This is a genomic window from Streptomyces sp. NRRL F-5727, assembly GCF_000719555.1.
Taxonomy (GTDB): Bacteria; Actinomycetota; Actinomycetes; order Streptomycetales; family Streptomycetaceae; genus Streptomyces.
This window is the reverse complement of the sequence record NZ_JOGX01000031.1, coordinates 1-55,064: the sequence shown is the minus strand read 5'-3', so window position 1 is coordinate 55,064 and position 55,064 is coordinate 1. Positions and strand designations below refer to the sequence as shown.

At 74.8% G+C, this 55,064-nt stretch carries 56 protein-coding genes (1 of these 56 running past the window's edge); 31 read left to right on the top strand and 25 right to left on the bottom strand.

All coding sequences use genetic code 11. The features are described from left to right. Together IF73_RS0121535 and IF73_RS0121530 are read left to right on the top strand one after the other, a co-directional pair. Positions 1-2,375: the 3' portion of an HAD-IC family P-type ATPase gene (locus tag IF73_RS0121535; RefSeq protein WP_031010524.1), read on the top strand. 55 nt of this gene lie to the left of the window's left edge; the window shows 2,375 of its 2,430 coding nt (coding positions 56-2,430); the start codon falls outside the window, past its left edge; the stop codon is at positions 2,373-2,375. A 60-nt stretch (positions 2,376-2,435) separates the two neighbouring features. After that, entirely contained in the window at positions 2,436-2,888 is a 453-nt protein-coding gene (locus IF73_RS0121530; RefSeq protein ID WP_031010521.1) for an SRPBCC family protein, read from the top strand. Positions 2,889-2,906: 18 nt separating this feature from the next. On the opposite strand, the gene IF73_RS0121525 is transcribed toward IF73_RS0121530, so the two are convergent. Beyond that, positions 2,907-6,053, bottom strand: a complete 3,147-nt coding sequence (locus IF73_RS0121525; RefSeq protein WP_051717109.1) for a sacsin N-terminal ATP-binding-like domain-containing protein — start codon at positions 6,051-6,053, stop codon at positions 2,907-2,909. Between the two features lie 180 nt (positions 6,054-6,233). After that, the gene (locus IF73_RS0121520; RefSeq protein WP_031010517.1) at positions 6,234-7,169 is read right to left on the bottom strand and encodes a DUF3027 domain-containing protein; all 936 of its coding nucleotides are present in this window, start codon (positions 7,167-7,169) and stop codon (positions 6,234-6,236) included. Between the two features lie 429 nt (positions 7,170-7,598). Here IF73_RS0121520 and IF73_RS0121515 point away from each other — a divergent pair, with 429 nt between their 5' ends. The 4 genes from IF73_RS0121515 to IF73_RS0121500 all read left to right on the top strand — a co-directional run bounded on the left by IF73_RS0121515 (position 7,599) and on the right by IF73_RS0121500 (position 11,136). Continuing rightward, positions 7,599-8,975, top strand: coding sequence for a membrane protein (locus tag IF73_RS0121515; protein WP_031010516.1), 1,377 nt, complete (start codon positions 7,599-7,601; stop codon positions 8,973-8,975). Positions 8,976-9,078: 103 nt separating this feature from the next. Beyond that, positions 9,079-9,558: a hypothetical protein gene (locus tag IF73_RS0121510; RefSeq protein ID WP_031010515.1), complete on the top strand. Its 480-nt coding sequence runs from the start codon at positions 9,079-9,081 to the stop codon at positions 9,556-9,558. A 7-nt stretch (positions 9,559-9,565) separates the two neighbouring features. Continuing rightward, on the top strand, positions 9,566-10,300 hold the full coding sequence (locus IF73_RS0121505; protein ID WP_037879947.1) for a futalosine hydrolase: 735 nt from the start codon (positions 9,566-9,568) through the stop codon (positions 10,298-10,300). Continuing rightward, a complete protein-coding gene (locus IF73_RS0121500; RefSeq protein ID WP_031010512.1) occupies positions 10,291-11,136 on the top strand; it encodes a 1,4-dihydroxy-6-naphthoate synthase in 846 nt (281 codons plus the stop codon). The genes IF73_RS0121505 and IF73_RS0121500 overlap by 10 nt, the downstream gene beginning before the upstream one ends. Positions 11,137-11,140: 4 nt before the next feature. Here the strand turns inward: IF73_RS0121500 and IF73_RS42750 are convergent, their stop codons facing one another. After that, positions 11,141-11,524: a cold-shock protein gene (locus IF73_RS42750; RefSeq protein ID WP_030497965.1), complete on the bottom strand. Its 384-nt coding sequence runs from the start codon at positions 11,522-11,524 to the stop codon at positions 11,141-11,143. Positions 11,525-11,666: 142 nt separating this feature from the next. On the opposite strand from IF73_RS42750, the gene IF73_RS0121490 reads away from it, so the two are divergent. Further along, positions 11,667-11,933 carry a hypothetical protein gene (locus IF73_RS0121490; RefSeq protein WP_031010509.1) on the top strand — a complete coding sequence of 89 codons (267 nt, stop codon included), beginning with the start codon at positions 11,667-11,669 and terminating at the stop codon, positions 11,931-11,933. On the opposite strand, the gene IF73_RS0121485 is transcribed toward IF73_RS0121490, so the two are convergent. Next, positions 11,930-12,565: an HAD family hydrolase gene (locus IF73_RS0121485; RefSeq protein WP_031010507.1), complete on the bottom strand. Its 636-nt coding sequence runs from the start codon at positions 12,563-12,565 to the stop codon at positions 11,930-11,932. The two genes, IF73_RS0121490 and IF73_RS0121485, sit on opposite strands and share 4 nt — an antisense overlap. A gap of 80 nt (positions 12,566-12,645) precedes the next feature. On the opposite strand from IF73_RS0121485, the gene IF73_RS0121480 reads away from it, so the two are divergent. The 3 genes from IF73_RS0121480 to IF73_RS0121470 are packed head-to-tail and all read left to right on the top strand — an operon-like array spanning position 12,646 to position 15,535. Continuing rightward, positions 12,646-13,650, top strand: a complete 1,005-nt coding sequence (locus tag IF73_RS0121480) for a FecCD family ABC transporter permease (RefSeq protein WP_031010506.1) — start codon at positions 12,646-12,648, stop codon at positions 13,648-13,650. Beyond that, complete coding sequence (locus IF73_RS0121475; protein WP_031010504.1) at positions 13,647-14,708, top strand: FecCD family ABC transporter permease; 1,062 nt, start codon at positions 13,647-13,649, stop codon at positions 14,706-14,708. Before IF73_RS0121480 ends, IF73_RS0121475 begins: the two co-directional genes overlap by 4 nt. Continuing rightward, positions 14,705-15,535: an ABC transporter ATP-binding protein gene (locus tag IF73_RS0121470; RefSeq protein ID WP_031010503.1), complete on the top strand. Its 831-nt coding sequence runs from the start codon at positions 14,705-14,707 to the stop codon at positions 15,533-15,535. Before IF73_RS0121475 ends, IF73_RS0121470 begins: the two co-directional genes overlap by 4 nt. On the opposite strand, the gene IF73_RS0121465 is transcribed toward IF73_RS0121470, so the two are convergent. Beyond that, positions 15,497-16,594, bottom strand: coding sequence for a hypothetical protein (locus IF73_RS0121465; RefSeq protein WP_031010502.1), 1,098 nt, complete (start codon positions 16,592-16,594; stop codon positions 15,497-15,499). The two genes, IF73_RS0121470 and IF73_RS0121465, sit on opposite strands and share 39 nt — an antisense overlap. A 76-nt stretch (positions 16,595-16,670) precedes the next feature. On the opposite strand from IF73_RS0121465, the gene IF73_RS0121460 reads away from it, so the two are divergent. After that, positions 16,671-19,337 carry a helicase C-terminal domain-containing protein gene (locus IF73_RS0121460; RefSeq protein ID WP_031010500.1) on the top strand — a complete coding sequence of 889 codons (2,667 nt, stop codon included), beginning with the start codon at positions 16,671-16,673 and terminating at the stop codon, positions 19,335-19,337. A gap of 15 nt (positions 19,338-19,352) precedes the next feature. On the opposite strand, the gene IF73_RS0121455 is transcribed toward IF73_RS0121460, so the two are convergent. Beyond that, complete coding sequence (locus tag IF73_RS0121455) at positions 19,353-19,727, bottom strand: hypothetical protein (RefSeq protein ID WP_107049305.1); 375 nt, start codon at positions 19,725-19,727, stop codon at positions 19,353-19,355. 148 nt (positions 19,728-19,875) lie between these two features. Here IF73_RS0121455 and IF73_RS0121450 point away from each other — a divergent pair, with 148 nt between their 5' ends. Then, positions 19,876-20,262, top strand: a complete 387-nt coding sequence (locus IF73_RS0121450) for a glyoxalase (protein ID WP_031010495.1) — start codon at positions 19,876-19,878, stop codon at positions 20,260-20,262. Between the two features lie 11 nt (positions 20,263-20,273). Here IF73_RS0121450 and IF73_RS0121445 read toward each other — a convergent pair whose 3' ends face one another. Then, the gene (locus IF73_RS0121445) at positions 20,274-20,852 is read right to left on the bottom strand and encodes a Uma2 family endonuclease (RefSeq protein WP_031010493.1); all 579 of its coding nucleotides are present in this window, start codon (positions 20,850-20,852) and stop codon (positions 20,274-20,276) included. Between the two features lie 132 nt (positions 20,853-20,984). Between IF73_RS0121445 and IF73_RS0121440 the strand changes: the two genes are divergently transcribed. After that, positions 20,985-22,625 (top strand): DNA repair helicase XPB, encoded by a 1,641-nt coding sequence (locus tag IF73_RS0121440; protein ID WP_031010491.1) that lies wholly within the window; start codon positions 20,985-20,987, stop codon positions 22,623-22,625. 17 nt (positions 22,626-22,642) lie between these two features. On the opposite strand, the gene IF73_RS0121435 is transcribed toward IF73_RS0121440, so the two are convergent. Further along, on the bottom strand, positions 22,643-22,960 hold the full coding sequence (locus tag IF73_RS0121435) for a hypothetical protein (protein ID WP_031010489.1): 318 nt from the start codon (positions 22,958-22,960) through the stop codon (positions 22,643-22,645). A gap of 70 nt (positions 22,961-23,030) precedes the next feature. Next, a complete protein-coding gene (locus IF73_RS41110) occupies positions 23,031-23,204 on the bottom strand; it encodes a hypothetical protein (protein WP_158822091.1) in 174 nt (57 codons plus the stop codon). 268 nt (positions 23,205-23,472) lie between these two features. Here IF73_RS41110 and IF73_RS0121425 point away from each other — a divergent pair, with 268 nt between their 5' ends. Then, positions 23,473-25,497 carry a HelD family protein gene (locus tag IF73_RS0121425; RefSeq protein ID WP_031010487.1) on the top strand — a complete coding sequence of 675 codons (2,025 nt, stop codon included), beginning with the start codon at positions 23,473-23,475 and terminating at the stop codon, positions 25,495-25,497. Between the two features lie 22 nt (positions 25,498-25,519). Here IF73_RS0121425 and IF73_RS0121420 read toward each other — a convergent pair whose 3' ends face one another. Genes IF73_RS0121420 through IF73_RS0121410 form a run of 3 tightly spaced genes read right to left on the bottom strand, consistent with a single transcriptional unit; the run spans position 25,520 to position 28,206 of the window. Beyond that, positions 25,520-26,422 (bottom strand): aminoglycoside phosphotransferase family protein, encoded by a 903-nt coding sequence (locus IF73_RS0121420; RefSeq protein ID WP_031010484.1) that lies wholly within the window; start codon positions 26,420-26,422, stop codon positions 25,520-25,522. Between the two features lie 56 nt (positions 26,423-26,478). Next, positions 26,479-27,171, bottom strand: coding sequence for a copper homeostasis protein CutC (locus IF73_RS0121415; RefSeq protein WP_031010482.1), 693 nt, complete (start codon positions 27,169-27,171; stop codon positions 26,479-26,481). A 51-nt stretch (positions 27,172-27,222) separates the two neighbouring features. Further along, positions 27,223-28,206 carry a hypothetical protein gene (locus tag IF73_RS0121410; protein WP_031010480.1) on the bottom strand — a complete coding sequence of 328 codons (984 nt, stop codon included), beginning with the start codon at positions 28,204-28,206 and terminating at the stop codon, positions 27,223-27,225. 186 nt (positions 28,207-28,392) lie between these two features. Between IF73_RS0121410 and IF73_RS0121405 the strand changes: the two genes are divergently transcribed. From IF73_RS0121405 to IF73_RS0121360, 10 genes are all read left to right on the top strand, one after another. Next, positions 28,393-28,674 (top strand): cation transporter, encoded by a 282-nt coding sequence (locus IF73_RS0121405; RefSeq protein WP_031010478.1) that lies wholly within the window; start codon positions 28,393-28,395, stop codon positions 28,672-28,674. A gap of 111 nt (positions 28,675-28,785) precedes the next feature. Further along, on the top strand, positions 28,786-31,050 hold the full coding sequence (locus IF73_RS0121400; RefSeq protein WP_031010476.1) for a heavy metal translocating P-type ATPase: 2,265 nt from the start codon (positions 28,786-28,788) through the stop codon (positions 31,048-31,050). A gap of 32 nt (positions 31,051-31,082) precedes the next feature. Beyond that, positions 31,083-31,364, top strand: a complete 282-nt coding sequence (locus IF73_RS0121395; protein ID WP_031010474.1) for a metal-sensitive transcriptional regulator — start codon at positions 31,083-31,085, stop codon at positions 31,362-31,364. Positions 31,365-31,533: 169 nt separating this feature from the next. Next, positions 31,534-31,938 (top strand): BlaI/MecI/CopY family transcriptional regulator, encoded by a 405-nt coding sequence (locus IF73_RS0121390; protein WP_031010472.1) that lies wholly within the window; start codon positions 31,534-31,536, stop codon positions 31,936-31,938. After that, positions 31,935-32,846, top strand: a complete 912-nt coding sequence (locus tag IF73_RS0121385) for a M56 family metallopeptidase (RefSeq protein ID WP_031010469.1) — start codon at positions 31,935-31,937, stop codon at positions 32,844-32,846. The genes IF73_RS0121390 and IF73_RS0121385 overlap by 4 nt, the downstream gene beginning before the upstream one ends. Positions 32,847-32,985: 139 nt before the next feature. After that, positions 32,986-33,465: a GNAT family N-acetyltransferase gene (locus tag IF73_RS0121380; RefSeq protein WP_031010466.1), complete on the top strand. Its 480-nt coding sequence runs from the start codon at positions 32,986-32,988 to the stop codon at positions 33,463-33,465. Between the two features lie 214 nt (positions 33,466-33,679). Then, entirely contained in the window at positions 33,680-34,573 is an 894-nt protein-coding gene (locus IF73_RS38750) for an SAM-dependent methyltransferase (protein WP_051717107.1), read from the top strand. Positions 34,574-34,654: 81 nt separating this feature from the next. Beyond that, positions 34,655-35,125 carry a Fur family transcriptional regulator gene (locus IF73_RS0121370; RefSeq protein WP_234338304.1) on the top strand — a complete coding sequence of 157 codons (471 nt, stop codon included), beginning with the start codon at positions 34,655-34,657 and terminating at the stop codon, positions 35,123-35,125. A gap of 116 nt (positions 35,126-35,241) precedes the next feature. Beyond that, positions 35,242-36,282, top strand: a complete 1,041-nt coding sequence (locus tag IF73_RS0121365; protein ID WP_051717105.1) for a helix-turn-helix transcriptional regulator — start codon at positions 35,242-35,244, stop codon at positions 36,280-36,282. A gap of 49 nt (positions 36,283-36,331) precedes the next feature. After that, complete coding sequence (locus IF73_RS0121360; protein ID WP_031010455.1) at positions 36,332-37,384, top strand: helix-turn-helix domain-containing protein; 1,053 nt, start codon at positions 36,332-36,334, stop codon at positions 37,382-37,384. 127 nt (positions 37,385-37,511) lie between these two features. Here IF73_RS0121360 and IF73_RS0121355 read toward each other — a convergent pair whose 3' ends face one another. From IF73_RS0121355 to asnB, 6 genes are all read right to left on the bottom strand, one after another. Beyond that, positions 37,512-37,712, bottom strand: coding sequence for a hypothetical protein (locus IF73_RS0121355; RefSeq protein WP_031010452.1), 201 nt, complete (start codon positions 37,710-37,712; stop codon positions 37,512-37,514). A gap of 225 nt (positions 37,713-37,937) precedes the next feature. Beyond that, positions 37,938-39,284 (bottom strand): D-inositol-3-phosphate glycosyltransferase, encoded by a 1,347-nt coding sequence (gene mshA, locus IF73_RS0121350; RefSeq protein ID WP_078868178.1) that lies wholly within the window; start codon positions 39,282-39,284, stop codon positions 37,938-37,940. 186 nt (positions 39,285-39,470) lie between these two features. Then, positions 39,471-41,036, bottom strand: a complete 1,566-nt coding sequence (locus IF73_RS0121345) for a class I tRNA ligase family protein (protein ID WP_031010448.1) — start codon at positions 41,034-41,036, stop codon at positions 39,471-39,473. Positions 41,037-41,099: 63 nt separating this feature from the next. Next, a complete protein-coding gene (locus IF73_RS0121340) occupies positions 41,100-41,843 on the bottom strand; it encodes an SDR family oxidoreductase (protein WP_031010446.1) in 744 nt (247 codons plus the stop codon). Positions 41,844-41,941: 98 nt separating this feature from the next. Beyond that, positions 41,942-42,757 carry a hypothetical protein gene (locus IF73_RS38745; protein WP_051717102.1) on the bottom strand — a complete coding sequence of 272 codons (816 nt, stop codon included), beginning with the start codon at positions 42,755-42,757 and terminating at the stop codon, positions 41,942-41,944. A 295-nt stretch (positions 42,758-43,052) separates the two neighbouring features. After that, positions 43,053-44,861: an asparagine synthase (glutamine-hydrolyzing) gene (asnB, locus tag IF73_RS0121330; protein ID WP_031010442.1), complete on the bottom strand. Its 1,809-nt coding sequence runs from the start codon at positions 44,859-44,861 to the stop codon at positions 43,053-43,055. A 147-nt stretch (positions 44,862-45,008) separates the two neighbouring features. On the opposite strand from asnB, the gene IF73_RS0121325 reads away from it, so the two are divergent. Next, positions 45,009-45,752, top strand: a complete 744-nt coding sequence (locus IF73_RS0121325) for a PIG-L deacetylase family protein (protein WP_031010440.1) — start codon at positions 45,009-45,011, stop codon at positions 45,750-45,752. A 30-nt stretch (positions 45,753-45,782) separates the two neighbouring features. Here IF73_RS0121325 and IF73_RS0121320 read toward each other — a convergent pair whose 3' ends face one another. Next, positions 45,783-46,421, bottom strand: a complete 639-nt coding sequence (locus IF73_RS0121320; RefSeq protein ID WP_031010437.1) for a histidine phosphatase family protein — start codon at positions 46,419-46,421, stop codon at positions 45,783-45,785. A gap of 160 nt (positions 46,422-46,581) precedes the next feature. Here IF73_RS0121320 and IF73_RS0121315 point away from each other — a divergent pair, with 160 nt between their 5' ends. The 3 genes from IF73_RS0121315 to IF73_RS0121305 all read left to right on the top strand — a co-directional run bounded on the left by IF73_RS0121315 (position 46,582) and on the right by IF73_RS0121305 (position 48,360). Next, on the top strand, positions 46,582-47,781 hold the full coding sequence (locus IF73_RS0121315) for a serine hydrolase domain-containing protein (RefSeq protein ID WP_031010436.1): 1,200 nt from the start codon (positions 46,582-46,584) through the stop codon (positions 47,779-47,781). Between the two features lie 73 nt (positions 47,782-47,854). Next, entirely contained in the window at positions 47,855-48,019 is a 165-nt protein-coding gene (locus IF73_RS41105) for a hypothetical protein (protein WP_158822089.1), read from the top strand. A gap of 23 nt (positions 48,020-48,042) precedes the next feature. Beyond that, on the top strand, positions 48,043-48,360 hold the full coding sequence (locus tag IF73_RS0121305; RefSeq protein WP_051717100.1) for a hypothetical protein: 318 nt from the start codon (positions 48,043-48,045) through the stop codon (positions 48,358-48,360). Here the strand turns inward: IF73_RS0121305 and IF73_RS0121300 are convergent. Continuing rightward, positions 48,318-49,082: an MBL fold metallo-hydrolase gene (locus IF73_RS0121300; RefSeq protein ID WP_031010432.1), complete on the bottom strand. Its 765-nt coding sequence runs from the start codon at positions 49,080-49,082 to the stop codon at positions 48,318-48,320. The genes IF73_RS0121305 and IF73_RS0121300 overlap by 43 nt on opposite strands. Next, entirely contained in the window at positions 49,079-49,645 is a 567-nt protein-coding gene (locus IF73_RS0121295) for an NADPH-dependent FMN reductase (protein ID WP_031010430.1), read from the bottom strand. The genes IF73_RS0121300 and IF73_RS0121295 overlap by 4 nt, the downstream gene beginning before the upstream one ends. Positions 49,646-49,879: 234 nt before the next feature. Here IF73_RS0121295 and IF73_RS0121290 point away from each other — a divergent pair, with 234 nt between their 5' ends. The 3 genes from IF73_RS0121290 to IF73_RS0121280 all read left to right on the top strand — a co-directional run bounded on the left by IF73_RS0121290 (position 49,880) and on the right by IF73_RS0121280 (position 52,268). Continuing rightward, entirely contained in the window at positions 49,880-50,941 is a 1,062-nt protein-coding gene (locus IF73_RS0121290; protein ID WP_031010425.1) for an MFS transporter, read from the top strand. 61 nt (positions 50,942-51,002) lie between these two features. Beyond that, positions 51,003-51,488 (top strand): cupin domain-containing protein, encoded by a 486-nt coding sequence (locus IF73_RS0121285; RefSeq protein ID WP_031010423.1) that lies wholly within the window; start codon positions 51,003-51,005, stop codon positions 51,486-51,488. Between the two features lie 108 nt (positions 51,489-51,596). Next, entirely contained in the window at positions 51,597-52,268 is a 672-nt protein-coding gene (locus IF73_RS0121280) for a TetR/AcrR family transcriptional regulator (protein WP_031010421.1), read from the top strand. Here IF73_RS0121280 and IF73_RS0121275 read toward each other — a convergent pair. The 4 genes from IF73_RS0121275 to IF73_RS0121260 form a co-directional block, all read right to left on the bottom strand. Further along, entirely contained in the window at positions 52,216-53,544 is a 1,329-nt protein-coding gene (locus IF73_RS0121275; protein ID WP_031010417.1) for an amino acid permease, read from the bottom strand. The genes IF73_RS0121280 and IF73_RS0121275 overlap by 53 nt on opposite strands. A 100-nt stretch (positions 53,545-53,644) precedes the next feature. Further along, positions 53,645-54,265, bottom strand: a complete 621-nt coding sequence (locus IF73_RS0121270; protein WP_031010415.1) for a LysE family transporter — start codon at positions 54,263-54,265, stop codon at positions 53,645-53,647. After that, on the bottom strand, positions 54,262-54,570 hold the full coding sequence (locus IF73_RS0121265) for a DUF2087 domain-containing protein (protein ID WP_037879942.1): 309 nt from the start codon (positions 54,568-54,570) through the stop codon (positions 54,262-54,264). The genes IF73_RS0121270 and IF73_RS0121265 overlap by 4 nt, the downstream gene beginning before the upstream one ends. A gap of 96 nt (positions 54,571-54,666) precedes the next feature. Then, positions 54,667-54,981 carry a hypothetical protein gene (locus tag IF73_RS0121260; protein ID WP_234338303.1) on the bottom strand — a complete coding sequence of 105 codons (315 nt, stop codon included), beginning with the start codon at positions 54,979-54,981 and terminating at the stop codon, positions 54,667-54,669. Positions 54,982-55,064 lie beyond the last annotated feature (83 nt).

Genomic DNA, 55,064 nt, shown 5'->3' with positions numbered 1-55,064 from the left:
GCACCCTGGCGGAGAGCGAACCGCCCGTCGTCCACCGGCCCGCCGGACTCACCACCGCCGAGGTCGCCGAACGGGTCGCCCGCGGCGAGGTCAACGACGTCCCCGTCCGCAGCTCCCGCTCCACCACCGACATCGTCCGGGCCAACGTCTTCACCCGCTTCAACGCGATCATCGGCGTCCTCTGGGTGATCATGCTGATCGTCGCCCCGATCCAGGACAGCCTCTTCGGCTTCGTGATCGTCGCCAACACCGGCATCGGCATCATCCAGGAGCTCCGCGCCAAGAAGACCCTCGACGGGCTCGCCGTCATCGGCGAGGCGAAACCCACCGTCCGCCGCGACGGCCGCGCGACCGGCGTCTCCACCTCCGAGATCGTCCTCGGCGACCTCATCGAGCTCGGCCCCGGCGACAAGGTCGTCGTCGACGGCGTCGTCGCCGAGGCCGACAGCATGGAGATCGACGAGTCGCTCCTCACCGGCGAGGCCGACCCCGTCGTCAAACGCCCCGGCGACCCCGTCATGTCCGGCTCCTTCGTCGTCGCCGGCGGCGGCGCCTTCACCGCCACCAAGGTCGGCCGGGAGGCGTACGCGGCGCAGCTCGCCGAGGAGGCGTCCCGCTTCACCCTCGTCCACTCCGAGCTGCGCTCCGGCATCTCCACGATCCTCAAGTACGTGACGTGGATGATGGTCCCGACCGCGATCGGCCTGATCATCAGCCAGCTCGTCGTCAAGGACAACGACCTCAAGAACTCCATCGCCCGGACCGTCGGCGGCATCGTCCCGATGATCCCCGAGGGGCTCGTCCTGCTCACCTCCGTCGCCTTCGCGATCGGGGTGATCCGGCTCGGCCGGAAACAGTGCCTGGTGCAGGAGCTGCCGGCCATCGAGGGCCTGGCCCGGGTCGACGTCGTCTGCCTCGACAAGACCGGCACCCTCACCGAGGGCGGCATGGACGTCACCGAGGTCCGCCTCCTGAACGGCTCCGACGAGGGGTACGTACGCAAGGTGCTCGGCGCCCTCGGCGAGTCCGACCCGCGCCCCAACGCCTCCCTCCAGGCCATCATCGACGCCTACCCGGAGACCGAGGAGTGGCGCTGCACCGAGTCGCTGCCCTTCTCCTCCGCCCGCAAGTACAGCGGCGCCGCGTTCAGCGAGGGCGACGGCGAGGACTCCACCTGGCTGCTCGGCGCCCCCGACGTCCTCCTCCCGGCCGGCGACCCGGCCCTCGCGGAGATCGACCGGCTGAACGAGCAGGGCCTGCGGGTCCTGCTGCTCGCCCGTACCGTCCACGAGCTCGACTCCCCCGACGTCGCGAAGGACGCCCGGGCCACCGCCCTCGTCGTCCTCGAACAGCGGCTGCGGCCCGACGCCGGCGACACCCTCGCCTACTTCGCCGACCAGAACGTGGCCGCCAAGGTCATCTCCGGCGACAACGCGGTCTCCGTCGGCGCGGTCGCCGGCAAGCTCGGCCTGCCCGGCGCCGCGACCACCGTCGACGCCCGCACCCTGCCCGCCGACCGGGAGGAGATGGCGCGGGTCCTCGACGAGAACGCGGTCTTCGGCCGGGTCACCCCGCAGCAGAAGCGGGACATGGTCGCCGCGCTCCAGTCCCACGGGCACACGGTCGCCATGACCGGCGACGGCGTCAACGACGTCCTCGCCCTGAAGGACGCCGACATCGGCGTCTCCATGGGCTCCGGCTCCGAGGCCACCCGGGCCGTCGCCCAGATCGTCCTCCTGAACAACTCCTTCGCCACCCTGCCGTCGGTGGTCGCGGAGGGCCGCCGGGTCATCGGCAACATCACCCGGGTGGCGACCCTCTTCCTCACCAAGACGGTCTACTCGGTGCTCCTCGCGATCCTGGTGGTCGTCAGCCAGATCGAGTACCCCTTCCTCCCGCGGCACCTCACCCTGCTCTCCACCCTGACGATCGGCGTCCCCGCCTTCTTCCTCGCCCTCGCGCCCAACAAGGAACGGGCGAAACCGCACTTCGTCCGGCGGGTCATGCGGTACGCGATCCCCGGCGGCGTCGTCGCCGCGGCGGCCACCTTCACCACGTACCTGCTCGCCCGCCACCACTACAGCGGCGCGGACGCGCTCGGCGCCGAGACCAGCGCCGCGACCCTCACCCTCTTCCTGGTCTCCATGTGGGTCCTCGCGATCATCGCCCGCCCCTACACCGTGTGGCGGCTCGCGCTCGTCGCCGCGATGGGCGGCGCCTTCCTCCTCGTCCTCGTCGTCCCCTGGCTCCAGGACTTCTTCGCCCTCAAGCTCGTCGGCACGACCATGCCGTGGGCGGCCGTCGTCATCGCCGCGGCGGGCGCGGCGGTCCTGGAGGTCGCCTGGCGGTGGGTCGACCGCAGGTTCCCCGCCTGACGGGCCGGGCGGCGCGGGAAGCGGGAGGATGGTGGGACAGGGACTCGCCAAGGGGGCGTCATGTCTCGTATCGAAGAATCCATCGACATTGCCCGCCCGCCCGAGGACGTCTACACCTACCTCATGGATCCCGGGCACATGCCCGAGTGGCAGGAGAGCGCCGTGGCGGCGCGGCGGCTCGACGAGGGAGACCTGCGGGTCGGGTCGCGGTTCCGGGTGCGGCGGCGGTTCGGGCGGCGCGAGATGCCCATGACCATGGAGGTCACGGAGCTCACGCCGCCGCGCAGCTGGCACTTCCACGGCGTCGACGGGCCCGTGCGCGGCGACGTCCAGGGCACCCTCGAACCGCTCGGCGACGGCAGCAGCTCCCGTCTGACGCTGTCGCTCGACTTCGAGGGCCACGGGGTCGGCAAGGCGCTGGTGCCGCTCGTCGTCCGCCCGCGCGTCCGGAAGGAGATGCCGCGGAACGAGGCGCACCTGAAGGAGCTGATGGAGTCCGGGTCCGCCCGCTAGGGACGGACCCGGGGGCGGTCAGTCGAACCAGCGGTCGCGGGCCAGCTCCGCCGTGCGGGTGGGGTCCTCCAGGAGGGCCGCCACCTCGAAGCGGCGGGGCCACTGGCGGGTGGCCCAGGCCAGGGCGGCGGCGACGCCCTCCAGGGTGGCGGCGTGCAGGGTGCCGTCGGGGGTGCGGCGCCAGTCGAGCTCGACGCCGCCCGCCCGCAGCTCCTCGTGCTCCAGGTACGTGGCGGGGGTGCTCGGGCCCAGGAGGGCGTGGACCGAGGCCGGGACCTCGTGCTCCTCGCCCTCCGTCGTCACCTCCGCCTCGACCGCCTCGCTGAGGCGGCGCACCTGGAGGAGCTCCGCCAGGTCGGCCGCCCGGGACGGGGAGACCGGGAGGAGCGGGAGGCCCTCGGTGAGCGGCAGGAGGTCGGGCGCGTCCGCGACCAGCGCCTCCGCCGCGTCGACCACCACCAGTTCGCCGTCGACCACCGCGCGGAGTTCGTCGGGGAGGGTGACCTGGTCGGGGTCGAGGTCGGCCAGCGCCGTGTACAGGGCGTGCAGCTGCGGCCCGGTGACCTCGCGGTCCGGGTCGGCCAGGCGGGCCAGCAGCTCCGCCGCGCCGCCGGGCTCGTCGAGGAGGGTCGCCACCGAGGTACGGACGCCGAGGGCCCGCAGGACCTGCTCGTCCTCGAAGCCGGTCGCGTCGGCGGGGTCGTACAGGCCGGCGAGGAGCGGGTCGGAGCCGGCCGCGCGGAGGCCGGCGGGGCGGCGGCCGCCGAGGACCGGGTGGTCGCGCAGCCACCAGGCCGTGTAGGGGCGGACCGTCTCCGTCGTGCCGTCCGGGAGGAGGACCCGTACGGGCTGGATCAGGGCGTCCCGCAGCGGCGGCCGGGCCAGCAGGGCGAGCGCCTGCGGCCAGGCGTCGTCGTCGACCAGGTCCAGGTCCCGGACCGCCACGATCTCCGTCGCCACCGGCGGCACCACGGCCTCCGGCAGCCGGTCGAGGACGTCCTCGCACCACACGTCGACGGCGTCCAGGAGGCCCGCGTCGTCCGGCTCCGGGAAGTCGCCCTCGCGGGGCTCCAGGTCGTCGGGGTCGAGGACCAGGTCGGCGGCGCGGACGAGTGCGAAGTTCGCGAGGACGCCGCAGGCGGCCAGCGGGCCCTCGCCCCAGCGGGCGGCCAGCTCCGCGTCGACGTGGGCGAGTTCGCCCTCGCGCATGACGGCGTCGAACGCCGAGCCCGGCATCACGAGTTCACCCGCGGGAGTGAGCTCGCCGTCCTCGTCGGGGAGGGCGAGCGCGGCCAGCCACGGCTCGTCGCCGGGCTCCAGGTCCGCGTCCCGTACGAGCCCGAGGACGGTCTCGACGAGCTCGTCCGGGTCCAGCTCCGGCTCGTCCGGGTTCCAGTACTCGTCCGCCTCGACGGAGGCGGCGACGGCGCCCCGGACGTGCGGGGTCGTCAGGACGGCGCGGGGCGTGGCCGGGAAGGCGCCCAGCTTCTCCAGGAGCGGGTGCACGGCCTCCCGGTGGGCCACCTTCAGGCCGAGGCGGGTCAGCTGGGGCGGGGTGCCCTCCTGCGGCAGCAGGACCTGCCGTGGGCCGATCGCCGTCCGGCCCGAGTCCAGCGGTACCGGCAGGCCGGTGAGCCGGTCCGGGTCCACGCCGGCGAGGGAGTCGTAGAGCCGCCACCACCAGCCCGGCGCCCGCTCCACGCCCGCCAGCCGGTCCACCGCCTCGGTCAGCGGCACCCGGCCCACGCCGAGCGTCCGCAGCTCGGGACGGCGCTCCAGGCCGGCCGGGAGCAGCCCCGGGAACACCTCGGCGAGGACCGCGACCGTCTCCGCGCCCGCGCCCTCGACGACCTCCGCCTCGATCGGGCGGAGCGCCGGCACGTCCTCGGAGGCGACGGCCGGGGCGAGGAACGCGACGCGCGGCAGCCGGTCCAGGATCGCCTCCCGCAGCGCCCCGTCGAGGGGGCCCTTGCCGAGCGGGCCGGGCACGAGGTCGAGCGCCCCGCTCGTCACCGGCCGCCAGTCGGCGAGGAGTTCGGCGTACGCGTCGGCGGCCCGCTGCACCAGGAAGTCCGTCAGCGGCCCCGGCGCGGGGTGCCGGCGGGTGGGGTCGAGCGGCAGGGAGGCGATCAACAGGGCGGGGATGCCGAGCGGTTCGTCGGTGGGCGTCGGCGCGTGCACGACGGGTGCGGTGCGCGGGTAGCGGGGGGCGCCGTCGCCGTCGACCGGTACGGCCCAGGTCACCGACCAGTGCGGGCGCAGCCGTTCCTCGACCGGGCGGTCCTTGAGGAGGCCCGTGTCGAGGGGGCCGGTGTGGGTGACGGTCCGCCAGTGGTTCGGGGCGTCGGCGGCCGAGTCCTCGATCCGGACGTAGCCGTCGGCGTCGGAGCGGGTCAGCGTGCGTACCCCGTCCGGGGTCTCCACGACGATCTCGGCGAGACCCGGAAGAGTGAGCAGCAGTGCGTCGTCGACGCCGGCGAGGAGCCGTTCGGCGAGGTCGTGCGCGGCGGCGTCGCGGAGCGGGAGGACGACGACGGTGTCGTACCCCTCGGGCGCGGTGCCCTCGGCGGGCAGCGGCAGCCGCAGGAGGGGTACGTGGCCGTCCCTGCGGCGCAGTTCGTCGCCGAGGCCCGGGCTGTGGCGGGCGACGCCCGCGGCGAGTTCGCGGGCCTCCGCGAGGGACCAGCGGACGCCGCCGTGCCGGCCGAGGACGGCCGGCTCGTCGGAGACGGCGAGGACGGCGGCGAAGCCGACGCCGAAGCGGCCGACGGTCGTGGCGGTGTCGGTCCCGGCCCCGGTCTCGGCGCGCTTGGCGGAGGCGCGGAGCGTGGACAGCGACTCGACGCCGGCCGCGTCCAGCGGGGCGCCGGTGTTGGCGGCGGCCAGCACGGCGGGGCTGTCCGCGTCGGCCGGGTGCAGGGTGAGGCGCAGCCGGCCGGTGGTGCGGGCGCGGGCGGCGGCGTCGGCGGCGTTCTGGGCGAGTTCGACGACGAGGCGGTCGCGGTAGCCGCCGAGGGCGAGGTCCTCCTCGGCGTTGGCGTCCTCACGGAAGCGGGCGGGGGAGGCGGCCCAGGCGTCCAGGACGCCTCTGCGGAGTCGGGCGGTGCCGAAGGGGTCGCTTCCGTCGGTCGTGGTCCGGACGGTGACGCTCACGTCTGACTCCAGTCTGCTGTGCGGGTCCTTCGGTGCCGCGAAGTTACCGCGCCGGTCCGTCCCCCCTGGGCGCGGGGCGCGCCGGTCGCGCGGGCACCGCGCGGACAGCCCCGCCCCGCCTCCCGTGTGGGCAGGCGTGGGCGCGGCCCCCGACGGGGGCGCGGCACGCAGCGAGGGGCGGACCCCGGCGGGTCAGGAGTGGCCGAGGTCTTCGGAGGTGGGGTCCGGGGGGGTCACCGAGCCGGAGTCGGCGGGCGGGTGGAGGGGGAAGGCGTCGACGGCCGTCGAGTCGAGGACCGGCTCCGCGGGCCGCGGCGGCGTCGGCATGACCGCCGCCTCCGAGTGCCCGCCGCAGCCGTACGCGAGGGAGACCACCCGGCCGTCCGCCGGGGACAGCTCGTTGGCGCAGAGGCCGAAGGACTGGCTCAGCGAGCCGGACAGGGGGATCAGGAAGGCGCAGGACTGGCAGGTGGCGGGCGCAGCCTGGGCCATCGGGGTGCGGGGGCCGAAGGACTCGTCCCAGCGGTCGGCGGCGATCCGGAGGCCGTACCGGGAGAGGACCCGGGCCCGGCCCATGCCGAGCTCGTCGGCGACGGCGGCGATCGCGCCGCGCGTGGGCGTCCGGGCGGTGACCTCGGCGTCCTCCGCGTCGAGGTGGTCCGCGAGGTCGGAGGAGACGGCGGAGTTCGGCGGCGGGGCGTCCTCGCCGGTGTAGCCGGGCTCCAGGCGCGGGTCGTCCTGCTCGGTGGGGAGGAGGTCGCCGGGGCCGAGGTCGCCGGGGCGCAGCCGCTCGCTCCACGGCACCCATTCGGGCGCGAGGAGGGCGTCGGAGCCGGGCAGCAGGACGGTTTCGTCAAGCGTGACGTTCTTGGCGCGGGAGGCGCGGGTGACGGTGACGGCCCAGCGCCAGCCGCGGTAGCCGGGCTCCTTGCACTCGAAGAAGTGCGTGACGACCCGGTCGCCCTCCGCGACGACGCCGGAGTGCTCGCCGACGACGCCGGGGGCGGCGGCCTCCTCGGCGGCCTCCCGGGCGAGGTCCACGGCCTCGGCGCAGAGGCGGTCCGGGGCCGGGGTACGGCTGGCTCGCGGGGTACGCGGGGTACGGTCTCGCGTCGTCGCAGCACTCACTGGTATCGCTTCTCTCCTACGCCGTCTCACGGGTGCGCCGGCCGAGGTCCGGAAGCGAGGCTCCGGGAGCGGGGCGGGCGGAGCGGACCAGAGGGCCGCATCGACGTCCGCACCCGACCGGTCTCACACGTCTCGGGCACACCTATCGTCATCCATTCTGCGGGATGCCGAAGGGGCGCGCGGCCGAGAGGAACCGCCGGTGGCGCGCTACGCACGCTACCCCGTTCGCGGGCCTGGGCCCACCTGCGCGCCCCAAGTGACCCGGATCGAGCCCGGGAGCGCACGCCGATCCCGCCCCCGTCCCGGCGTGTCCCCCGGGCGGAGGACGGGCCCGGGACGGGCCGAGGGGGCGGGCCGGGGGCGGGGGGCGACACCCCGTGGGGCCGCGGGCTCGGTTCGGGCGGGCGGCGGGTGGGGCACTATGAGGTGGTGGCAGCCGCACGGTCCTCCGGTCGCTCCCAGGATCGTCCCGGGCCGCTCCGCCGAGCGGGCCGGGCGATGGGACGTGCGCTGCACCTGCCGTTCACGGGGACGGCGCGGGGGATCCGGCGGGCGACGCACGCGCACGGGGCCGGCGAGTCCGGGCTCGGGAAGCTGATCGAACTGCACGCGGTGAACGGCGCCGGCGACATGATGATCACCGTCGCGCTGGCGTCGACGGTGTTCTTCTCCGTGCCGACCGACGAGGCCCGCGGCCGGGTCGCGCTCTATCTCGCCATCACGATGGCCCCGTTCACGCTGCTCGCGCCGGTCGTCGGGCCGCTCCTGGACCGGCTGCCGCACGGGCGGCGGGCGGCGATGGCGGCGGCGATGGGCGCCCGGGCGGTGCTGGCGCTGGTGATGTCGGGGCTGGTCGTGACGGGCGGGCTCGCGCTGTATCCGGCGGCGCTCGGGGTGCTGGTGGCGTCGAAGGCGTACGGGGTGGTGCGGAGCGCGGTGGTGCCCCGGCTGCTGCCGCCGGGCTTCTCGCTGGTGAAGGCGAACTCGCGGGTGACGCTCGCCGGGCTGCTCGCGACCGGGATCGCCGCGCCGGTCGGGGCGGGGCTCCAGCTGATCGGGGCGCGGTGGCCGCTGTACGGGGCGTGCGCGCTGTTCCTGCTGGGCGCGTACTGGGCGGTGCGGATGCCGCACAAGGTGGACTCGGCGAAGGGTGAGCGGCGGGCGCACCTGCTGACGCACGGCGAGAAGAAGCCGAGTCTGCGGACGGTGGGGCCCGCGGTGCTGCACGGGCTGCAGGCGAACGCGGCGCAGCGGATGCTCTCCGGGTTCCTGATCTTCTTCCTGGCGTTCCTGCTGCGCGAGCATCCGCTGTCGGGGCAGTCGGCGGCGGTGTCGCTGGGGATCGTCGGGGTGGCGGCGGGGGTGGGGAACGCGTGCGGGACGGCGGCCGGGTCGCTGCTGCGGGACCGGGGGCACCGGCCGGAGGTGATCATCGCCGCGATGATCACGACGGTGCTGGCGACGGCGGTGTGCGCCGCGGTCTTCTTCGGCGGGGTGATGGTCGCGGTGCTGGGCGCGGTCGCCGGGCTGACGCAGGCGCTGTCGAAGCTGTCGCTGGACGCGCTGATCCAGCGGGACGTGCCGGAGGTGGTGCGGACCTCGGCGTTCGCCCGGTCCGAGACGGCGCTGCAGATGGCGTGGGTGGTGGGCGGCGCGCTGGGGATCGCGATGCCGCTGAACGGGACGGCGGGGATGGCGGTGGCCGCCGGTTTCCTGGCGATCGGCGCGCTGCTCGCCGTACGGGGCCTGCTGTCCTCGCGCGGCCCGGGCACCTCCGACCGCCCGCAGCGGGCGAAGGTCGCCTGACCCCGCCCGTACGGCCCCGGGGTCCGGGTCCTCCGGGCGGCCCGTGCGCGGCACGCCGTACCCCCGCGTGGCAGCGGCGCGGCGGCCCGATAGCCTTCGGCTCATGACCGTTGCGTTCTTCTCCGGCTCGCGCCGCCGGGCCGCCGTCGCCCTCGGGGCCGTCTCCGCCGGGCTCCTCGTCCTCACCGCCTGCGATAAGCCGACTCCGATCGCGACCGTCACGGTCGGGACCGAATCGATCAACTCCGAGGCCGCCTGCTACAACGACGGCGACCCCATCAAGGAGTCCGACGTCCAGAAGTGCCTGAACAAGAAGGCCGAGAAGTCGATCACCGTCGCCATGGACGACAAGGTCCGCTTCGGTGTGGACCCGGAGATCGCCGACAACGGCTGGACCATCTTCCTCGGCGGCCAGCAGGCCGAGCCGGAGCCGTACAAGAAGACGTACCGGACCATCCCGGCCAGCGCGTTCTTCTCCAGCCAGACCGGCGAGGCGACCGACGAGACGCAGGTGACGATCGTCGAGAACACCGGCAAGACGCTCACCGGCATCTGGCACTTCAAGCTGAAGAAGGAATCCTGATCCTCCGGTGCACCGCCGGATCCTGATCGTGACGGCCGTGGCGGCGGAGGCGGACTCCGTCGCCGGCGGTCTCACGACGCCCGCCCGCCCGGGCGGGGAGCCTCCCGTGCCGGGTGGCCTTCCGCCGCGCCGGTACGAGGACGCGGACGTCCTCGTGGGCGGGGTCGGGCCCGCCGCCGTCGCCGCCGCGACGGGGGCCGCGCTGACCCGCGCCGCGCTCGCCGGCGAGCCGTACGGGCTGGTCGTCTCCGCCGGGATCGCCGGCGGTTTCCCGGGCCGCGCCCCGCTCGGCTCGCTCGTCGTCTCCGACGCGATCGTCGCCGCCGACCTGGGCGCCGACACCGCCGACGGGTTCGTGCCCGTCGAGGAGCTGGGCTTCGGCCGCTCCGTCCACCACGTGCCCGCCGGTCTCACCGGGCCCGTCGCCGCCGCGCTCGCGGCCGCCGGGCTCCCGCACACCACCGGGACGGTGCTGACCGTCTCCACCGTGACCGGCACCGCCGCCCGCGCCGAGCAGCTCGCCGCCCGCCACCCGGGGGCCGCCGCCGAGGCGATGGAGGGCTTCGGGGTCGCCGAGGCCGCCGCCGCGCACGGCACGCCCGTCCTGGAGCTGCGGGCCGTGTCGAACGCCGTCGGGCCCCGCGACCGCGCCGCCTGGCGGATCGGCGACGCCCTGGAGGCCCTGCGGCACGCCGTGACCGCACTCGAATCGACCCTGTCGGAGGCCCGGCCGTGCAGCTGAAGATCGCCTACTCGCCCTGCCCGAACGACACCTTCGTCTTCGACGCCTGGGCGCACGGCCGCGTCCCCGGCGCCCCGCGCCTGGACGTCACCTTCGCCGACATCGACGTCACCAACGGCTGGGCGGAGGGCGGCACCGACTCCCACGACGTCCTGAAGGTGTCGTACGCGGTCCTGCCGTGGATCCTCGACGAGTACGCGCTGCTGCCCTGCGGCGGCGCCCTCGGGCGGGGCTGCGGGCCGCTGGTGCTGACCCGCGAGCCGGGCCTCGACCTGCGGGGGAGGACGGTCGCGGTGCCGAGCGAGCGCTCGACCGCGTATCTCCTCTTCCGGCTGTGGGCGGCCGAGACCGTGCCCGGCGGGGTCGGCGAGGTCGTCGTGATGCCGTTCCACGAGATCATGCCGGCCGTCCGGGACGGCAAGGTCGACGCGGGGCTCGTCATCCACGAGGCCCGCTTCACGTACGCGTCGTACGGGCTGCACCGGCTCGCCGACATGGGCGAGCACTGGGAGTCCACCACCGGGCTGCCGATCCCGCTCGGCGCGATCGTCGCCCGCCGCTCGCTCGGCGCGGAGACGCTGCGGCTGCTCGCCGACTCCGCCCGGAGCTCGGTGCGGATGGCGTGGGACGACCCGGAGGTGTCGCGGCCGTACGTCATGGAGCACGCGCAGGAGATGGACCCGAGGGTCGCCGACCAGCACATCGGGCTGTACGTGAACGAGTTCACCGCCGACCTCGGCGAGGCCGGTTACGCGGCGGTCCGGGGGCTGCTCACCCGGGCCGCGGCCGAGGGACTGGTGCCGCCCCTCGGCCCGGACGCGCTGTCCTTCCCGTGAGGCCCTACACGTCGAGCTGGTCCGCGACCGCCCGCAGCAGGCCCGCGATCTTCTTGCCGGCCGCCTTGTCGGGGTACCGGCCGCGCTCCAGCATCGGCGTGATGTTCTCCAGGAGCGTCGTCAGGTCCTGCACGATCGACGCCAGTTCGTCGGGCTTGCGGCGCTGCGCCGCCGCCACCGACGGGGTCGGGTCGAGGACCGTCACCGAGAGCGCCTGGTCACCCCGCTGACCGGCGACGACCCCGAACTCCACCCGCTGGCCCGGCTTCAGTGCGTCGACTCCGGCAGGGAGCACCGACGAGTGCACGAAGACGTCACCGCCGTCATCGCGGGAGAGGAAGCCGAAGCCCTTCTCGCTGTTGAACCATTTGACCTTGCCGGTAGGCACGTCTGTCCCTCGTCCTCGTTGACTCGTCGGGGTAAAAGAAACAGCGGGTCGACAGGCCCGCCGGCACCAAGGCTAATGCTCCGGGGGCCTGTGACAAGACGCCGCCGAAGTGTTCCTCCGCCCAGGGAACTACCCTGGCCGAATGCGCAGTGAAACCCCTACAGGACCGGTGGACGATTCCGCGCCGGGCGACGGACTCGTCAAGGCGGGGGTCGTGGTCTTCGCGGTCGGGGCGGTCGCGACGCTGGTCACCGTGGCCCCGCTCTTCCTCGGGACCGATCCCTTCCCGACCGTCGCCTACCTGGTGTCGATGCTGATGGGCGTCGGTTTCGCGCTCGCCGCCGCCGGGGTGCTCCGCTCGGTCGCGGCGCAGCGGCGGCAGGCGCGGCGGGGACGGTCGGCGGCTTAGCCGAGGTACGTCTTCCACCAGCCGCGGAAGTCCGTCAGGTCCCCCAGGACCACGTCGGCGCCCGCCTCGCGGAGCTCCTCGGGGCTGCACGGGCCGGTCGCGACGGCCACCGACAGGGCGCCGGCGGCCTTCGCGCCGCGGACGTCGCCGGTGTGGTCGCCGACGTACACGGAGGCGCCGTGGGCGCGCAGGGCCTCCGCCTTGCCCTCGGCGAACAGGCCGCCGACGACCGCGTCGGGCTCGATGCCGAGGTGGGCGAAGTGCTGCTCGGCGTGCGGGCCGTTCTTGGCGGTGACGACGAGGGTCCGGCCGCCGGCCTCCCGTACGGCGTCGAGGGCGTCGCGGGCGCCCGGCATGGGGACGGTCGGCGCGAAGGCGTGGACGCCGTAGAGGGTGCGGTAGCGGGCGGTCATCTCGGTGACCTGGTCGGCGGGCACCCAGTGGGCCATCTCCTGCTCCAGCGGCGGGCCGAGCCGGCTGACGACGAGGTCGAAGTCGACCTCGACGCCGTACCGGGCGGCGAACGTCTCCCAGGTGAGGCGGATGCCGGGGCGGGTGTCGAGGAGGGTCAGGTCGAGGTCGAAGCCGACCGTGAGCGGGCCTGCGGGAGCGTTCGTCGTCATGGGTGACATTGTGCCCGGGTGTTCGAATTCGGCGGCTGCTTAGACTGAGCCAAGCCTTACCGAACCGCCTTCTCGCCCGATGGGTGCACATGACAGCCGCTTTCCGTTCCAGACGGGTCCTCGCGACCTCGGCGGCCGTCGTCGCCCTGCTCCTCGCCGTCCTCCTCAGCCTCGCCGTCGGCGCCCGGCCGATCGCCCCCGGCACCGTCCTCGACGCGCTCCTGCACGGCGCCGGCGGCGACGACGCCGAGGTCGTCCGGGAGCTCCGCGTCCCCCGCACCGTCATCGGGCTGATGGTCGGCGCCGCCCTCGCGCTCGCCGGCACCGCCCTCCAGGGCATCACCCGCAACCCCATCGCCGACCCCGGCATCCTCGGCATCAGCCAGGGCTCCTCGGTCGCCGTCGTCCTCGCCATCGCCTTCCTCGGCGTGCACAGCCTCTCCGGCTACGTGTGGTTCGCCTTCGCCGGCGCCGCGCTCGCCTCGGTCGCCGTCTACGCGATCGCCTCCAGCGGCCGCGGCGGCGCCACCCCCGTGAAGCTGGCCCTCGGCGGCGCGGCGATCAACGCGCTGCTGCTGTCCGTGACGACCGGCGTGCTCACCACGAAGGCCGCCGCCCTCGACGAGTTCCGGTTCTGGCAGACCGGCTCCCTGGACGGACGCGACGCCGCCACGATCGGACAGATCTGGCCGTTCCTGCTGCTCGGCGCCGTCCTCGTGCTGGCCGTCGCCCGCGGCCTCGACGCGCTCGCGCTCGGCGAGGACGTCGCCAGGGGCCTCGGGCAGAAGGTCGCCACCGTCCGGATCGTCGGCGGCCTCGGCGCGACCGTCCTCACCGGCGCGGCCGTCGCCGCCGCCGGCCCCATCGCCTTCGTCGGCCTCGCCGTCCCCCACATCGCCCGGGCCGTCGTCGGCTCCGACCACCGGTGGGTGCTGCCGATGGCCGCGCTCATCGGACCCGTGATGGTGCTCGTCGCCGACGTCGCCGGCCGGATCGTCTTCCCGCCCGGCGAGGTCCCCGCCGGCGTCATGACCGCCCTCATCGGCGTGCCGTTCCTGGTGACCCTGGTCCGGCGGAAGGCGGTGCCGGCGTGAGCCTCACCAAGACCGCCGGCGTGCGGCCCGCCGGATACGGGCTCGTCCGCACCGGACCCGCCTCCTTCCTCGTCCACCGGCGCTCCGTCCTCGCCGCCGGCGCGCTGCTCCTGCTGCTCGCCGCGGCCTCCGTCGCGTACCTCTGCGTCGGCGAGAAGACCCTCGCCCCCGGCGAGGTCCTGACGATCCTCACCGGCGGCGACTCCCCCGCCGCGTTCGTCGTCGAGGAGCTGCGCGTGCCGCGGCTCGTCACCGCGCTCGCCGTCGGCGCCGCCTTCGGCATCGCCGGCGCGCTCATCCAGACCGTCGCCCGCAACCCGCTCGCCTCGCCCGACATCATCGGCATCAGCCAGGGCGCCGGCGCGCTCACCGTCGCCGCCATGACCTTCGGCCTCGCCTCGTACACGGTGCTGCCGTACCTGTCGATCGCCGGCGGCGTCCTCGCCGCCGCGCTCGTCTACGTCTTCGCCTGGCGCGGCGGACTGCACGCCACCCGCTTCGTCCTCATCGGCATCGGCTTCGCCATCGCCCTCCGGTCCCTCATCACCCTCTTCATGACCAAGGGCGACTACCTCGTCGCCCAGCAGGCGCAGATCTGGATGACCGGCTCGCTCAACGGGCGCGGCTGGGAGGAGTCCGCGCCGGTCCGCTGGACGCTGTTGCTCCTGCTGCCCGCCGTGCTGTGGGCCGCCCGCGCCCAGCGGACCGTCGCCCTCGACGACGCCACCGCGACCGCGCTCGGCGTCCGCCTCGGGCGGGTCCGGCTCGGGCTCGTCGCGGTGGGCGTCGTCCTCGCCTCCGTCGCGACCGGCGTGGCCGGGCCCGTCGACTTCGTCGCGCTGCTCGCCCCGCAGATCGCCCGCCGGGTGACGCGCACCGCGCAGATCCCGCTGTTCTGCTCGGCGCTGCTCGGCGCGCTGATCGTCACCGCCGCCGACCTCGCGGGACGGCGGCTGTTCTCCCCGGTGGAACTGCCGGTGGGTGTCCTCACGGCGGCGGTCGGCGCCCCGTATCTGATCTGGCTCATCGTCCGGAGCCGCACGGGAGAGAAGGCATGAGCAGACTGACGGCCCGCGGGCTGACCCTCGCCTACGAGAACCGGGTCGTCGTCGAGGACCTCGACCTCGCGGTCCCCGACGGCAAGGTGACCGTCATCGTCGGCCCCAACGCCTGCGGCAAGTCCACCACCCTGCGCGCCCTCGGCCGGCTCCTCAGGCCGGTCCGCGGCGCGGTGCTGCTCGACGGGGAGGAGCTGGCGAAGCTCCCCACGAAGGCCATCGCCCGCTCGATCGGCCTGCTGCCGCAGACGCCCGTCGCGCCCGAGGCCATCACCGTCGCGGACCTCGTCGCCCGCGGCCGGCAGCCGCACCAGGCGTGGTGGAAGCAGTGGTCCGAGGAGGACGAGCGGGCCGTCACGGAGGCCATGGCCCGCACCGACGTGGCCGCCCTCGCCGACCGGTCCGTCGACGAGCTGTCCGGCGGGCAGCGGCAGCGCGTCTGGATCGCGATGGCCCTCGCCCAGGAGACCGATCTGCTCCTCCTCGACGAGCCCACCACCTACCTGGACATCGCGCACCAGGTCGAGGTCCTCGACCTGGTCCGCCGCCTCAACCGCTCGCGCGGGCGGACCGTGGTCCTCGTCCTCCACGACCTGAACCAGGCCGCGCGGTACGCGGACCACCTCATCGCGATGAAGGCCGGACGGGTCGTCACCCAGGGCCCGCCGGCCGAGGTCGTCACGGACGCCATGGTCCGGGACGTCTTCGGCCTGCCGGCCGTCGTCGTCCCCGACCCGGTGACCGGCTCCCCGCTCGTCGTCCCCGGCGCGCCCTGGGAGGACCGGGACTCAGCCGCGGCGGGCGCGGTGGACCAGATAGAGGGCTGACAGCAGGGCGGCCGCCCGCAGGGTCCAGGGCCAGGTGTCGGCGAGGGCCGCGCTCAGGGCCTCCGGCGGGAGCGGGTCGCCCCAGCGGCCGTCCCGCCGGCCCCACAGCCAGGCGGCGGAGCCCGCCGCGGCGAGACCCGGGAGGACCAGGACGGCCGTCTTGACCTGGCCCGGGGTCAGCCGGCGGGAGCCGTACGCGATCAGCCATCCGCCGGCCAGGGCGAGCAGCCAGCCGAACGCCGCGCCCGCGACCAGCAGCAGCGCGGCGAGCAGCAGGAAGGGATGGGCGACGCCCCGGCGCGCCGGGGCCGCGGCCTCCTCCTCCGGCTCCTCCTCCGCCGCCTCCGGCTCGGGGCGGCGCCTCCGCAGGATGCGGGCCAGCCGGCGGGCGCGGCCCACCGGGGCCGGCGCCTCCTCGGGCTCGTCCTCCTCCGGCGCCTCGGGCTCCGGCGGGCGGAAGAGCTCCCATGCCTCCACGCCGCCGACGAAGCCGGGCACCATCGGGTCCAGGTCGCCGCCGGGCTCGACCGGCTCGCCGTGCCACCAGCCGCGGGGGTGGGGGACGGGGGCGGGTTCTTTCCGGAGCGGGGACTCGGTGCCGGTGCCGGTGCTGGAGCTGGAGCCGGTGCCGGTGCTGCTGGAGCCGGTGCCGGTGCTGCTGGTTCTGCCGGTGCCGGTGCTGCTGGAGCCGGTGCCGGTGCTGCTGGTTCTGCTGGTGCCGGCGCCGGCGCCGGTCGCGGTGTCGGTGTCGGACCACCAGGCGCCGCGCTTCGGGCCGGGGGCCGGGGGCCGGGCGGGGGCCGGGGGCGTACCCCTCCTGCCCCCGCCGTCGCCGTCCTTCGCCCTCGCCACGACCTCGTCCGGGGTGCCCAGGTCGCCGAGGATGCCCCGGACGGCGGACGGGGACTCCTCGCCGTACGTGGCGCGGCGGCGGTCGATCTCGTCGCGGAGGCCCGCCACCAGGGCGCTGCGGTCGCCCGGCGGGAGCTGCCGCTGCTGGGCCAGGTCGCCGACCTCGCTCAGGTAGTCGAAGACCATCCGGTCGCTCTCGATGCCCACGCCGCCCCTCCACCGTCCGGCCGAACGCCGTCCCGGTCCTGACGGTAGCGCCTGCACAGCGGATAACGTGGGGCGGATGGGGATCGGCGAGCTGGACCGGGAGGCGCACGTGCCCGAGGGACGTCCGAGTGGGACCGCGGGAAGCCCGCGCACGCTGGCCGAGGCGCTGCGGGCGCGCGGGGACGACGGTCTCGCGGCGCTGCTGCGGGCCCGCCCCGACCTGCTCGGCCCGGTGCCGAACGATCTGACGCAGCTGGCCACCCGGGCCGGGACGCGGGCCTCCGTGGTCCGGGCCCTCGACCGGCTCGACCGGTTCTCGCTCCAGGTGGCGGAGACCCTGGCGGTGGCGCCGGACCCGGCGCCGTACCCGGTCCTGCTCGACCTGTTCACCGGCTACGACGGCGGACACGAGGAGCCCGAGATCGAGGCGGCGCTGCCCCGCGCGGTGGCGCTGCTGCGCGAACAGGCGCTGGTGTGGGGCGACGACGACCGGCTGCGGCTCGTACGGACCGCGCGCGAGCTGCTGTCGCCGTCGCCGCAGCACCCCTCCCCCACCGGGCTCGGGCCGACCGTCGCCGAGTCGACGGCCGGGATGTCGCCGGGCAGGATCCAGGAGATCGTGGCGGCCGCCGGGCTGCCGTCCACCCACGACCCGGTGTCCGCGGTCGCCGCGCTCACCGCGCTCTTCACCGACCGGGAGCGGATGGCGGCGCTCCTCGACACCGCGCCGCCGGAGGCCCTCGCCGTGCTCGACCGGCTCGTGTGGGGCCCGCCGTACGGCGAGGTGACGGCGAAGCCGACGCCGCCGGTGAGCTGGCTGCGGGACCGGGGGCTGCTGCTGCCGGTGTCGCCGCGCACGGTGGTGCTGCCGCGCGAGGTGGCGCTGCACCTGCGGGGCGGGCGGGCGCACCGGTCGCCGGAGCCGCGCGCCCCGGAGGTGCGGGTGGCGCGCGAGTACCGTCCCCAGGTTGTGGACAGCGCCGCCGCCGGGCAGGCGTACGGGGCGCTCTCGACCGTCGAGGAGCTGCTGAAGTCCTGGGACCACGGCGGCCCGCCGGTCCTCCGGGCCGGCGGCCTGTCGGTGCGGGACCTCAAACGGACCGCGGCGGCGCTGGACGTGCCGGAGCCGGTCGCCGCGTTCTGGCTGGAACTGGCGTACGGGGCGGGGCTGCTGGCCTCGGACGGCGAGGCGGACGAGCGGTACGCGCCGACGCCCGCGTACGACGACTGGCTCGACCAGCCGCCGGCCGAACGCTGGGCCCGCCTCGTCACCCCCTGGCTGACGGCGACCCGCACCCCGCGGCTGGCCGGCGGACAGGACGCGAAGGGCCGGACGCTGTCCGCGCTCGGCCCCGACCTGGACCGGGCGGCGGCGCCCGAGGTGCGCCACCGGGTCCTCGGCCTGCTGGCGACGCTGCCGCCGGGCGCGGCGGCCGACCCGGAGTCCCTGCTGGCCCGGCTGCGCTGGGAACGGCCCTCACGGTCCTCCGGCGCCGGAGCCTCCGGCCGTCCGGGCGGGGCCCCGGCGGCGGCTCCCGCGGCGGGTGCCGCCGCCGAGCCCGGCGCGGCCGGGCCCTGGGCCTCGGAGGTCCGCACCGCCCCCGCGCCCACGCAGCCGGCGGCCGTACGTCCCCCCGCCGACCTGCGGGAACGCCTGGCCCGCTGGGTCCTCGACGACGCCGAACTCCTCGGGATCACCGGCCGCGGCGCGCTGTCCACGGCCGCCCGGGCCCTGCTCAACCTGCCGCTCTCCGAAGCCGCCCCACCGGCCGCCGAGGGCGGCGGGGTGGAGCCGGAGGTCGCCGTGGAACGCGCGGCGGAGCTCCTCGAACCGCTGCTGCCCCAGGCCGTCGACCACGTCCTCCTCCAGGCCGACCTCACCGCCGTCGCCCCCGGCCCGCTGCTCCGGCCGCTGGCCGACGCGCTCGCCGTCCTGGCGGACGTGGAATCGAAGGGTGGCGCGACGGTCTACCGGTTCACGCCCGGTTCGGTGCGGCGGGCCCTCGACACCGGCCGCTCCGCCTCCGACCTGCACGCCTTCCTCGCCGCGCACTCCCGGACGCCGGTGCCGCAGCCGCTCGCGTACCTCGTCGACGACGTGGCGCGGAAGCACGGGCATCTGCGGATCGGCGCGGCGTCCGCGTACGTCCGCTGCGACGACGACGCCCTGCTCGGCGAGATCCTGGCCGACCGCCGCTCCGCCGCGCTGCGGCTGCGCCGCCTCGCGCCGACGGTGCTGGCCGCGCAGACCGACCCGGCGTCGCTCCTCGACGGGCTGCGGTCGATGGGGTACGCACCGGCCGCCGAGTCCGCGGAGGGCGACGTCCTGATCACCCGCGCCGACGTCCACCGCACCCCGCCCCGCACCGCCCCGGCCCCCGTCCCGGACGGCCCGCCGACCCCCGACGCCACGCTGCTCGCGGCGGCGGTCCGGGCGATCCGGGCCGGTGACCACGCCGCCACGGCGGTACGCAAGGAACCCGCCGTGCCGGTCACGGCCGGCGGCCTGCCCCGCACCTCGGCCGCCGAGACCCTGGCGACGGTGCAGGCGGCGGCCATGACGGGCTCGGCGGTGTGGATCGGCTACGTCAACGCCGAGGGCGCCGCCAGCCAGCGGGTCATCGCCCCGGTCCGGGTGGAGGGCGGCTTCGTGACCGGCTACGACCACACGGCCGACGAGGTCCGCACGTACCCCCTGCACCGCATCACGGGCGTGGCGGAACTGGCGGACGAGGAGGTCTGAGCGCGGGTCCGGCCGTCAGGCGCGCACGTTGCCGGTGAGCAGCATGACGAAGAAGTACATCCAGGCGACCTGGGTCAGCAGCAGCGGGTAGACCGCCGCCAGGACGCACCCCGTGACCGCGAGCCGGACGCGCGCCCGGCGCCGCCGCACGGTCCGGGCGAGGAACCAGCCCGGCGCGACGACCGCGAGGGGCAGGACGAAGCCGGCGGCGAGGAAGACGGGAAGGGCCGTGAACAGGTCCCCCGCGACCGCCGCCCCGCACGACAGCACGGGCGCGAGCAGGGTCGCCGCCAGCGGCACCGCCCACCAGCGGGGGTCGGCGGCGGCAGGGTCGGGGGCAGGAGCAGGGGCAGGGGCGGCGGCAGGGGCGGGGGCGGTGCGCTGGCTCATGCGTCCATCCCACCGGCCGCGCCCCGCCCGTCCCACCGCGCGCCTACTCATCCTCACGCGCCCCGCTACTCAGGCCGGCTCTTGCGGCGGCCCTCCGCCGCCCACTATCTTGACATCAAGATTCTCGACATCAAGGGGGACTGTCGTCATGTCGACGGAGGCTTCGACCTACGCCCTGGCCGGCCTGCACCACGTCCAGCTCTCCATCCCGCCGGGCGGCGAGGACGCCTGCCGCGCCTTCTGGGGCGACGCACTCGGCCTGACGGAGATCCAGAAGCCCCCGGTCCTCGCGGCCCGCGGCGGCTGCTGGTTCCGCGGCGGCGGCATCGAGGTGCACCTCGGCGTCGAGGACGACTTCCGCCCCGCCCGCAAGGCCCACCCCGGCATCCTCGTCACCGGCATCCACGCCCTCGCCGCCCGCCTGGAGAGCCGGGGCACGACCGCCACCTGGGACGACGCCTTCCCCGGCTACACCCGCTTCCACACCGCCGACGACCTCGGCAACCGCCTGGAGTTCCTGGAGCCCACTACCTGAGCTCGGCCCCCTCAGCGGCGCTGACTCACCAGGCGGCCCGGATCCACCTCGACCGGGAACGGCTTCTCGACGACCGTCCCCCGCCCGGCCTCCGCCACCACCCGCTCCACATACCGCCCGTCGCTCAGTTCGGACACGACGAGCGCGGGCGCGGGCTCCAGCTCCAGACGCCACAGGTGCTCGATCCCGGCCTCCGCGTAGTACGGCGGCTTGAGCAGCCGGTCGGTCCGGCGCCCCGAGGAGGAGGGCGAGACGATCTCGACGACGAGGAGGACGGCGTCGGCGTCGCACGTCGTCGGGTTCTCGGCGGCGGCGGCCGCCTCGACCACGACGATGTCCGGAATGAAGAGACCGTCCGGCAGGACGACATTCACAGCTTCCAGGACCTCTGCCGACACACCTGCCGCCTGAACGGCCTGGTCCAAGAGCGACGCCAGGCGGAACGAGGCCCGCTGGTGCATGAATCCCGGAGCCGGTGACGTCAAGAGCGCTTCCCCCATCAATTCACGACGCTGACCACGGTCCTCCCCCAGAGCCAGGACCTCCTCGATCGTCCAGGGCCCGTCATGCGGATCATGCGCGACGCTCATCGCTTGCCACCTCCCTCTCGGCAGTCCGTCGCGTCCAGTGTGGCAGCCCCCGCCGACCACGGCCCCGCATCGGGCAGACTGGAGGATTGGCCGTTACGGGAACGGCCTGCTGCCGGAAGGACCTGATCGCGCGTGAACGGGCCACTCATCGTCCAGAGTGACAAGACGCTGCTCCTGGAGGTCGACCACGAGCTCGCCGACGCCTGCCGGCGGGCCATCGCGCCCTTCGCCGAGCTGGAGCGGGCGCCCGAGCACATCCACACGTACCGGGTGACGCCGCTCGGGCTGTGGAACGCGCGGGCCGCCGGGCACGACGCCGAGCAGGTCGTGGACGCGCTCGTGGAGTACTCCCGCTACCCGGTGCCGCACGCGCTGCTCGTCGACATCGCCGAGACCATGGACCGGTACGGGCGGCTCACGCTCTCCAAGCACCCCGCGCACGGACTCGTGCTGACCACCACCGACCGGCCCGTGCTGGAGGAGATCCTGCGGTCGAAGCGGGTGCAGCCGCTCGTCGGCGCGCGGATCGACCCCGACACGGTCGTCGTGCACCCCTCCGAGCGCGGCCAGATCAAGCAGACGCTGCTGAAGCTCGGCTGGCCCGCCGAGGACCTCGCCGGATACGTCGACGGCGAGGCGCACCCGATCGACCTCGCCGAGGACGGCTGGAGCCTGCGGCCGTACCAGCAGCACGCCGTCGAGGGGTTCTGGCACGGCGGCAGCGGCGTCGTCGTGCTGCCCTGCGGCGCCGGGAAGACGCTGGTCGGGGCGGGCGCGATGGCGAAGGCCCGGGCGACCACGCTGATCCTCGTCACCAACACCGTCTCCGCCCGGCAGTGGAAGAACGAGCTGGTCCGGCGGACCTCGCTGACCGAGGACGAGATCGGCGAGTACAGCGGGACCAAGAAGGAGATCCGGCCCGTCACCATCGCCACGTACCAGGTCCTCACCACCAAGCGGAAGGGCGTCTACCCGCACCTGGAGCTCTTCGACTCCCGGGACTGGGGCCTGATCGTCTACGACGAGGTGCACCTGCTGCCCGCGCCGGTCTTCAAGTTCACCGCCGACCTCCAGGCCCGCCGCCGGCTCGGCCTGACCGCGACGCTCGTCCGCGAGGACGGCAAGGAGGCGGACGTCTTCTCGCTGATCGGGCCCAAGCGGTTCGACGCGCCGTGGAAGGAGATCGAGGCGCAGGGGTACATCGCGCCCGCCGACTGCGTCGAGGTGCGGGTGAACCTCACCGAGTCCGAGCGGCTGGCGTACGCGACGGCCGAGGCGGAGGAGAAGTACCGCTTCTGCGCGACGACGGCGACCAAGCGGCGGGTGACGGAGGCGCTGGTGAAGAGGTTCGCCGGGCAGCAGATCCTCGTCATCGGCCAGTACATCGACCAGCTCGACGAGCTCGGCGCGCACCTCGACGCGCCGGTCATCAAGGGCGAGACGTCCAACAAGGAGCGGGAGCGGCTCTTCGACGCCTTCCGCAACGGCGAGATCAACGTGCTCGTGGTGTCGAAGGTCGCGAACTTCTCGATCGACCTGCCCGAGGCGACGGTCGCCATCCAGGTCTCCGGCACCTTCGGCTCCCGCCAGGAGGAGGCCCAGCGCCTCGGCCGGGTGCTGCGCCCGAAGGCGGACGGCCACCAGGCGCACTTCTACTCGGTCGTCGCCCGCGACACCATCGACCAGGACTTCGCCGCGCACCGGCAGCGGTTCCTGGCGGAGCAGGGGTACGCCTACCGGATCGTGGACGCGGACGAGCTGCTGGGGGGCTGACCCCGGCCGGTCGCCGCCTAGTCCATCAGAGCCAGGAGCGGGGCGGCGACCGCCAGGACGTACTGGGCGGCGACGAGGGTCCGGCGGGGGACGGCGAGGGCCGCCACGCCCGCCAGGGCCGCGAGGCCCGCGGACCAGAAGCCGGCCGTGACGAAGGCGCCGCCGACGCCGTCGTCGGAGATCGCGTCGGTGAGGGTGACCGCCATGGTCGCCACCGTGCAGACCGCGACGAGCAGCAGACCGAGGCCCGCGAGGACGCGGAGGTTCGTGGAGTTCAGGGCGGTGCCGGGGACGGTGTCCCGGGAGCCGTGGTTCGAGGGCGTGTCCGTCGTCATGCCCCGATCCCACCACCGCGGCCCGGGGGCCGGCAGGCGTGCGGGTACTCAGCCGGGGCCGGGCACGTACTCAGTCCCGGTCGCGCGTGTGCGTGGGGCGGGGGTTCCTGACGCCCGCCTCCCGCGGGCCGAGGTCGCCGAGGAGGGTGACGCCCACGGCGGCGGAGCCGAAGGCCCGCAGCGCGGCCACGAACCGGCGGGGGCGGGGGACGGTGGTCACGAGGGTGAAGGTCGTCGCGGTCATGACTCCATCATGGAATCCGGACATTCCCCGCACATCGCCCTGGGGGCGGAACCCGGGGCGAACCGGGGTCCCCCTTACGGCGGACCCCGCCCCCTACGGGAAACGGATTCGCCCCGACCCCGGCACCGAGTTAGAATCACCGGCTTCCCCGCCTCCCGTCCGCGTACGGAGAGCGCCGCCGTCCGGTCGGAAACCGGCGGCCACATCGACGTGTCCGTGTGTCCGTGAGTCCTTGAGTCCGACCGGAGGCTTCACCGTGTCCGCAGCTGTGCCCACCGAAGCTGTGCCCACCGACGACCCGCTCGTGCGCGAGCGGACCCACCTCTCCGCCTCCCGCGCCGCGCTGCGCGCGATGCGCGAGGAGGTGGAGGCGCTGGACATCAAGGACGTCACCGCGAACTGGGTCAACTCGATCGTCCTGGAACGGCAGATCGAGGACCGCATCAAGGCGCTCGCGGACCTCGCCCACACGCCGCTCTTCTTCGGCCGGCTCGACTACCTGCCGCCCACCCAGCACGGGCAGCGCTTCTACATCGGCCGCCGGCACGTCCACGACGCGCAGGGCGACCCCATGGTCATCGACTGGCGCGCGCCGGTCTCGCAGCCGTACTACCAGGCGTCGAAGAAGGACCCGCAGGACGTCGGGCTCCGTCGCCGCTTCGGCTACACGGGCGGCGAGCTCACCGCGTACGAGGACGAGCACCTGTCCGACCCGGCGGAGCTGGAACAGACGAGCCGGCTGCTCCAGGCGGAGATCGAGCGGCCGCGCGTCGGTCCCATGCGGGACATCGTGGCGACGATCCAGCCCGAGCAGGACGAGATCGTCCGCTCCGACCTGTCCGGCACGCTGTGCGTGCAGGGAGGCCCGGGTACCGGAAAGACGGCGGTCGGCCTGCACCGTGTCGCCTATCTGCTGTACGCCCACCGGGAGCGGCTGGCCCGCACCGGGACCCTCGTCATCGGGCCGAACCGTTCCTTCCTCCAGTACATCGAGCAGGTCCTCCCCGCGCTCGGCGAGCTGGAGGTGAAGCAGGCCACGGTCGACGACCTCGTGGCCCACGTCGAGGTGCGCGGTGCGGACGAGGCGGCGACGGCGGTGGTGAAGGGCGACGCCCGGATGGCGGAGGTGCTGCGGCGGGCCGTCTGGTCGCACGTGACGCTGCCGAAGGAGCCGCTGATGGTCGTGCGCGGCTCGCGGCGCTGGCGGGTGCCGGCGTACGAACTGGAGGAGATCGTCCGGGAGCTGACGGCGCGTGACATCCGGTACGGGGCGGCCCGGGAGGCGCTGCCGCAGCGCATCGCGCACGCGGTCCTCGTCCGGATGGAGCAGGCGGGCGAGGCGCCCGACGACCGGGTGCAGAACGCGGTCGCGCGGAACGCGGCGGTGAAGGCCGTGGTGAAGGAGTGCTGGCCGCCGGTCGAGCCCGCGAAGCTGGTGCTGCGGCTGCTCGGCGACGCGGAGTTCCTGGCGGAGCACGCGGAGGGCGTGCTGAGCGAGGAGGAGCAGAAGCTGCTGCTGTGGGCGAAGCCGGCGCGGAGCGTGAAGACCGCGAAGTGGTCGGCGGCCGACACGGTGCTGATCGACGAGGTGACGGACCTGGTCGAGCGGACCCCTTCGCTCGGGCACGTCGTCCTCGACGAGGCGCAGGACCTCTCCCCCATGCAGTACCGGGCGGTGGGCCGGCGCTGCACCACCGGCTCGGCGACCATCCTCGGCGACCTGGCGCAGGGCACCACCCCCTGGGCGACGGAGAGTTGGGAGACCGCCCTCGCGCACCTCGGCAAGCCGGGCTCCCGGGTGGAGGAGCTGACGGCCGGCTTCCGCGTGCCGAGCGAGGTCATCGCGTACGCCTCCCGGCTGCTGCCGCACATGGCGCCGGGCCTCGCGCCGGTGGAGTCGGTGCGGGAGAACCCGGGCGCCTTCGAGATCCGTGGGGCGACGTCCGACGCGGCGGTGGTCGCGGCGTGCGTGGACGCGCTCGGGAACGAGGGCTCGATCGGCCTGATCGCCGCGGACGCGCGGATCGCCCCGCTGGCGGAGGCGCTGCGGGCGGCCGGCCTGTCGTATCTGTCCCCCGGCGAGGAGACCACCGCGGAGTCCCGCCTCACGCTGGTCCCGGCCTCGCTGGCGAAGGGCCTGGAGTACGACTACGTCGTCCTCGACGAGCCGGCGGCGGTCGTCGACGGCGAACCCGACGAACGGACCGGCCTCCGACGCCTCTACGTGGCCCTCACCCGAGCGGTCTCCGGCCTGACGATCGTCCACGGGGCACCGCTGCCGGGGCAGTTGTAGCCCGCCGATCCGTCGCCGGGGGTCAGGCGTACTCGGGGAGGGCTTCCGTCCAGGCTCTGCGGGCGACCGCCGCCAGCACCGGGTTCGGGGTGGGGGCTGTGTCGGGGCCCGGGGTGTCGCCGTAGTAGTAGTCCGTGACGAGGCCCCAGCAGAGGGCCCAGCCCCGGCCCCGGGACCAGGTGGCGTCGTCCAGTCGGGAGGCGGTGCGGAAGAGGGGGCGGGTGGCGGGGGTGAGGAGGGTCCAGGCGGGGAGGAGGTCGGCGGCGGGGTCGCCGGTGCCGAGGCCGCCGAAGTCGATGACGGCGCTGAGGCGGCCGTCGTGGGTGAGGAGGTTTCCGGGGAGGAGGTCGCCGTGCAGCCAGACCGGGTCCCGGTCCCAGGCGGGGAGGGCGAGGGTCCGGTCCCAGGCGGCCAGGGCCGTGGACGCGTCGAGCAGTCCGGCGGCGGACAGCGCGGCGACGGCCTTCGGCAGGTGGCCGCCCTCCCATGCGGTGACGGCGCCGCCGCGGAAGGAGCGGGGCCCGCCGGTGGCGTCGGCCGACCGCAGGGCGACTCCGAAGCGGCCCAACTCCTCGGCGGCGTGCGCGAGATCGGTGACCGGCGAGGCCCATGCGTCGGCGCCGGAGAGCCAGCCGTACACGCCCCAGGGCTGGTCGAAGTCCTCGGTGGCGGCGCCGGCGCCGAGCGGTACCGGCACGGGGAGGGGCAGCGCGGGGGCGAGCCGGGGCAGCCAGCGCTGTTCCTTCTCGATCTGGCCGGCCGCCCACTCCGCCTTCGGCAGCCGTACGACGAGGTCGTCGCCGAGCCGGAACATCGCGTTGTCCGTCCCGGCCGAGGCCACCCGCCGCACGTCGAGCCCGGCCCAGTGCGGGAACTGCGCGGCCACCAGCCGTCGTACGAGCGCTTCGTCGATTCCGTCCGCCATGCGCGCGAGGCTAGTGACCGGGCTGTGGGCCCGCACCGGGTTTTCGCGGGGGTGCGTTACGGGGCGTCGACGGCCGCGCGCCAGGTGCGGACCGCGTCGGCGGAGACCGGGGCGGTCCAGCCCTGGGGGCGGGCGGCGCCGCCGATGTGGAAGGCGGTGAGGCCGGCGGCGCGGAGGCGCGGCAGGTGGTCGAGGCGGAGGCCGCCGCCGACCAGGATCTGCGGCTCGTAGCCGGGTTCGCCGGTGCGGGCGGCCTCGGCTTCGAGGACCGGGAGGCCGGTGTCCACGCCGGCGGCGGAGCCGGCGGTGAGGTAGGTGTCGAGGCCGGGGAGGTCGGCGAGGCGCTTGCGGAGGCCGTCGCGGTCGGCGGCGCGGTCGATGGCGCGGTGGAAGGTCCAGCGGGCGCCGTCGAGGACCGCGATGAGGCGTTCGACGGCGACCAGGTCGGGCTCGCCGTCGGGGGTGAGGAAGCCGAGGACGAACTCGTCGGCGCCGGCCGCGCGGAGCTCCGTGGCGCGGCCGACCAGGGCGTCGACGTCTCCGGCGGCGAAGCCGTCGGCCAGCCGGAGCATCACGCGGAGGGGGAGGTCGACCGCGCGGCGGATGGCGGTGAAGGCGGCGGTCGACGGGGTGAGGCCGTCCGCCGCCATGTCGGTGACGAGTTCGAGGCGGTCGGCGCCCCCGGTCTGGGCGGCGACCGCGTCCCGCTCGTCGAGGGCGATCACCTCCAGGACAGCACGGTTGCTCATGGCGCTTCTTCCTCCGTCGGCGACGCCTACAGGTCTAGTCCAATGAACAGACTAGCCGTGCGAGTGACCTCCCGCATCGTGCTCCGCCGTCTCCGAGGGCGTCGCGGCCGGGGCCGTGGCCGTGGAGGGGGCGCCGGCCTTCACGGTGAAGGCGGCCGTGCGGACCTCGCCCTGGTGCTGGAAGTCGAGGAAGAGGCGGTACGTGCCGGCGCTCGGCGCGGTGGCGGTGAAGGAGACGTCGGGGCCGGGGCCGCCCTCGTTCGGGTGGACGTGGAGGTAGGCGAGGTCGCCCTGGCGGAGGGCGACCAGGTGCCCGTACGCGCCGAGGTAGGGCTCCAGGTCGGTGACCGGCTTGCCCGCCTTGGAGACGGTGAGGCGCAGCTCACCGGCCTTGCCGGGGTCGAGGGTGCCGCGGAGGCGGACCTGGTAGCCGTCGACGGTGGCGGTGGACGCGGCGGCGGGGAGCGGCTTGGGGGTGTAGGCGCCGGGGACGCCGAGGTCGACGCCGAGGGTGAGGTTCTTCGCGCCCTTCGCGGCGGGCTTGAAGTCGGCGAACGCCTTGTAGCCGCCGGCGGCCGGCAGGTCGGCCTCGACGGTCCACGTGCCGTCGGCGGCCTTCACGGGGTGGAGGTGGCGGAAGACCGTCAGGTCGCGGGAGGCGACGATGAAGTGGAGCTCCTTGCCGTGCTCGGTGGTGAAGGCGGTGACCTTCTTCCCGGCGGCGTCCTGGATGGAGAACCTCAGGGTGCTGCGGCCGGCCGGCGGGGTGGGGGTCTGCAGGGCGAGGGTGTAGCCGCCGTCGGAGACCTGGAGGCCGCCGGGGAGTTCCGTGCCGGCCTGGGCGGGGGCGGTCTCGTCGTGGCCCGCGTGGCCGTCGGCGGAGGCGCTGGGCCGCGGGGTCGCGGCGGCGTGGTCGCCGTGTTCCGCCTTCTGGGGCTCCTCCACCGGGCCGACGCCCTTCCCGACCCCGTACGCGGTGCCGAAGGTCGCGGCGAGCGCGGCGGCGAAGGCGGTGATCTTCAGTCCGGTGTTCATGGCTGCTCTCCCTGATGCGCGGTGGCGGGGTTCCTCTGTTCCCTGCACTTCACCATACCCCTAGGGGGTATCAAGTCAAGCCGGTTCGACACTTGCGCCGGATACCACCGGGGGGTATACATGGACCCACACCGCCGATACCCCCCGAGGGTATCTCGGTCCACCGGACACACGATGGAGGACGACATGGGTTCCTGCTGCACCCCCGACAACAGCTGCTCGACCGGCACCACCACGGCGGTCGCCGTCGCCGACGCCACCAGCACCGTCTACGCGGTCTCCGGCATGACCTGCGGCCACTGCCGGACGGCCGTCACCACCGCCGTCGGCGCGCTCGAGGGCGTCCTCTCCGTGGACGTCGACGTCGACGCCGGCCGGGTGACCGTCACCACCGACGGCGCCCCGGACGACGCCGCCGTCGCCGCGGCGGTGGACGACGCGGGCTACGAGCTGACCGGCCGCGCCTGACCGTCGGCACCGTGACCGACCGCGCCTGACCGATCCGGCCGCCGGGGCCCGTCCCGTACCCCCGCCCGGGCCCCGGCCCCCGTGCACAGGAAAGAAAGAGGGAGCAGTTTCATGACCACGACGACCCCCGGCACCGCCCAGGTCGAGCTCGCCATCGGCGGCATGACCTGCGCCTCGTGCGCGGCCCGGATCGAGAAGAAGCTCAACCGCATGGACGGGGTCGAGGCCACCGTCAACTACGCGACCGAGAAGGCGAAGGTCACCTTCTCCGCCGACATCCCGGTCGCCGACCTGATCGCGACGGTCGAGGCCACCGGCTACACCGCCGCCGAGCCCGAGCCGCCGAAGGCGGAGACCCCCGGCGAGAGCGGCCCCTCCGACGAGGAGAAGGCCGACGAGGAGCTGCGGCCGCTCAGGCAGCGGCTGGTCACCGCCGTCGCCCTCGCCGTCCCCGTCATCGCGATGGCGATGGTCCCGGCGCTCCAGATCGAGTACTGGCAGTGGCTGAGCCTCACGCTCGCCGCGCCGGTCGTCACCTACGCCGCCTGGCCCTTCCACCGCGCCGCCTGGACCAACGCCAGGCACGGCGCGGCCACCATGGACACGCTGATCTCGGTCGGCACGATCGCCGCGTTCCTGTGGTCCCTGTGGGCGCTGTTCTTCGGCACCGCCGGTACGCCGGGGATGACGCACCCCTTCGAGTTCACGATCGCCCGCACCGACGGCGCCGGGAACATCTACCTGGAGGCCGCCGCCGGCGTCACCGCCTTCATCCTGGCGGGCCGCTACTTCGAGGCCCGCTCGAAGCGGAAGGCCGGCGCCGCGCTCAAGGCGCTGATGCAGCTCGGCGCCAAGGAGGTCACGGTCCTGAAGGGCGGCCGCGAGGTCACCGTGCCGACCGCCGAACTCCAGGTCGGGGACCGCTTCCTGGTCCGCCCCGGCGAGAAGATCGCCACCGACGGCACCGTCGTCGAGGGCTCGTCCGCCGTGGACGCCTCCATGCTCACCGGCGAGTCCGTCCCCGTCGAGGTCGGTGTCGGCGACTCCGTCACCGGCGCCACCCTGAACGCCGGCGGCCGGCTCGTCGTCGAGGCCACCCGGGTCGGCGCCGACACCCAGCTCGCCCGGATGGCGAAGCTCGTCGAGGACGCGCAGAACGGCAAGGCCGCCGCCCAGCGGCTCGCCGACCGGATCTCGGCCGTCTTCGTCCCGATCGTCATCGCGCTCTCGCTCGGCACGCTCGGCTTCTGGCTCGGCACCGGCGAGGGCCTGACCGCCGCCTTCACCGCCGCCGTCGCCGTCCTGATCATCGCCTGCCCGTGCGCCCTGGGCCTGGCCACCCCGACCGCCCTCATGGTCGGCACCGGCCGCGGCGCGCAGCTCGGCATCCTGATCAAGGGCCCCGAGGTCCTGGAGACCACCCGCAAGGTCGACACCATCGTCCTGGACAAGACCGGCACCGTCACCACCGGCCGGATGACCCTCCTGAAGGTCCACACCGCCGCCGGTACGGACGAGACCGACGTGCTGCGCCTCGCCGGCGCCCTGGAGCACTCCTCCGAGCACCCGATCGCCCAGGCCGTCGCCACCGGCGCCGCCGCGAAGGTCGGCACCCTGCCCGTCCCCGAGGACTTCGCCAACATCCCCGGCCTCGGCGTCCAGGGCGTCGTCGACGGGCACGCCGTCCTGGTCGGCCGCGAGAAGCTGCTCGAGGAGTGGGCGATGTCCCTCCCGGCGAGCCTCAAGGCCGCGAAGGACGCGGCGGAGAAGGCCGGGAAGACGGCCATCGCGGTCGCCTGGGACGGCGAGGCCCGCGCGGTCCTGGAGGTCGCCGACGCCGTCAAGGAGACCAGCGCCGAAGCCATCAGGCGGCTCCGCGCCCTCGGCCTCACCCCGATCCTGCTCACCGGCGACAACCAGGCGGTCGCCGAGGCCGTCGCCGCCGAGGTCGGCATCGACGAGGTCATCGCGGAGGTCATGCCGCAGGACAAGGTCGACGTCGTCAAGAAGCTCCAGGGCGAGGGCCGTTCGGTCGCCATGGTCGGCGACGGCGTCAACGACGCCGCCGCGCTCGCCCAGGCCGACCTCGGTCTGGCGATGGGCACCGGAACGGACGCGGCCATCGAGGCCGGCGACCTGACCCTCGTCCGGGGCGACCTGCGGGCCGCGGCCGACGCCATCCGGCTCTCCCGCAAGACGCTCGGCACCATCCGCTCGAACCTCTTCTGGGCCTTCGCCTACAACGTGGCCGCGCTGCCGCTCGCGGCGGCCGGACTGCTCAACCCGATGATCGCCGGCGCCGCGATGGCCTTCTCCTCGGTCTTCGTGGTCGGCAACAGCCTCCGGCTGCGCGGCTTCCAGGCCGCGGACCAGTGACCTCCGGACCCTTGACCTGACGGGAGCCCGCCGTGGCCGGTTACGTACAGCACAAGGAAGACATCATCAGAAGGCTCCGGCGGATCGAGGGACAGGTCCGGGGGGTGCAGCGGATGGTCGACGAGGACGTCTACTGCATCGACGTCCTGACCCAGGTCTCCGCGATCAACGCGGCCCTCCAGTCCTGCGCGGTCGCCCTCCTCGACGAGCACCTCAGCTGCTGCGTCACCGAGGCCATCGCGGCCGGCGGGGACCAGGCGAAGGTGAAGGTCGGCGAGGCGTCCAAGGCGATCGCCCGGCTGATCCGGACCTGACGGAGTCCGGCGCCGCCCCCGTGCGGGGGGCCCGCGGTCGCGGGCCGCCGCACGGGGGCGGTGGCCGTGTCGGGGGCCGCCACGAACCCGCCACCTTACCCCTGGGGGGTATACCTGGTGCGGGTGGGCGGCCCGTACGATGAGCGGCCCGCGAGGGGAGGGGATGCACGTGCGCCGGCTGGGAGAGCTGGAGGCCGAGATCATGGACCGGCTGTGGGCCTGGCAGCGGCCCGCCACCGTCCGCGAGATCGTCGACGACATCAACCGCGGCCGCCGGGTCGCCTACACCACCGTCATGACGGTGGCCGACATCCTGCACCGCAAGGGCTGGCTGCGCCGGGAGAAGGCGGGCCGGGCCTGGCTCTACGAACCCGTCCGCGGCCGCGAGGAGTACACCGCCGGGCTGATGCGCGACGCCCTCGGCGACAGCCCGGACCGCCCCGCCGCCCTGCTCCGCTTCGTCGAGGCCATCTCCGACGAGGACGTCGAGGCCCTCGACGCGGCCCTCCGCACCGCCCGCGGCGAACCGGGCCCGGGGCCGGGGTCCGGGGAGCTTCGGGGAGGGCGCGCGTGAACCACCACGCCCTCGTCCCCCTCGGCCTCGCGCTGCTCTCCGGGCTCGTCGTCCCCTGGCTGCTGGTGCGGGCCCGGTGGGCCCAGCAGGTGCCCCGGCTCGCGGTCACCGTCTGGGCCGCCTGCGGCGCCGTCTTCATGGTGGCGAGCGCCCTGCTCCCCGCGCAGCTGCTGCTGCCGAACGAGGCCAGCCACCGCCTCACCGACATGGTGCTCACCCTCCGACTCCCCTCCGCCACCGAGCTGTTGGCGCTGCGCGGGCGGGAGGCCGCCGCTCCGGGAGTGGCCGCCGCCGTCCTCGCCGTCCCGACCGCCGTGCTCGCCCACGGCCTCCTGCGGGCCCGCCGGGCCCGGCGGGAGCACGGGGACGTGCTGCGCCTGATCGGGCGGTACGACCCCGAGCTGCGCGCCACCGTCCTCGACCACGCCCGGCCCGCCGTCTACTGCCTGCCCGGCCGGGTCCGCCGGGTCGTCGTCTCCTCCGGCGCCCTCGACACCCTCACGCCCGCGCAGCTCGCCGCCGCCCTCGCCCACGAGCGGGCGCACATCGCGGGCCGGCACCATCTGCTCGTCGCCGCCGCCGAGGCGTTCGGCACCGTATTCCGGCGGCTGCCGCTGGCCCGGCACGGCTCCGCGGCCGTACCGCTGCTCCTGGAGATGGCCGCCGACGACCGGGCGCTGCGCCGCTGCACCCGCGACGCGCTCGCCACCGCGCTCTACGCCCTCGCCGCGGGCCGCGCGCCACGCGCCGCGTTCGCCGCGGGCGGCCCCTCGGCGGCGCTCCGGATGCGCCGGATCCTCACCCCGCACCGGGCGGGCCACCCCGTGCTGCGCGGGCTGCTGACGATCGGCGCGGCCGCTCTCGCGATGGCTCCGCTCGTCGTCGCCTGCTGTTCCTTCCCGGCCTAATGTCCGGACCAACTCCCCTATTTACTAAGCGAATTCGTAGATTTCGCATCGGTCACACAGCCGGGAATCGGTCGCTATTGTGGGTACGTTGGTCCTCCGGCACACCACGGCGCTCGGCACGGCGAAGGGTACAGATCCAATGCAGCTCGCTGGCGTCCGCACGGCAGCGGCCGGCGACGCGACTCCGATATCCCGGCTGCTCGCCGACGCGATCCGGAGCAGCTATGCCGGAATGCTGGAGGAAATCCCGCTGCGCCGGCTGATCTCCACACAATGCGCGCTGCCGCGGATACGCGCGGAAATAGAAATTCCGGGAGGCGCGCCCGGCTGGCTCGGCTGGCTGGTCGCGGAGAACCCGGAGGGCCGCCTCGTCGGGGTCGCCGCCTGCGGGGTCCCGGTGCCGGGCGAGGGCGAGCTGTACGCGCTGGCGGTCGAGGAGGGCGCGCGCCGCCGCGGGATCGGTACGGCCCTGCTGGCGGCGGCCACCGACCGGGCGCGCGGCTACGACGCGCGGGAGCAGCGGGTGCAGCTGCCGGTGGAGGCGGACCCGGCCCTGCCGTTCTACCGTGAGCGCGGCTTCGCGGCGCTCGGGCCGACCCGCTGGGGCCGCGCGGTCTGACAGCCCCGCCCTGCTCCGGGCCCCGACTCCGGCTCCCGGTCCCGGCTCCCGGCTCCCGGCGGCCCGTGGCAGATCCACGCCATCGCGTGTTCACGCAGCCCGATCCGGTGGATCGGGGCTCCCTCCGCAGGTCAGGATGGTCGCAGCGGCGCGGTCCCGGCGGCACGGGCACCTCGCCCGGACGGCATGGACCGAGCGAGCCCCTGGAGGAGCGATGCACACCCCGAGCGGCACTTCCCTGCCCGCCGTGCCCGCAGCGCTCGCGCCGGTCCTGCCGTCCCGACACGACCGGGAGCGGGCTCCGGCCACCGGGGCGGGGGTGCGGATCGCCTCCGACGCCCTGCCCGGCCTGGAGTCCGTCGCCGCGATGGACGAGGGGTCGGTCTGGCTGCACGACGCCCTGCTCGGCCCGCACAGCGCGGACATCGTCCGGTACCTCGGCCTCGCCCGCTCCACCGGCGGACCCGTCCTGGACCTCGGCTCCGGCGCGGGACGGCTCGCCGTCCCGTTCGCCCGGCACGGCTTCGCCGTGGAGGCCGTGGACCGGGACGCCTCGGCACTGGAGCGCCTCGACGGCTGGGCCCGCCGGATCGGCCCGCAGGTGGCCGGTCTGGTGGTGACGCACCGGGCGGACCTCACCGAGCTGCGGCTGCACGGGAGTTACCGGCTGGCGCTGCTCGCCGGCGCGATGGTGTCGGCGGTCCCGCCGGGCCGGCGGCCGGGGCTGCTGCGGGAGGTCGCCGCCCATCTGGAGGCGGGCGGGGCGCTGGCCCTGGACTACACGGCGCACCGGTGGCCGGGGCTGGTGGCGGAGCCGCGCAGGACGTGGGCGTTCCAGGTGCCGAGGTTCGACGGGATCGACGAGTGGGTGGTGGCGCGGCAGGACTTCGACCTGGGGGCGATGAGCGAGCGGGTCACCTACTACTCGGCCAGGACGGGGAAGCTCTCCACCGAGCGGACGGTGCTCACCACCGACAAGTGGATCGTGGACCAGGACCGGCTGGCGGCCGAACTGCACGCGGCGGGGCTGCACATCGAGGGCCGGCGGCGGCAGCGGATCGACGAGCGCACGGAGTCGGTGCTGCTGGTCTGCCGGCCGGACGAGTGACGCCCGACGGCTGACCCACCGGCCGGGGGACCGACGGACCGGCCGACTCCCGCCTGACGGGGCGGGCGGGCAAGAGGTACGATGCCCGCAAACGTTTGGGCGGACCAGATGGGCGAGAGGGCAGTCGTGGAAGAGCTGACGGGCCGCGAGGCGGTGATCCAGCGCCTGAGGGACGTGGGCCTGCGGGTCACCGGGCCGCGCCTGGAGGTCCTTTCGGTGCTCGCCGCCGGCGGACACCTCGACGTCGAGGCGATCACCGCGGCCGCCCGCGAGCGGCTCGGCACCCTCACCAGCCAGGCCGTCTACGAGATGCTGCGCCACTTCCAGGAGACCGGCCTGGTCGGCAAGTTCGACCGGCCCGGCCTTCCGGCCGTCTTCGAGATCTCGGGCCCCCGCCACCAGCACGCCCTCTGCGTGAACTGCGGCCGGGTGGAGAACGTGACGGCGCCCGCGCCGGCGCCGCCGCGCGGCAGCCTGCCCGGCTGGGAGACCGGCGAGACCGAGCTGGTCTTCAAGGGGCTGTGCCCCGACTGCGCGGCGGAGTCCGCCTGACCCGTCCGCGCGGCTCCGCCGGTGGACCTCGTGCGGAACGTTCGAATGTGTGGCAGGGTCTGCCGGGGCGTTTTTTCGACGGGATCCGTGCGATCCGAGGGGAGTCTGCTGCCGCCGTGTCCAAGAACGCCGCCGGAGTGCGTACGGGAGGCGAGCAGGCCCTCGCCCTCTACCAGGCGCTGCGCGCCGCCCCGGGCACCCCGCTCGCCGAAGCGGCCCGCGCGCTCCAGCTCACCGACGCCGAACGGGATCGCGCCCGGGCCGAGTTGACCGGCCTCGGGCTGGTCGACGCCACCTCGCCCGCACCCCGGGTCATCGCCCCCGACGTGGCCCTGCTCGGACTGCTGCGGCACGAGCGGGACCGGCTGGAGAGCCGGCTCGCCGAGACCAGCCGCGCCCACACCGCCCTGGAGACCCTCGCCGGACCGTTCCTGCGGGCCCGGACCGAACCGGACTCCGAGGTCGAGGTGGAGATCGTCGACGATCCGGCGCGGATCCGCCGCGAGCTCGCCGACCTGACGAAGACGGCCCGGGACTCCGTCCACACCATGGCCACCGGCTCGGTCCGGCGCGAGGAGATGGCCCTGGAGCTGGACCGGGACCGGGAACGGGTGGCCCGCGGGATCCGCGTCGAGGCCATGTACAGCCACCGGGTCGGGCAGGTCCCCGAGATGGACCAGCACCTCGCCGCCCGGACCGCGATCGGCGCCGAGATCCGGCTCTCCCCCGTCGTCCCCATGAACATGGTGCTCGCCGACGAGTCCTTCGCCCTGCTGCCCACGGACCCCCGCGACCCCGGCTCCCCCGCGATCCTGGCCCGCGGCCCCGGCCTGGTCCGCGCCTACCGGGCCCTGTACGCGTACTGCTGGCGCGCCGCCACCCCGTACGGCCACCGGGAACCCGACGCGCACGACGGCCACGGACTGACCGAACAGCAGCGGGCCGCGCTGCGGATGCTCGCCTCCGGCATCAAGGACGAGCAGGTGGCGCGGAACCTCGGGGTGTCGCTGCGCACGGTCAGCCGGCTCATCTCCGAGGTGATGCAGGAGCTGGGCGCGGCCAGCCGCTTCGAGGCGGGCGTGAAGGCGGCCCGGCTGGGCCTGCTGGACGGCGAGAACGGCCCCGACGACCTCGGCGGGCCGGGGCACACCGCGTAGCCTGACGGTCCGGGACGGTCATTTCGCGACGACGAGGGGGAAGTTCGCCATGGTCACGACGGACGGCGGCACGGTGGGCGACGGGACCGGGCTGCTGGTGACGCTCTATCAGGAGCTGCGCCGTCGAGGGGTGTCGAACTACACCGAGGTCGCCGCCGGGTTAGGTCTGGCGCCGGAGGAGCACGAGCGATGTCGGGCCGAACTGCTCTCCCTCGGCCTGATCGTCCCGACCACCAGCCGGCACGCGACCGCCGCCGACCTGCGGAACGAGGACTGGCGTCCCGAGGAGGACGCGGTCGCCTCGGTGGACCCGGAGATCGCCCTGCTGCGGATCCTGGACCGGGAGCGGGCCCGGCTGCGGGAACACCTCGCCGAGGCCGACCAGGCGTACGGCACCCTGGAGACGCTGGCCGGGACATTTCTGCGGCCCGGCACCCTGGCGGGCTCCGAGATCGCCGTCGAGACGATCACCGACTACCGGCGGATCCAGCAGGCCCTGGAGGACATCGTCGACGTCACCCAGGAGGCGTCCTGCTCGATGTACCCCACGGGCCCGGCCCGCCAGGTCCCCGAGCGGATCTTCGAGCGGGACGCGCGCAAGCTCGCGCAGGGCGTCCGGATCCGCGCGATCTACCGCACCCAGGACGCCGTCCGGCCGGAGGCGGCGGCCGTCCTCAAGCGCCGCGCCGAGCTGGGCGTCGAGGTCCGGATCGCCCCCGAACTCCCCATGACGATGGTCCTGGTGGACCAGCAGTACGCGATGGTCCCGCTGCACCCCGAGGAGCCCGGCCGGGGGGCGATCCTGGCCCGCGGCCCGCTGCTCGTCGGCTCCTGTCTGAGCCTGTACGAGCACTGCTGGCACACCGCCACCCCGTACGGCGACGACGTGGCGCCCGAGCGGGGCGGCGACGGCCTGTCGGAGCAGCAGCGGGCGGCGCTCCAGATGCTCGCGGACGGCATGAAGGACGAGAAGATCGCCCGGAACCTGGGCGTCTCGCTGCGCACGGTGAGCCGGATGCTCTCCGAACTCATGCAGGAATTGGGGGCGTCGAGCCGATTCGAGGCCGGGGTGCGCGCGGTGCGGCTCGGCTGGCTCGACTGAATGCCGGCCGGCCCCCTCGGCGGATTCGCGAAACCGCGGAATTCCGGGCGCGCGAAAGCCCCGTGATCGTGGCAGGGCGATCACGGGGCTTCGCGGAATTCCTCCGGGCGGTTCAGTCCACCGCGGTTCAGTTCGTCGGGGCGGGGGTGGCGGTCGCCGTGGTGTGCGGCCAGTCGACGGTGACGCCGGCGTGCTGGACCGGGGATTCCTGGGCGCTGTCGGGGGAGACCGCGTAGACGGCGGCGCCGGCGACGGCGAGACAGGCGGTGAGGGCGACCAGGAACTGGCGGACGGTCTTCTGCATTCCGGAGTTCTGCTCGACGGACATGATTCCTCCAGGAGTCGTCGGTGGAATGGGCTGATTCCCGTCTCCGGGGGCCCGTGCCGCCGGGCGCTCCCTGAAGACAACTCCATTCTGTCGGCGCCCTGTTGGTGAATCCAGAGTTCTCCGATGCGTGGACCCGCCATGGCGTGAGTGCGTCAATCGGGTGCCGTGTCAACGGAATTGGCCGGTCCGTAGCGCATCTAACCTTTGGTCGAACCAAAAGAGATGCTAGACTCGTGCTACGGCCTTCTCGTTCCTCCAGGAGAGAGGGGCCGCCGGGGCAGGGGCGTGCCGCCGCCCTTGCCCCACCCGTGACACCGGCGCTCCGCCGCTTCCCCGGCCCGCGAGCGCGACCCCCCTGCCCGGCTCCGCGAGCGCGGCCTCGTACACCTCGACCGTCCGTGCCGCCGCGCCCCGCCAGCTCATCCCCCGGGCGTGCCCGGCCGCCGCCACCCCCATCGTCGCCCGCGCCCGCGGATGCACCGCCAGCCACAGCAGCCGCCGGGCGTACTCCACCGGGTCGTGGCCCCGGACGAGCAGCCCCGTCACCCCCTCCCACACCGCCGTCGGCAGCCCGCCCACCGCCGACGCCAGCACCGGCGTCCCGCACGCCTGCGCCTCCGCCGCCACCAGACCGAACGACTCGCTCCGCGACGGCACCACCAGCACGTCCGCCGCCCGGAACCACTCCGCCAGCCGCTCCTGCGGCACCGGCGGACACGGCCGCAGCACGTCCGTCACCCCCAGCTCCGCCGCCAGCCGCGCCACCGCGCCCTGCTCCCCCGCCCCCGAGTGCCCGCCGATCACCGGCACCAGCAGCCGCTCCCGCAGCCCCGGCGCCATCCGCAGCAGCTCCGCCACCGCCCGCACCAGCACGTCCGGCCCCTTCAGCGGCTGGATCCGCCCGGCGTACAGCGGTACGAACGCGTCCGCCGGCAGCCCGAGCCGGGCCCGCGCCGCCGCCCGTCCGGCGTCCGGCCCCGGCCCGGGCGCGAAGGTCCGCAGGTCCACGCCCGGGCGGACCACCTCGGTGCGGAGCGGATCCGCCCCGTACAGGCTCCGCAGCGCCTCGGCCTCGTCCGCCGTGTTCGCGATCAGCCGGTCGGCCTCCGCCGCCAGCCGCCGCTCGCCGAGGATCCGGCCCGGCGGCTCCGGGGTGTCGCCCTCGCCCAGGTGCGCGTTCTTCACCAGGGCCAGGGTGTGCGCGGTGTGCACCAGCGGAGTGCCCCAGCCGAAGGCGGCGATGCCGCCCGCCTGCCCGGAGAGCCAGTAGTGCGAGTGGACCAGGTCGTACCGGCCCCGCTCCCGCAGCAGGCCCAGCGCGAAGGGCAGCACCAGGTCGGGCACCGCCTCCTTCGCCACCGCCCGACGCGGGCCCGCCACCACCTGCCGGACGCGCACGCCGGGCGCCAGGTCGGTGAGCGGGGGCTCGCCGCCGCCCTGGCAGCGGGTGAACAGGTCGACCGCCACGCCCTGTTCGGCGAGGGCCCGGGAGAGTTCGACCATGTAGACGTTCATGCCGCCGGCGTCCCCGGTTCCGGGCTGGTGGAGCGGGGAGGTGTGGACGCTGAGCATGGCGACGCGCAGGGACACGAGAGGCTCCTGAGGGGTGGGGGAACCGCGTGAGCCCCGCGCGTGTCGCGCCGGGCTCACGCGGCCGGGGAAGGTGGGGAAGGCAGGGAAGGTGGGAAAGGCGGGGAAGGCGTCGGACGTGTATCCGACTTCTTAGTTGCTTAGAAGTACGGGTGGGGCTGGACGGCCTCAGAAACCGAAGACCGGGCCCGACGGCGGGGAGAGCCGGGTGCCCGGCAGCGGCGGGATCAGCGCGTGCCAGTCCACCGGCCGCCCCGTCTCCACCCGCAGGGCCGCCGCCAGCCGGTCCGCGCCCTCCGGCATCACCGGCCGCGCCCACGCCGTCAGCGCCGACGCCACCGCCAACTGCGCGGCCAGCGCGGGCCGATGGCGGCAGGCGGTGGTGGGGCGGCACCGCTCGTGCGCGTTCACGTACCCGAAGTCGGCCACCGAGCGGACCATCTCGTCGAGGACGGCGACCGCCCGCCGCGGGTCGAAGGCGTCGGGGCCGTACGCCTCCCGCAGATCGTCCACCGCCCGGTGCAGCCGCCGCTCCAGGACCTCCCAGCCGGTGCCGCCGGGCAGCGCCTGCGGGGCGCGCCCGTCGCACTCCTCGCGGACCGCCGCGAAGAGCCGGGACAGCCAGCTGTTCCAGTTCTCGTCCAGCTCCCGCCGGGCGGCGGCGAGCCGCTCCCGCCGGAAGACCGTCCGGCGGCCCAGCGGCCGGGCCTGGAGGACGTGCCGGCGCAGGGTGTCGGAGCCGTACTCGGTGAGCAGGTCGAGCGCCCACACGTTCCCCTCCCGCACCCCCTCCTCGATCACGAAGGACTCGTTGACGTTGAAGTCCTGCGGCAGCTTCACGCCCTGCGCGAGCAGCAGCACCGGCAGCAGCACCGCGTGGCAGAAGGAGTGTCCGAAGCCGCAGAAGTGGATCGCGCGGGCCGGCAGCCGCCCCTTGGCGTCGTGCCCGAAGAGGTGCATCGCCGCCGCCTCGAAGCAGCCGTCGATGCGGTGCTCCGGGAAGCCCTCCACCGGCACGTCGAGCCCCCACTCGGCCGGGTGGCCGACCGCGATGTCCGGCAGCCCGTCCTCCACCAGCGACTCGCACAGCGCCGCGAGCCGCGGTGGCAGCCCCGCCGCCGCCCAGTACTCGGCCAGCGTCTCCCGGAACGGCTCCAGCGGGATGTAGAGGCGGCGGCAGCGGCGGGCCACCGCGGGGGTGCCGCAGACCGCGCAGCGCGCGCCGACGAGGTCGCCGCCGTCGTTGGGCCGGGCGCACTCGTGGCACATCCCGCCGTCGCTCGCCGCGCCGCAGTGCGGGCAGGCGCCGGTGGCGTGCGCCCCGTGCAGCCACCGCCCGCACGGCTCGCAGTACGGGAGCAGGCGGGTCCGCGGGGCGATGACCCCCTCCGCGTACAGCTTCGCGAAGAGGTCCCGCACCCAGCGCGCGTACCCCTTGTCGCGGCGCGGCCGGACGATGTGGTCGAACGCGACGCCGGAGCGCAGCCAGTCGGCGGCGATCGCGGCCCGGTACCCCTCCGCCACCTCCTCCGGCTTGCGGCCGAGCCGCAGCGCCCGCACCTCGACGGAGCTCGCGTGGTCGGCCGTGCCGGTGGTGAACCGGACCGGCTCGCCTTCGGCCCGCAGGTATCTGGTCAGGACGTCGGCGGCCACGTACGGCCCGGCGAGGTGGCCGATGTGGAGTTCGCCGTGGGTGGCGGGCGGGGTCGCGGTGATCCAGACGGGGGTGCTCATGGAAGCCTCCTGAGCGTCAGCGAGGTGCGAGGGGCAGACGGGACGGTGACGTCGGCGGGCGGGTCAGCGGGGCTCGAAGTGGAAGGAGCGGATGAAGCAGTCGCGGGGCTGCTCGACGGCGTAGACGATGCACTCGAAGAGCGCCTGGGTGGTGAGCTTGTCGTCGGCCGCGACGCCGCCCGGGTCGATGCCGTCCCACTCCGCGAAGCGCGGGTCGGCGGTCGAGAAGTCCGGCGGGAAGAGGGAGAAGACCCGCACCCCGGACGGCCGCAGCCGGCGGGCCAGGATGTCCGCGAAACCGGCCTGCGCGCTCTTCGCCGCCCAGAACGCCTCGTGTGCCCCGCCGGGGGCCGCGGAGGCGCCCCCCGCGTCCCGCACGGCCACCATGTTCACGATGTCGGGCCGCAGCGAGCCGCGCAGCAGCGGCAGGAAGTGCTTCACCATGAGGACGGTGCCGCCGGCCGTGGACTCGATGGTCTCCACGATCTCGGCGTCGCTGGTCGCCTCCAGGTCCATGCCGTCGAGCCACCGGGCGCCGTTGTTCACCAACAGGTCGACCCGGTCCGTGTGTTCGCCGACCCGGGCCGCGAACTCCCGGATCTCGGCGGGCCGGCTGAGGTCGCACCCGAAGGCGTGGATACGGTCGCGGGCCGAGCCCAGCACCTCGGCGCGGGTCCGCTCCGCCGCCTCCACCGTCCGCGCCGACACATAGACCTCGGCCCCGAGATGGGCGAATCCGACGGCGAGCGCACGGCCGAAGGAGCGGGACGCGCCGGTCACGACGACACGCAGATTCTCGAATTTCATTGGGTTTCTGCTCTCCCCACGGATACGGCTTCCAATGGCCGGTCCCTTGCAGCGTGGCAGAGGAGAGGAGCACCGGAGCGGGGAAAAGGGGTGCGCGTTCACGCCGTTGCGTGGACGCGCCACGGCAGCGGGCAGGCGCGCAGCACCGTCGCCCGCTTGTGGTGCACGCTGACCCGGTCGGGGCCGGCGGAGACGGTGACGGTGCCGCCAGGCGTCCGGACGACCCCCTGGACCGCGGGCACGACGGTCCCGTCCAGCGCCCCCGCCGCGGCGAGCGCCGCCGCGCCCGTCAGCGCCAGCCGCGGGTGCCAGCCGCCGACCGTGAGCGCGCGGACGGAGAGCCCGTGGGGCGTGGTGTCGAACGTGGCGATCTTGGGCAGCGCGGAGTGCGGGGGGTGCCCGAGGAGCCGGGCGGCCTCGGCCCGGAGCGCCAGCAGATGGGCGTGGCCGCGGACCCGGCCGGCCGCCACGAAGACGTAGGGGTTCCCGTACGAGACGAGGCTGACCGGCACGCCGAGGAGCCGGTCGCGCGGGCGGCCGGTGGGGAGGGTGCCTGGGGCGTCGGGCGGGCGGAGGAAGTGCAGCGTGTACGCGCCCGTCCGCCGCGGCTCCGGCTCGCACAGGACCGTGTCGCCGGTGGTCAGCGCGTGGACGGTCACCGGGCCCGGGCGCCCCTCGGCGACCACGCAGGCGAGCAGCGAGTGCCCGCACCCGGCCCGGAAGTCGAACCCGCCGCCGGGCAGGACCTGCACGAACCGGTACCGCAGGGTGCGGTCGGGGCCCTCGCCGTAGAACGCGATCTTCCGCAGCCGCGGGTCGAGCTGCGCCAGCTCCCGCGCGAGCCCCAGGGTGCCGGCGGGCATCCGGTCCCCCCGCACGACGAGCGTCGCGCCGGGGGCGTCGTGGGCGCGCACGACGAGCGCGGCCGTTTCGTCGTGGGCTGCGCCCGGCTGGACCCCGTTGTGGGCAGCTGTTCCGCTGGGGCGATGGGGGTCCCCCCTGCTCGAACGAAGCCGAGAGCAGGGGGGAGGGTGGGCACAACGGAACGGCACCGTCGCGGGTGCCTCCGCGACCGGGCCTGGACCCGCACCCGTACGGCGCCGTACACCGGGTGCGGGTTCAGGCGCGGAAGCCTGGGCGCGGCAGAGGGCGCCGTCCCTGTGCCCACCCGTCCCGCCCTGCGGGACGCCTGCCCACAGGGACGGTGCGTCAGGCCGCGGCACAGTCGGCGGGGATCTGGAGGGTGCGGAGGACGTCGGTCCAGAGTTCGTGGACCGCCAGCGCCCACAGCGCCTGTGCGTCGCCCCGGTTGGGCCGCTCCAGCTGACGCGCCAGCAGGCGCGCGACGCGGTCCGCGCGGACCTTGCCGCCGAGGACGAGCCGGGCCGGGGAGAGGAGTTCGCGGACCGTGTCGAGGAGCGGCCCCCCGGGCGCGATCATCGCCTCGACGGGGAGGGTGAAGGGCTGCTTGGGCCGGCGCAGGACGGCCGCCGGGAGGAGCTCCGCGCCCGCCTCGTACAGCGCCCGCTTGCCCGTCCGCGCCGCCGCGGGCAGCGACCGCGCGTGGGTGACGACGGCCGGCTGGCAGAAGGGGAGCCGGGTCTCGACGGCCCAGGCCATCGCGAGGTGGTCGACGCGCCGCAGGTGGTACGCGGGCAGCCGCCACCGCGTCTCCAGGGCGGTCGTCGCGGTGACCCGGTCCGCCCCGACCGCCTCCGCGGAGCGCAGCTCCTGCTCGATGCGGTCGGCGGCGGAGCCCGTGTCGGCGATGTGGGCGCGGTAGTCGGCCGTGTAGAGGTGCTCGCGCAGCAGCCGCGGCGCGGCGGCGAGCGCGTCGGTGTAGGCCGCCGCCCAGTCGGCGCCCGGCGGGGCCGCGAGGGCCGCCGCCATCCGGTCGTACCCGCCGAAGAGTTCGTCCGCGCCGTCGCCGGTGAGCGCGACGGTGAAGCCGTTCTGGCGGACGGCGCGGAAGAGGGCGTAGGTGGAGAGGGTGATGGGGTCGGCGTTGGGCTGGCCGAGGTGGCGGACGGTGCGGGTGAGGAGGGAGGGGAGTTCGTCGGGGTCGAGGGCGATCTCGTGGTGGACGGTCCGGGCCCGGCGGGCGACGGAGCGGGCGTGGGCGGCCTCGGAGCCGGGCCAGTTGCCGCGGTAGGTGAGGTGGAAGGTGTGCAGCGGGGGCGCGTCGGTCTCGCGGGCGTGCTCGGCGGCGAGGGCGGTGACGAGGCCGGAGTCGAGTCCGCCGCTGGTGACGGCGCAGACGGGGACGTCGGCGTCGGCGAGTCGCCGGACCTCGTGGCGCAGCACGTCCTGGGTGTCGCCGACGGGGGCGGCCCGGTGGGGCCCGCGGCGGTGGACGACGGGGGCGGCGCCGGGCCGGACGAGCGCGGTGGCGCCGGGCGGCAGGACGCTGACGCCGTCGAGGACGGTGCCGGTGGCGAAGGACGTACGGGTGGCGAGGACGGTGTCGAGGGAGTCGTCGCGCGGGGAGAACCGTACGCCGCCGAAGGCGAGGAGCGCGGGGATCTCCGAGGCGAAGCGGGTGGATCCGTCGGCGGGGTCGTGGTGGACGTGGAGCGGCTTCATGCCCATGTCGTCGACGGCGAGGACGAGTCGGGCGCGGCCGGGCCGCAGGTCGAGGACGGCGACGGCGAACATGCCGTCGAGGTGCTCGGCGAAGGCGGGGCCGTACTCGGCGTAGAGGGCGGGCAGGACGGTGCCGTCGCAGCGGTCGGGGAAGCGGTGGCCGCGGGCGGCGAGGGTGCGGCGGAGCTCGGCGTGGTTGTAGATCTCGCCGTTGAGGACGGCGAGGATGCCGGGGAGGTGGGGCAGCCGGTAGGGCTGCTGTCCGCCGCGCGGGTCGGTGACGGCGAGCCGGTCGCAGCCGAGGGACCAGCCGGGGCCGCTGAGCACCCGGTGTTCGTCGGGGCCGCCGTGGCGCTGGCGCGCGGAGGCCGATGCGAGCGCGGCCGGGTCGGGGCGGTCCGCCCCGGCGGCGAAGGAGCCGAGAATCCTGCACATGCCGGTCGCCTCCGTGTCGTCGTCTTCGTGGCATGGAGCCTCGTTGATTTGAATCTACCAATTTTTTGAATGGCGCGTAAGTGCCATGTCCTGTTCACGCCACGGGTTGGCCTTGCGACGCCCCTCCACCCCCAACAGGCTGGAGCCATGGAGGACTTCGCGACCGACCCCCCGACCTTCCGCAGCGCGCCGGAATCACTGCTGGTGGTGGCCGCGCACCCGGACGACATCGAGTTCTGCGTCAGCGGCACCGTCATGCAGTGGATCGAACGCGGCACCCGCGTCACGTACTGCATCGTCACCGACGGCGGCGCCGGCGGATACGACCCGCTGCTCCCCCGGCAGGCGATGGCGGACCTGCGCCGCGCCGAACAGGTCCACTCGGCCAAGCTGAGCGGCGTCGCCGACGTCCGCTTCCTCGGCTACCCGGACAGCTTCGTCGAGCCCAGCGTCGAACTGCGGCGCGATCTGTGCCGGGTGATCCGGGAGGTGCGACCGCAGCGGGCCATCATCCCCTCCCCCGAGATCAACTGGGCCCGGGTCGCCGACCTCCACCCCGACCACCGGGCCGTCGGCGACGCGTGCCTGCGCGCGATCTACCCCGAGGCGCGGAACCCCTTCGCACACCCCTCGCTCCTCCGGGAGGAGGGGCTCGAACCGTGGATCGTCCACGAACTGTGGCTGATGACCGGCCCGACGCCGAACCAGTACGTCGACGTCACGTCCGTCTTCGACCGGAAGGTCGAGGCGCTGCGGATCCACACGTCGCAGACGGCCCACTTCGACGATCTGGCGGGGCTGTTGCGGGCGTGGCTCTCGGAACACGCGAGGGCGGCGGGGCTCCCTGCGGGCCGCATGGCGGAAGCCTTCCAGACGGTCCACATCGACTGACCCGCCCCGCCGGGCGCCGCCGGGCAGGGGTCAGACGCGGTCGGCGAGGCCCGTCCAGCGGAGGGGGGCGGGGAGGTGGCCGGTGTCGTTGTAGAGCAGGAGCGACGGGGGGCGTCCGGGCGCGTACTTGATGACCGTCAGGCCCGCGTTCGCGTGGTTGAGGCCCATCCACCGCCACTCCGGCGCGTCCAGCGCCGCCCGCACCAGCCACCCCACCAGGAAGTTGTGCGTCACGACGAGCTCGTGGACGGGCTCGTCTCCCGCGACCGGTCCGGTGAAGCGCGCGGCCGCCTCCGCCGCCAGTTCCGCGCCCCGCGCCCGCTCCTCCGCCGGGAACCGCTCCAGGAAACCGAGCATCGCGTCGGCGATGTCCGCCGGCAGCTCCTCGCGGGAGGGCTGGTACGGGACGTAGTCGCCGGCCGCCTCGGCGACGCGTACCGGAACGCCGCCGAGCTGCTCGCCGACCAGCCGCGCCGTCTCCGCCGCCCGGGCGAGCGGCCCGTGGTGGACCGCGGTCAGCGGCGCGCCGCGGAGCCGTTCCCCGAGGAGGGCGGCCTGGCGGCGGCCCGTCTCCGCCAGGCCGGTCTCGTCGGGGGTGGCCTCGCCGTGGCGGGTGAGGTAGAGGTAGCGGGTGGCCGTGCCGGGGGCCGTGGTGGCCGTGGTGGTCATGGCGGGAACCTTCCGGGTACGCGGTGTGGATCTCGTGGTCGCGGGGACGGCGCCGCGGTCCGCCCCGGTTCCCCGTACGCGGAGGCCGTACGGGTGGACTCGTACCGCCCCCGCCCGCAGCCGTCCCCCACTCCCGCCTCCCGGTGCTGGTCTGACCCCCATGCGACCAAGACGACGTGTCCTCGCGACCGCCCTGCTCCTCGCGGCCACCGCCCTCGCCCCCGCCGCCCTGCCCGCCACGGCGGCGGCCCCGAGTCCCGTCCGGCACGGCGCCGGCGACCGGTGTCCGGAGAGCGACGCGCTTCCGGCCGCCACCGTCGCCCGGCTCGACTCGACCGTCGAGAAGGTCCGGCGGGAGGCCGGGATCCCCGGTCTCGTCGTCGGGATCTGGATGCCGGGCCAGGGGTGTTACGTCCGGGCCACCGGCGTCGCGGACAAGCGGACCGGCGAGCCGATGTCCGCCGACGGGTACGTCCGGATCGGCAGCGAGACGAAGACCTTCACCGTCACCGCACTCCTCCGCCTCGTCGACGAGGGGAAGGTCGGGCTCGACGACCCGATCGACGCCTACGTGCGGGGCGTCCCGAACGGCCACCGCATCACGCTGCGGCACCTCGCCGGGATGCGCAGCGGCCTCTTCCCGTACACGTCCGACCCGGACTTCGTCCGGGACCTGCTGAGCGCGCCGAAGCGCCCGTTCAACCCGTGGGAGGTCCTCTCGTACGGCTACCGGCACGCCAACACCTTCGCGCCGGGCGCCACCTTCCAGTACTCCAACTCCAACCTCGTCCTGCTCGGCCTGGTCGTCGAGAAGGTCACCGGCCGTCGGCTCGCGGACGTGCTCCACGAGGACGTCGTCCGGCCGGCGGGGCTGCGGCACACCTTCCTGCCGAAGGGCGCCGAGTTCCCGCTGCCGCACGCCCGCGGCTACACCGACCAGACCCTGGACGGCACCGTCGCCGACGCGACGGACTGGAACCCCAGCTGGGCGTGGTCGGCCGGCGCGATGATCTCCGACCTCGACGACCTGCGCCGCTGGGCGCCCGTGCTCGCCACCGGGAAGCTGCTCAGCCCCGCGACGCAGGCGCAGCGCCTCAAGACCCTGCCGACCGGCTTCCCGGGCACCTCGTACGGGCTCGGGATCCTGGACACCAACGGGTGGATCGGCCACAACGGCTCGCTGCCCGGGTACGAGACGGTCACCGTGTACCTCCCGTCGCAGCGGGCCACCCTCGTCCTGATGCTCAACACGGACTCGCTCAGCGGCGGACAGGAGCCGTCCACCCTGGTGGCCCGCGCGGTCACCGGGGTCGTCACGCCGAAGAACGTCTACGCGGGCTCCGTGACGCCCCGCGGCTGACCCGTCCCGCCCGCCCGGGAAGGGCCGTCGGGGGAACCGGTTCCTCCGGCGGCCCCCCGGGTACGAGCCGGACATGTCAAAGGGCTGGGGATGGTGGTTCCTCGCGGGTTTCGCCGTGTGGACGTTCTTCGCGCTGCAGTGGACCGACCTCGGGTGCGACTACCCGGAGGCGTACATGGCGGTGGTCCGGTTCGGGACACCCGAGGGCCTGGAATTCCTGCCGGCCTGCGCCGGATAGGGCTCCGTGTCTACGATCGGTCCATGAGCGCTGACGGTTCCCGCTGGTCCCTCGCTTCCCGGAACTCGTTCCTGTCGATCGGCTCGGTCGGCTCGACGCTGTCGATCGGCTCGGTCGGCTCCTTCCTGTCCATCGGTTCGGTCGGCTCGGCCGCCTCCGTCCTCTCCGTGGGCTCCTGGGCGAGCCTGGGCTCCCTCCTGTCGGCGGAGTCCCAGTGGTCGGCCCTCTCCTGGCGCTCCCGCTGCGGTGTGCTGGCGGGTGGCGGCGCCGTCCTGGCGGCGGGGGCCGTCCTCGCCGTTCAGACCGTCTCCGCCGCACCCGGCCGGAGGAAGCGGAGGTAGGGGGTCTCCGTGCCGGGCGGCGGGAACGCGGCCTCGATGGCGGCACGGGATTCGGTGAAGTGGGTCCAGCCCTCGTAGTGGAGGGGGATCACCGTCCGGGCGCCCAGGGTGCGGGCCAGGGCCGCGCCCTCCCGCGCGCTGAGGGAGAAGGAGCGGTCGCCCGTGGTGGGGAAGTGGGCGTCGCCCAGGTGCAGGAAGGCCGTGTCGACGGCGAAACGGGTGGCCAGGTCGTTCAGGGCGGCGTGGCGGGTCGTGTCGCCGGAGACGTAGAGGGTCCGGTCCTCGTGGGTGAGGACGAAGCCGGTGACCGGTCCCGTGACGTGTTCCGTGCCCTCGGGGCCGTGGCGGGCCGGGACGGCGGTGACCGTGAGCGCGGTGCCGCCGGGGGTCAGGAGGGTGTGGGACTGCCAGGGCGTCAGGCCCACCGCGCGGCCGCCCAGCCGTGCCGCCGCCTCGGGGGTCGTCAGGACCAGGCGGGCGCCGGCCAGGACCTCGCGGCCGGAGACGTCGAGGTTGTCGGCGTGCTGGTCGTGGGAGAGGAGGACCAGGTCGAGCGGCGGCAGTTCGGCGGGGGTGACGGCGGGACCCGCGGTGCGGCGGAGCGGGCGGGCGCCGGGGTAGTCGGCCGGGGCCGGGTCGAAGGCCGGGTCCGTGAGCACCGCGAGGCCGCCCACCCGGAGAAGGAGCGTCGCCGTGCCGACGTAGGTGGCGGTGAGCGTCATGACCGGGCCCCGATCCTGGACTCGAGGGCGGTCAGGAGCTCCTGGAGGAGGCCGATCGAGGTCTCGTCCGTCAGCGTGCCGTCCGCGTCGAAGCGCTCGTGCGAGCGGAAGAGGTGGACCTCCGGCTTCACCACGACGTCGCTGTCCGTCCAGACGAAGACCTGCCGCAGCGCCAACTGCGCCCGCACCGTGCCGAAGTTGGTCGGCGCGGCGCCGAGGATCGCGATCGGCTTGCGGCGCAGCGGCAGGCCCTCCGTGCGGGTCCAGTCGGTGGAGACCCAGTCGAGGGCGTTCTTCAGGACGCCGGGGATCGAGTAGTTGAACTCGGGCGTGGCGATGAGGAGTCCGTCCGCCTCCACCACCCGCCGGCGCAGCTCCGCCACGACGGCCGGGCGGCGGTCGGGGTGGTCGAGGTCCTGGTCGTACGGCGGGATCTCGCGGAGATCCTCGTAGATCTCGATGTCGAGGCCGCCGGGGTTGAACTTGCGGGCGGCGTGCAGCAGGAGCGTGTTGTGCGAGTCGGCGCGGAGCGAGCCGGAGACGGCCAGGACGGTTGCGGTCATCAAGTCCCCCTGGGTGAGGGCGCCTTGGCAGCGGCGCCGCGATGCCCGCAACGTAAACCGAACGGTTCAGGGTGTCAACCGAACCGTTCAGTCTTGACAGTGAACCGAACGGTATAGTTTTCTCGTCGGCATGAAGACGACCCGTACGGAGACGACAGCGGGCCCGCGACGCGGCTCCGACACCGCCGAGTTCACGGGCCCGGGCACCGGGCGCATACCCGCGGGCGGTGCGGCATGACGGCCGGGACGGTCGCCGCCGCCGCGGGGACGGCCGTACGGGGGCGGGCCCTCGCGCTCGCCGCCCTCGCCGCACCCGCCGCCGCCGGGGTGTCCGGGCCCGCGCTCGTCGTGCCCGAGGCCGCGGCCTCGCTCGGCGTGTCCGTCCCCACCGCCACCTGGCTCCTGACGGTCTTCGGGATCGGCATGGCCGCCGGCACGCCACTGCTCACCGCCGCCGGACGGCGCAGCGGGCCGGGCGGCACGCTGCGGACGGCGGCGGCGCTCGTCGTCGCCGGGACGGCGCTCGTGCTCTTCGTCCCGGGCTTCGCCGCCGCCCTCGCCGGGCGGGCACTGCTCGCGGCCGGCGCGGCCGGGTTCAACGTGGCGGCCTTCCAGCTCGCCGGCCGCGACCGCAGCGGGCGGTCCGCCGGACTCGTCGCCATCGGCAGCGCGGTGGGCGGCACGGCGGGGCTCTTCGGCGGCGCGGCGATCGCGGCGGGCGTCGACTGGCGGGGCGCGCTCGTGCTGCCCGTACTGAGCGTGGCGGCGCTCGGGTGGGTACGCGGCCCCGCCCCGGACGCCCCCGACAGCCCGCGGCCCCGGCCGGCCCGCGACGGGACGGCGACAGCCCTCCGCTCCCCCACCTTCCGCTCCTCCGCCGGGCTCATGCTGGTGCTCTCCACCGTCAACTTCGGGCTCATGTACGCCGGGCCCCGGCGGGCCGGGGAGCTGGCCGGGTGGGGGGTCGTGCAGACCGGGGCGTTCGCCGCCGTCGCCGCGCTCGCCGGGGCGCTGCTGTCCTGGCTGCTCGTCCGGGCGCGGGCACGGCCGTGGGTCCTGGCCTGCGGGGGCGCCCTCGCCGTCGCGCTCGCCGCGGGCGGGCCCTGGGCCTGGGTCGTCCTGCTCGGGTCCGGGGTGAGCTCGCTCGCCACCGCCGCCGCGCAGGGGCTGCTCACCGGCGCCTCCACGGAGGGCCTGCCGGAGGAGCTGCACGACACCGCCGTCGGCCTCTTCAACTTCGCGTTCCTGGTGGGCGTGGCCGCCGGCCCGGCGCTCGCCTCCGCCCTCCTCTCCTGACCCTCTTCCCCCCTTCCTCCCTTCCCCCTGACCCCCTTCCCTCTTCACCTCTGGAGACGTCATGTCCTACCCCGACCCCCGCTACCTCGGCGACCAGGGCGAGATCAGCGCCCGCTTCCGGCCCGCCGACACCCCGCCCGACTTCGTCGCCACGGGCGTCGCGCCCGCCGCGTACCACTACCTCTCCACCACCCTCTCCACCCAGGGCGAGTACGGGCTCTACCGGGTGGACATGGGGCCCGAGTCGGCCGGGCCCGCCACCCACTTCCACAAGGCGATGTCGGAGGCGTTCTTCGTGCTCTCCGGGACGATCCGCCTCTTCGACGGCGAGCGGTGGGTGGACGCCCGCTCCGGCGACCACCTCTACGTGCCCGTCGGCGGACTGCACGCCTTCCGGAACGAGTCCGGGGAGCCCGCGTCGATGCTGATGCTGTTCGCGCCGGGCGCGCCCCGGGAGGAGTACTTCGAGCGGATCGGCGACCTGGCGGGGATGAGCGAGGCGGACCGGGCCGCGTTCCTGGTGAAGCACGACAGCTTCTTCGTCTGACGCCCTGCCCCGGGCCGACCGGAAACCGGAACCGGCCCTTTGCAGACCGAACCGTTCAGTTCATATACTGGACCGGACCCCCTCCCCTACCCCCGAGGACGTACCGCCATGGCCGCCAGCAAGGACGTCCTCGACGAGTACGGCATCCCGGTCATCCCCGACCCCGCCGACGCGGCCTCGCGGAAGCGGCAGGCGATCATCGACGCGGCGCTGACGGAGTTCCTGGCGGAGGGGTACTCGGCCGCGTCGATGGACGCCATCACCGCCCGGTCCGGGGTGTCGAAGGCGACGATCTACAAGCACTTCGGCAGCAAGGAGCGGCTGTTCCTGGCGGTCATCGGCGGCGTGCTGCCGAAGACGTACGCGGACCTGGAGCCCACCAACTCGACCATCGCCGCCGCCCCCGACCTGCGCTCCGCGCTGCTGAAGCTGACGACGGACTGGGCGCGGATCCTGCTGCGCCCCGACATCATGTCGCTGCGCCGGCTGGTGATCGGCGAGATCGACCGGTTCCCGCAGCTCGGCCAGCTCTGGTACCGGGTCAGCTACGACATGAACAACGGGCCGCTGGTCGAGGCGTTCACCGAACTGCACGCCCGGGGCGTCCTCGACGCGCCGGACCCGAAGCTGGCGGTGCAGCAGCTGGTCGCGGCGACGGTCGGAGTGCCGCAGCTCGTGCGGACCTTCTCCCCGGAGGCGGAGATCGAGGACGCCGAGCTGGAGCGGGTCATCGGCTCGGGAGTGGACCTGTTCCTGGCGCGGTACGCCACCGGCGCCTGACCGCCGCCCACACCAGCAGCGCCGCCGCCCACCCGCCGGTGGTGAGCAACTGGACGCGGCTCGCCGGGTCGCCGAGCATGAACAGCAGGACCGCCCCGATGCCGGCGAGCGCGGTCAGCGAGGCGGCGGACGGGCCGCGCAGACGCAGGTGGGAGCCGGCGATCAGGGCCCAGACGATCAGGATCGCCGCGCCGATCGAGTTCAGCAGGAACGGGAAGACCGTACGCGGCCACAGCAGGCTCAGCACGACCGAGACGAAGCCGAAGGCGGCCGACGCCACGACGGCGGTGTGCGGGACGCCGGCGCGGACCCGGCCGAGGACGGGCGGGGCGTCGCCGCGGTCGACGAGCGCGTACAGCATGCGGGAGGAGCCGTAGATGTTGGCGTTCATCGCGGAGAGCAGGGCGACGAGGACGACGGCGCTCATGACGTCGGCGGCGCCGGGGACGCCGATCCGTTCCATGACGGCGGTGTACGGGCCGTCGGCGACCCCCGGCGCGTTCCACGGGACGAGCGCGACGATGACGGCCATCGAGCCGAGGTAGCAGACCGCCACCCGCCACATGACGGCGCGGACGCCGGTGCGCACGGCGCGGGCCGGGTCCTCGCACTCGGCGGCGGCGATCGTGACCGTCTCCAGGCCGCCGAAGGCGAAGACGGCGGCGACCATGCCGACGGCGACGCCGTGCCAGCCGTGCGGCAGGAAACCGCCCGCGCCGGTGAGGTGCCCGGCCCCCGGTGAGGCGAAGCCGCCGACCAGGCCGGCGAGGGCGGCGACGCCGAGCAGCAGGAAACCGGCGATGGCGGCGATCTTCAGGCCGGCGAACCAGAACTCCAGCTCGCCGAAGCGGCGTACCCCGGTCAGGTTGGCGGCGGTGAAGACGGTCATGAAGACGGCGACCCACGCCCACGGCGGCACGGCCGGCCACCAGCCGTGCGCGATGCGGGCCGCGCCGATCGCCTCGGCGGCGACGCTGACGACGAGCAGCGCCCAGTACATCCAGCCCGCGAGCAGCCCGGCCCAGCCGCCGAAGGCCCGCCGGGCGTGCTCGGCGAAGGAGCCGGTGACCGGCCGCTCGGCGGAGAGGTCGCCGAGCATCCGCATCACCAGCACGGTGAGCGCGCCGGCGAGGACGTACGAGACGAGGATGCCCGGCCCGGCGGCCGCGATCCCCACCCCCGAACCCACGAAGAGCCCGGCGCCGATGGCCCCGCCGAGCGCGATCATCGCCAGATGCCTCCGGCGCAGCCCGCGCGTCAGTACCCGTCCCGTCATGTTCTCCCCCGATCGTCAGGACGACAGCGGGGATCATGACGTGATCGGGCCGCACGGGCAATCCGGAACCGTCCGCTCGGCCGCCCCCTCGGCCGCCGGCTCAGACCACCAGACCCACCGCGAGGACCGCGATCAGCGCGCTCGACGCCAGGCCCGTGAGGAGCCGGGCGCGGGCACCCGTCAGGGCGTGGCCGAGGAGGGTGCCGGTGGAGGCCAGGAGGAGCTGCCAGCTCGCCGAGGCGGCGAACGCCGCGGCGACGAAGACGGCCCCCTCGGCCGGGCCCGTCGTGGCGTGGCCGCCGAGGACGAGGGCCGTGAAGTAGAGGACCGTCATCGGGTTGAGGACCGTGATCCCGAGGAAGGTCCAGAAGGCCCGGTGCGGGGCCGTCACCGGCCGTTCGTCCGGCGCGGTCCCGCCGCGGTGGGCACGGTGGGCGCGGAGCGCGGTACGGGCCGAGGCCCCCGCGAGGACCAGCAGGACGACCGCGGACACCCAGCGCAGGGGCGCCGCCACCGGCGCGAGGAGCGGCACGAGCGCCGCCCCGCCGACGACCGCGACCAGGGCGTACACCCCGTCGGCCGCCGCGATGCCGAGCGCCGCGCCCGCCCCCGTACGCCACGGGCTGCGGGCCGCGACCGCCACCAGGTGCGCGCCGACGGCGCCCACCGGGATCGCGATGCCGTAGCCGGCCAGCAGGCCGGCCACCACCGCGGCGGTCACGCGACGGCGGGGATCGCACCTCCGGGGGCCGGGGTCGTCTGCTGTCGGTGGTAGGCCGCGCCGTCCTTCGTCCGGGCGAGCAGGCCGCCGACCACCAGGTAGCGGCGGAGCGCCGGGTAGTCCGCGTGGACGGTCTTCAGGGCCTCGTTGACCTCGGTCTCGCGGTAGACGCGGCCGGACTCGAAGAGGGTCTCGGCGAGGTGGGCGAGGAGCGCCGCACGGCGGGCCGGGCGGCGCGGGATCGCGATGAGGCGGCCGTCGGCGGAGAACAGCTCCGCGACGGGCCGGGAAGAGGGATGACTCATGGGGGCAGGGTGGGCCGCCACCGGCCCGCCCCGCAAAGGGTTTTCGCCCCGCCGGATGGGGTGGTCCGGCGCCGGGACGCGCCGGGACGCGCCGGTTCAGCCGATGATGACGTTCGCCGCCTCCTGGAACTTCGGCAGGATCGGCGGCATGCCCTGCTCCTGGAAGATCGGGCGCGCCTGGGCCGCGAAGGAGAGGAAGTCCTCCTCGGACTCCCAGAAGTCCACGACCCGCCAGCCGCCCGACCCGTCCGGGCCGGCCGCGTGGGCGAGGAAGCCCTGCGGGGGCCACCACTCGGCGTCGGTGAGCCGGCCGGTCGTGGCCTCGTACTGCTCCTGGGTGCCGCCGGGGATCTCGACGGTGACGATGACGGCCATGCTGCTGCTCCCGTGGGTGCGGGGGTGGGGGGTCACGCCCCAGCACACCCCCGCCCCCGGGTGCCCGCACCGCGACGGGGACCGAACGGGCGAGACCCCGGGGCGGGGGTGTGCTGGGG

Coding starts and splice junctions, on each gene's coding strand:
- IF73_RS0121405 (WP_031010478.1), top strand. CDS start 28,393: ATGGGTTCCTGCTGCACCCCCGACAACAGCTGCTCGACCGGCACCACC.
- IF73_RS0121320 (WP_031010437.1), bottom strand. CDS start 46,421: ATGACCACCACGGCCACCACGGCCCCCGGCACGGCCACCCGCTACCTC.
- asnB (WP_031010442.1), bottom strand. CDS start 44,861: ATGTGCAGGATTCTCGGCTCCTTCGCCGCCGGGGCGGACCGCCCCGAC.
- IF73_RS0121420 (WP_031010484.1), bottom strand. CDS start 26,422: ATGGCGGACGGAATCGACGAAGCGCTCGTACGACGGCTGGTGGCCGCG.
- IF73_RS0121435 (WP_031010489.1), bottom strand. CDS start 22,960: ATGACGACGGACACGCCCTCGAACCACGGCTCCCGGGACACCGTCCCC.
- IF73_RS0121460 (WP_031010500.1), top strand. CDS start 16,671: ATGGGGATCGGCGAGCTGGACCGGGAGGCGCACGTGCCCGAGGGACGT.
- IF73_RS0121450 (WP_031010495.1), top strand. CDS start 19,876: ATGTCGACGGAGGCTTCGACCTACGCCCTGGCCGGCCTGCACCACGTC.
- IF73_RS41105 (WP_158822089.1), top strand. CDS start 47,855: ATGTCAAAGGGCTGGGGATGGTGGTTCCTCGCGGGTTTCGCCGTGTGG.
- IF73_RS0121480 (WP_031010506.1), top strand. CDS start 12,646: ATGACAGCCGCTTTCCGTTCCAGACGGGTCCTCGCGACCTCGGCGGCC.
- IF73_RS0121305 (WP_051717100.1), top strand. CDS start 48,043: ATGAGCGCTGACGGTTCCCGCTGGTCCCTCGCTTCCCGGAACTCGTTC.
- IF73_RS0121290 (WP_031010425.1), top strand. CDS start 49,880: ATGACGGCCGGGACGGTCGCCGCCGCCGCGGGGACGGCCGTACGGGGG.
- IF73_RS41110 (WP_158822091.1), bottom strand. CDS start 23,204: ATGACCGCGACGACCTTCACCCTCGTGACCACCGTCCCCCGCCCCCGC.
- IF73_RS0121470 (WP_031010503.1), top strand. CDS start 14,705: ATGAGCAGACTGACGGCCCGCGGGCTGACCCTCGCCTACGAGAACCGG.
- IF73_RS0121300 (WP_031010432.1), bottom strand. CDS start 49,082: ATGACGCTCACCGCCACCTACGTCGGCACGGCGACGCTCCTTCTCCGG.
- IF73_RS0121355 (WP_031010452.1), bottom strand. CDS start 37,712: ATGTCCGTCGAGCAGAACTCCGGAATGCAGAAGACCGTCCGCCAGTTC.
- IF73_RS0121280 (WP_031010421.1), top strand. CDS start 51,597: ATGGCCGCCAGCAAGGACGTCCTCGACGAGTACGGCATCCCGGTCATC.
- IF73_RS0121380 (WP_031010466.1), top strand. CDS start 32,986: ATGCAGCTCGCTGGCGTCCGCACGGCAGCGGCCGGCGACGCGACTCCG.
- IF73_RS0121455 (WP_107049305.1), bottom strand. CDS start 19,727: ATGAGCCAGCGCACCGCCCCCGCCCCTGCCGCCGCCCCTGCCCCTGCT.
- IF73_RS0121295 (WP_031010430.1), bottom strand. CDS start 49,645: ATGACCGCAACCGTCCTGGCCGTCTCCGGCTCGCTCCGCGCCGACTCG.
- IF73_RS0121345 (WP_031010448.1), bottom strand. CDS start 41,036: ATGAGCACCCCCGTCTGGATCACCGCGACCCCGCCCGCCACCCACGGC.
- IF73_RS0121410 (WP_031010480.1), bottom strand. CDS start 28,206: ATGAACACCGGACTGAAGATCACCGCCTTCGCCGCCGCGCTCGCCGCG.
- IF73_RS0121530 (WP_031010521.1), top strand. CDS start 2,436: ATGTCTCGTATCGAAGAATCCATCGACATTGCCCGCCCGCCCGAGGAC.
- IF73_RS0121315 (WP_031010436.1), top strand. CDS start 46,582: ATGCGACCAAGACGACGTGTCCTCGCGACCGCCCTGCTCCTCGCGGCC.
- IF73_RS0121285 (WP_031010423.1), top strand. CDS start 51,003: ATGTCCTACCCCGACCCCCGCTACCTCGGCGACCAGGGCGAGATCAGC.
- IF73_RS0121490 (WP_031010509.1), top strand. CDS start 11,667: ATGCGCAGTGAAACCCCTACAGGACCGGTGGACGATTCCGCGCCGGGC.
- IF73_RS0121415 (WP_031010482.1), bottom strand. CDS start 27,171: ATGAGCAACCGTGCTGTCCTGGAGGTGATCGCCCTCGACGAGCGGGAC.
- IF73_RS0121445 (WP_031010493.1), bottom strand. CDS start 20,852: ATGAGCGTCGCGCATGATCCGCATGACGGGCCCTGGACGATCGAGGAG.
- mshA (WP_078868178.1), bottom strand. CDS start 39,284: ATGCTCAGCGTCCACACCTCCCCGCTCCACCAGCCCGGAACCGGGGAC.
- IF73_RS0121510 (WP_031010515.1), top strand. CDS start 9,079: ATGACCGTTGCGTTCTTCTCCGGCTCGCGCCGCCGGGCCGCCGTCGCC.
- IF73_RS0121265 (WP_037879942.1), bottom strand. CDS start 54,570: ATGAGTCATCCCTCTTCCCGGCCCGTCGCGGAGCTGTTCTCCGCCGAC.
- IF73_RS38750 (WP_051717107.1), top strand. CDS start 33,680: ATGCACACCCCGAGCGGCACTTCCCTGCCCGCCGTGCCCGCAGCGCTC.
- IF73_RS0121370 (WP_234338304.1), top strand. CDS start 34,655: ATGCCCGCAAACGTTTGGGCGGACCAGATGGGCGAGAGGGCAGTCGTG.
- IF73_RS0121275 (WP_031010417.1), bottom strand. CDS start 53,544: ATGACGGGACGGGTACTGACGCGCGGGCTGCGCCGGAGGCATCTGGCG.
- IF73_RS0121400 (WP_031010476.1), top strand. CDS start 28,786: ATGACCACGACGACCCCCGGCACCGCCCAGGTCGAGCTCGCCATCGGC.
- IF73_RS0121360 (WP_031010455.1), top strand. CDS start 36,332: ATGGTCACGACGGACGGCGGCACGGTGGGCGACGGGACCGGGCTGCTG.
- IF73_RS0121340 (WP_031010446.1), bottom strand. CDS start 41,843: ATGAAATTCGAGAATCTGCGTGTCGTCGTGACCGGCGCGTCCCGCTCC.
- IF73_RS0121325 (WP_031010440.1), top strand. CDS start 45,009: ATGGAGGACTTCGCGACCGACCCCCCGACCTTCCGCAGCGCGCCGGAA.
- IF73_RS0121485 (WP_031010507.1), bottom strand. CDS start 12,565: ATGTCACCCATGACGACGAACGCTCCCGCAGGCCCGCTCACGGTCGGC.